We start from the raw sequence: 57,671 nt of genomic DNA, 5'->3' as shown, positions 1-57,671 counted from the left end.
GGCTCGAGGATTTCGAGTTGTCTGCGCCCGGAAAAGGCGAGGTGACGGTGCAGGTCAGGTTTGCCGCCGTCAATCCAATCGACTGGAAACTGCGCAACGGGGTGATGAAGATCGTCACGGGCAAAGCGTTTCCACGGGCAATGGGCATGGACTTTTCGGGCACCGTCATCGCGGTTGGCGCAGATGTCACTCGGCTAAAGGTGGGCGACGCGGTGCTGGGGCTTGCACGCTTCAAGGAAAGCGGTGCATTTGCTCACGCAGTGGTGACCAAGGAAGCATTTCTGGCCAAAAAACCCGAGTCGCTTTCCTTTGAGGACGCCGCCTGCATCGGCACACCGGGTATTACCGCCTGGAACGGGCTGATCGATAAAGCGAAACTGCAGACAGGCCAACAGGTGTTCATCAACGGCTGCTCGGGAGCGGTCGGCGAGGCGGCGGTGCAGATCGCACGTGACTTCGGTGCTACAGTCTCCGGCAGTTGCAGCGCCAGAGATTTCGACCGGGCCAGAGCGCTGGGTGTCAAGAATGTCTACGACTATAGAACCACCCACGTATCGGCAATTCCCGCGCGTTTCGACGTGGTATACGACACCGCAGCAACGCTGACGGTAGCGGAAGGCGTCGAGATGCTCAAACCGGGTGGTGTGTTTCTGGATCTAAATCCTGGCCCCGGCAAGTTCATACGCGCCCTCTTCGATCGCAGGCTCAAGCCCGTCATAGGTTCGCCACGCAGCGAAATTCTGGATAAGCTGGCCGATGCCGCCAGCAAGGGCACCTTCAGGATGCCGGTGGGTGAAGTCGTTCCGCTGAGCAGCGCAATCCAATTGATCACCGAACTCGAGAAAGGTCGCAAGCTCGGTGGCAAAGGTGTTATCGCGATGGAGTAGGTATGGCCAGAAGTCATCGTTTATTTGAGCTGATGCAAGCGCTTCGCCGACATCGCCGGACGGTATCGGGCGCGTCTCTCGCCAACGAACTTGGCGTTTCGCTGCGCACCATCCGCCGCGATGTAGCAACCCTGCAAGGCATGGGTGCGGATATCGATGGCGAGCCGGGTCTGGGGTATATCCTCAAGCCCGGTTTTCTGCTGCCTCCCTTGTCGTTCACGGAAGAAGAGCTACAGGCGCTGATGATCGGCGCGCAATGGGTCAGTCGCCAGACGGACGACAAGTTCGCCTTCGCCGTAAAAAATGCCTTGGCCAAAATCAGCGCCGTTTTGCCTGTGGAGATGCGCCCGACGCTGGAAGACGAAACGTTCTACATCAGCAAACCGTGCAGCGTTGCAACGACCATCGACCTGAGTGAGATCCGCCGGGCGTTGCGCGACCAGTTCAAGCTGAGCATCACGCTGTCGATCGAGCACGCGCCCAAGGATCCGCAGATCATCTGGCCGATCATGCTCGGCTTCATCGAGTCCAGACGCCATTTGGCGGCCTGGTGTGAAGGCGACAGCCAATATCGGGTGATCGACATGGATGACATTGCCGATGCGAAAGTCGTGACTGAACGCTACACGCGCAACCGCCGCCAGCTCATCAAGGAGTGGCGTGCACTGGAGATTCTGCCTTGCAACGTCCGCGGCGAGACGTGCTGACAACCCTGTCCTGCACTCCATGAACAGAACAGCTGCACCGTTCATCGGTCAGCTTTTCGTTCTGTCCGGATCAGCGCGCTCAGTATCCCGACGCCTTGGCCAATTGCCGCAATCCGAACTCCGGCGCGATGCGACTCAGCAGATGCAGCATTCGGCTCAAACCGGGGCGAATCTCGGTCTTTCCTGCCACGATACCTGCCATCGCCTGATCTGCCAGCCTGGTGAGGGGCATAGGTGCCGGGCCTTTCGACGCGTGCTCGCTTACCAGGTTGTTGAACAGCGCAGTGTCGGTACTCGGCGGGGCAATTTCGATCACTTTGAGCGAGGTATTTTTGAGTTGCATGCGCAGTGCGCGAGTGTAGGCATGTAACCCGGCCTTCGCAGCGCTGTAGATCGGGGACGCAGTAAAGGGCACGAACGCGAGCCCCGAGGTGATATTGACGATCATTGCCTGGGGCCGACTGAGAAGGTGCGGGAGAAACTGCTGCACCATTCGGACAGGGCCATTCAGATCGACGTCGACTTCAAGCGCTACATCATCAAGCGAGCGGCGTTCGGAAAGTTCGATGTTGCGCATGATGCCTGCGTTATTCACCAGAATATCGAGCGTCGGAAATTCCTGCATCAGCTGCTCATGCAGTTGCACAATGTCTTCTGCTCGGCCGACGTCGCTGCGTATTGCAATCACGCCAGGCAACTCATGCCGGGCTGCCTGCAGTTTTTCCTCGTCACGCCCGGTAATGATGACAACGTTTCCCATGGCCAGAAAGCGGCGGGCGAGCTCAAGGCCTATGCCACTGCTTCCCCCCGTGATCAGTACTGTCCTTGCGCTCAAGTTCATTGCTGCAACTCCCATACTGATTTTACGCTCATCAACAAATCGATCAGGACACCGGTTAAATGCTGCGAAGATGAACGACGCAGTCCGGCGCGTACTTTTCCGGTTTCAAACCTGTCGCGGCCTGCAAGCACAGGCCGCGAGTCGGTGCCTGGATTACATCATCGTAATGACGAGCTTGCCGGTCACGCGCCCGGCGGCGCTGATCGCTTGCGCGGTGGCGATCTGCTCAATCGAAAAGATCTGCTCGATGCGTAGATCAAGCGCGCCCCGCTCATACAAGCGCGCCGCTTCGTTAAACGCCTGCTCGGGATGGTCGAGCGATTTTGCGGAGAACACTACGCCATGCTGCGGGGCCGTCACATCAGAAATGGAAACAACCCGACTGGCATCGCCGACAATTGCAACCAGTTCAGGCAGGGTGCCAGCCCCTGCCAGGTCGAGCGCGGCATCTACACCCGTGGGCGCCAACGTGCGCACCCTGGCGGCCAGACCGGGTTCGTAAGTTGTTGGAACAGCCCCCAGACTGCGAAGGTAATCATGCTTGGGCGCACTCGCCGTCCCCAACACAATGGCACCGCGGTGCAGCGCCATCTGGATGGCAGCTGATCCGACACCGCCCGCAGCGCCCGTAATCAGCAGCGTTTCGCCCGCCTTGATATTGACGTGGTCGAGGATGCGGGTAGCCGTTTCAACAATGACCGGCAAACCACCTGCCACTTCGATGGGCATGTTGCGCGGCACACGCGCCCAACTTCTCAAAACCGCCTGCTCCGCCAACGTGTTTCGCCCGTAGCCAAAAACGGCGTCACCGACTGCGAATCCTGTAACCCCCTCGCCGACCTCATCGATGATACCTGCGGCCTCTGAACCGACACCGGCGGGAAACGTAACCGGCATAAAGTCACGAACATATCCCGCTCTTATTTTCCAATCGATGGGATTGACACCGACGGCTTGCACTTTAATGCGCACCTCGCCCGGCCCCGCGTGCGGAGGGTCTATGTCGACAATCTTTAATACATCGGTGCCACCGTACTCATTGAATTGAACGGCTTTCATAAGTCTTCCTCTTACCGCGTAAATAATTGCCAGGAAAGGGAGGTATCCGGGCTATGTTTCGAAGGCAGCCGATTGCAGTGGACTCGCTCAGATGCGTTTGACTGAGCTATTGATCAGTCAATAACGGGTCCAATAAAGTGCTGTCGGCTATCGCCGTCGGGTGTTTGTATTGGCGAGTCTGGAATCAGGCTTTTCCATCGCTAGGCTGTGCATAAATTCGCTACAGCGACCTTTTGAAACAGGTGGGGACGAAATACAGCCGATGGCGGATGTGCCTTGGCGATCTCGCGGAAGTCAGGGTGTTTAAAGGCAGTGCGCCAAGCCTGCGCAGACTCGAACACTGCGTAGTTAAGATAGGTTGGACTGTCTCCCAGCGCGCGATGTAGCTGCGTCGAGATAAAGCCGGGTTGTTTTTTCATGAACGCAGCGTCAGATGCCCACGCGGCAAGGAAAGCTGCTTCGTCCTCAGGTGACAGAGTGCAGACGTTGATTAACACGATGGGGGCAGCATCGATTCCCATCTGTTGGCTTAATGGAAACGACGGATCAAGCGGCTCAACACTGGGCATGGTTTTCTCCTCAATCAGCTACTGATTCAATTGCCAAGACAAGAAACAGTCTCCGCTGTGCCAATCGCTCATCCAGGATTTTGCCTTGTCGGAGCCATGGTAAGCAGGCAGGCGGACAGTTTCTGTCACCATGGTGCGGTGGTTGTTCATCACGGATAAAACACCCTCCCCGCGCCTGCCGTTCCCCGCGCCTAAACGGTCACGACGCAAAAACCCATCTGCATGAGGCATGTGGAAAAGAGATTGCACAGGCGCAGCACCGACATTCATGAGCAGCGTTCATCTGCGCATGTACTCCCGCGCCGGCATGAAACAGTCACGCAACCGGTATGCTTCTTTCACGCCATTTGACGGGGTGAAGCGCCATGACAGACGCACGATTGCGACATTCGAAAACAGGGCTGTTCGCAGGCCTGACGTTATCGGCCTGTACGGGAATGAGCCTTGTGCCGCTCATTTCAGAGACGGCTTTCGCACAACAGTCCAACCCAGACTCGTCGAGTCAGAGCGTTCAGGAGCGCGGTATGAACATCAGGATGTATGCGGGTGACAAGGTCGTCGTGTTTCATCTGGAAGACAGCGCAACAACAAGAGACTTCGTCTCGCTGCTGCCGCTTGAACTGACGCTGGAAGACTACGCCGCCACCGAGAAAATCAGCATGCTGCCACGCAAGCTGGACGTGACCGGTGCTCCGTCAGGCACTACGCCAATCGAGGGGGATATTGCCTATTACGCGCCCTGGGGCAATCTGGCGATTTTTCATAAAGGATTCAGGTATTCGCCCGGCCTGATCAGGCTTGGAAGAATCGAATCAGGTATTGAAACCATTCGCCAGCCAGGCGCGGTAACCGTCAGAGTTAAAGTCGCCAATGAGTGATAACGAAAAAGCCCTGCGTGTGCAGGGCCTTTTAACGCGTATTGATTGCCGGCGTGTTACTTCAGGTTCTTCTTGAAAAACTCACCCAGTTTGTCGAACGGGATAAGATCGACCCGATCATAAAGGTCCACATGCCCTGCACCCGGCACAATGATCAACTGCTTGGGCTGACCGGCCAGCTTGTAAGCCTCTTCGCTGAACTCCAGTGAATGCGCGTCTGAACCGGCGATGAATAGCATCGGCCGTGGCGAGATGGTCTCGATGTCGTTGAACGGATAGAAGTTCATGAACTTGACGTTGCTGGTCAGCGTCGGGTGAGTGGTCAGCTCAGGCGACTGGCCTTCGGGCGTGAACTCGCCGCGTGGCGTGCGGTAGAAGTCGTAGAACTCACGTTCGATCGGACCGGACTTTTCAGTCAGCTTGTGTACGGTGCCACTGGTGTAGGCCGTGTCGCCGCCGCTGAATTCCACATCACGCTGCAGTGCAGCCTGCTCGATGGTCTTCTTGCGTTGCGCCAGGCTTTGCGAATGCTTCAGGCCGTTGCGGTTGGCGGCGCCCATGTCATACATGCTGACAGTGGCGATGGCTTTCATGCGCGGGTCGATCTTGGCGGCACTGATGACAAAACTGCCGCTGCCGCAGATGCCCACAACACCAATGCGGTTCTTGTCCACAAACGTCTGGGTGCCGAGGAAGTCCACCGCGGCACTGAAGTCTTCGGCGTAGATATCGGGCGATACAGCGTTACGTGGCACGCCTTCACTTGCGCCCCAGAACGACAAGTCCAGCGACAGCGTGACGAATCCCTGCTCGGCCAGTTTCTGCGCATAGAGATTGGCGCTTTGCTCCTTCACGGCGCCCATCGGATGACCGACGATAATTGCCGGGGCTTTGGCGTTCGGGTTAGAACCCTTGGGGATAAAGAGATTGCCCGCGACTTTCATCTTGTACTGGTTGTTGAACAGCACTTTTTGCGCAGTGACTTTGTCGCTCGTGTAGAAATTATCGGCACCGTGGGACATGTCTGCTCCTATCGCAGAATATGAGCTAATTAAAAGCCCAAGCATCAAAAGAAACTTTTTCATGGAGCACTCCCTCATTGAATGATTGACCAGCGTTGTGTGGTTCAGCGATGACTTAAAGCGTCGTTGGTCGAGGGCTGAGCGTTGCGTCGGGCGGCACCGGCCAGTGCTGCCGAGCCGGCCAGCACCACGCCACCGAACACGAACGGGCTCCACCAGCCGAGGCTGTCGAACAGCGCGCCGCCGATACCGGCTCCGGCAGTGATTGCCAACTGAATGGTCGCTACCATCAGCCCGCCACCGGCCTCCGCATCGTCGGGCAGCGTTCTGCTCAGCCACAGGCCCCAGGCGACCGGCGCTGGCGTGGCAATCAGCCCCCAGGCGGCAAGAACGATGGCGACGGCCTGAGGCGAATGGCCCAGACCGGTAAGCGCCCCGGCAAGCACCGCCATCACCAGTGGGATCGTGATCAGGCAGGCATAGAGGCGGTTTTGCAGCAGCCCGCCAATCAGGTAAGTGCCGACCAGCCCGCTGGCACCCAGCAACAGCAGCATCAGGGACAAGGCGCTGACGCTCACGCCGGTGATCTCTTCCAGAAACGGGCGCAAATAGGTGAAGACGGCGAACTGGCCCATGAACAGCAACAGGATGGCGATCATGCCGATGGCCACTTGCGGATCGCGCAGCAATCGAAATGGATTGCGCGCCCGGCTGTTCAGCGAGTTGCTCATCGCCGGAAGGCTCAGCCACTGCCAGACGAACGCCAGCGCCGCGAGCGGAATCACCAGAAAAAACGCGCCACGCCAGCCGATGTATTGCCCCATGAAGCTGCCCAATGGCGCGGCCACCGTTGCGGCCAGTGCGTTACCGCCATTGATCAGCGCCAGGCCCTTGGCGACGGACTCCTTCGGCACCAGCTTCATCACGGTCGCCGTCGACATCGACCAGAAACCGCCGATGGCCACCCCCAGCAGCGCCCGCCCGATCATGAACACCCAGCCGTTGGGCGCCAGCGTGACGGTCACACCAGATACCAGTAACAGCAGGCTGAAACCGAGCAGCACTTTCTTGCGATCAAGACGCCCGGTCAGTGGCGTGTTGAGCAGGCTGGTCAGTACCGCAAAAAAACCGGACACCGAAATCGCCTGCCCTGCCTGCCCCTGACTGATGCCCAGATCCTGCGCGACCGGTGTCAGCAGGCTGACCGGCATGAACTCCGAGGCAATCAGCACCACCACACACAGCGCCATCGAGAACACGGCGCCCCAGGCAGGTGGAGGTGAAGCTGTTGTCGGCTTCACGGTGGTTGAATCGAATGCACTCATGCGTCACTGACCTGCCGGTTATCAAATAGTCGGCACAGGTTAGGGCAAAGGCATTAGGATGATTAGACGCCATAATTTCCACGCGCTTGTGAGGAAGCCTCAGCAATGAGCACACCGAAACTCAACGATCTGCACGCTTTTCTACTGGTGGCCCGGGAGCAGAGCTTTACCAAGGCGGCCACCAAACTGGGCGTCACGCCTTCTGCCCTGAGCCACACAATGCGAGCGCTTGAGGAACGCATGGGCCTGCGCCTGCTGGCGAGGACTACCCGTAACGTCGCGCCGACCGAAGCGGGGGAACGATTGATGCGTTCGATAGGGCCGCTGCTGGACCAGATCGCGGCAGAAGTCGAAGTATTGGGCGAACTGCGCGACAAGCCTTCCGGAACGATACGCATCACCTGCTCCGATGACGCCGCAGATGGCATCATTCGACCGATGCTGGCAGGGTTTCTGGCGCAGTACCCTGATATACAGATCGAGATCTGTATCGACTACGGTTTCACCAACATTGTCAGCGAACGTTTCGATGCAGGCATCCGCCTGGGGGAATCCATCAGCAAGGACATGATCGCCGTGCGCCTCGGTCCGGACTGGCGCTTGTCAGTGGTCGGCTCTCCCGCTTACTTCGAGAAACATCCGCTGCCACTGCAGCCGCAAGACCTGACTCAGCACACCTGCATCAACATCCGCCATTCCCCGAACGGCAGTTGCTACGCCTGGGAGTTCGAAAAAGACAGTCGCAAACTGAACATCCGGGTCAACGGGCAATTCACGTCCAACAGCATGATCCACGTCCTCAACGCCGCCCTGGACGGTGTGGGCTTGGCCTACGTGCCGGATTCGATGGCCCAGCCGCACATTGCCAGCGGCCGCCTGCAAGAAGTGCTGGTCGACTGGAGTCCGTATTTCGAAGGCTTTCATTTGTACTACCCGAACCGGCGACAGGCATCGCCGGCGTTCAGTGCGTTTGTCGAGGCGGTGAGGTATCGGGGGTCGCCCCCCGCCGCCTGATTACTGCGCGGTTTTCAACGCCTCCGCGACCTTGTTCAGCGAGCCTTGAGCGGGCTCGGCAAGCAGTTTCAGGTCGGTGGTTTTGCCACGCACCACCACTTGCATGCCTTTTGGCGAACCCTTGCCGTCGGCCACAATCCGGTAAACCGTGTCACCGCGCACGAAGCTCAATACGTGGCTGGCATCGTCGTACTTCAGTTGTTCTCCCTCAGCCTGGGGAAACAACAGCCCGACCTGATTCTTGCTGTCCACGGCCGCGTAGAAGACCGGGCTTGCGGGCCCTGAACGGAACAACACAATGCGTTTGCCGGACGGTGCCAGCCTGAACGACAAAAGAATCTCACGCTGCTCATCTTCCTCCCAGACAATGCTGGTGGTGTCAGTCATCTTGCCATTCTGATTGCGACTGACTGTTTCAGTCGGCAATCCCGAGCCGCCGGTATGCTCAATGACCGTCTGCGTTTCAAGAACCGGCTCTCCATTACGGATGCTGTACGTAGACATCTGGTGCCAGCAACAGCCGCTCTTGGTCATCGTTTCGATCTCGCGTTTCTTCTCATCCACGCTGAACAGGCCGCAGTTGTTTTGCGCCAGTTCGGTAAACGAGTCGCTGTGCCGGAAACCGTCGGCCGTACCGAGAAAGACCTGAAACGAGGGGCCGTGATAGCAGCTGTTCTGGCCGTCCATCAAGGCCAGGTCCTTGATGCCATCAAAGTTGAAATCCTGATAGATCAGTACACTTTGTTCGCCATAGGGCAACTCGTGCACGTTGGTTTTGACCTTGCCGGTTTTCGGGTCAGTGCCGAGCACCAGTTCATCGGACTGCACGCGGATCAAGGCCGTACCGCTGGCCTTGTCGTACACGTTGATCACGCCGGGACGAAACACATCGTCCCCCGCTGAAATATCCAGCGTCGCGCGGTATTTATCGGAAAAATCCTGCAGGGTGTAGCTGTCCCGGGGGGCGCCCGCAAAGCCTGCTGCGTCCATCTCACCATAAGTTGGTGACGCGCCGGCGGCACTGACCAGTGTCGACGAGGACAAGCCGACGAACACCAACAAGGCCTGCAACCCAAGACGTGACACACAGCGTTGAACGATGGATAGGTGCAAGACGCAACTCCTCTGGTAATGAGCGATGAGTTTACTTCAGCAATTGATACAATTTGAAATCATTGCCAAACGTGCACTTCGTACTCACAGGCCGCCCCGTCCGACCCGGTAAATGTTCTAATCACGCCCCCTCTTCAATATCGGGCCTCGGGTTTCATGGATATTCAATCGCTTTGGCTTCGCACTCAGGAACTCTGGGACATGCTCGACCAGCATCCGTGGGTACGCACCGGGCTGGCCCTGATCCTGTTGCTGACCACCGCTTTGGTACTCGGCCGTGTGGCGCGCTTTCTGGTTCTGCACGCGGTCAGGATGCTAGGCCGTCAGCCTTCCCTGCACTGGGTCAACGACTTCCGCCATAACAAGGTTTTCCACCGACTGGCACAAATGGTGCCGTCGCTGGTCATCCAGTTCGGCCTCACGCTGGTACCCGGCCTGAGTACTGCGGGCAGGAACGTGATCGGCAACATCGCCATGGCCTTCACCATCCTGTTCATGACCCTGGCCATCGGCGCGCTGCTCAACGCCCTGCTGGACATCTACGCCCGCACCGAACACGCCCGCACCCGCTCCATCAAAGGCTACGTGCAACTGTCGAAAATGATCCTGTATGTATTCGCCGGGATCATCATCGTCGCCACACTGATCGACCGCTCGCCGCTGTTGCTGCTGTCCGGCCTCGGCGCCATGTCGGCGGTCATCCTGTTGGTCTACAAGGACACCCTGCTGTCGTTCGTCGCCAGCGTGCAACTGACCAGCAACGACATGCTGCGCGTCGGCGACTGGATCGAAATGCCGCAGGTCGGCGCAGATGGCGACGTGGTAGACATCACCCTGCACACCGTCAAGGTGCAGAACTTCGACAAAACCATCGTCTCCATCCCGACCTGGCGCCTGATGTCCGAGTCGTTCCGCAACTGGCGCGGCATGCAGCAATCCGGTGGACGGCGCATCAAACGCAGCCTGTTCATCGACGCCAGCGGCGTACGCTTCGTGCGCGACGATGAAGAGCAACAACTCATGCAAATCCACCTGCTCACCGACTACATCGGCCGCAAACAGGCCGAATTGCTCGCCTGGAACCAGGCACAAGGCAACGTCGCACAAATGTCCGCCAACCGCCGGCGCATGACCAACATCGGCACCTTCCGCGCCTACGCCCTGGCTTATCTGAAAAGCCACGTCGACATCAATTCCGGCATGACCTGCATGGTCCGCCAACTGGAGCCGACTTCGCAGGGCATTCCGCTGGAAATCTACTGCTTCACCCGCACGACGGTGTGGGTGGATTACGAGCGGATACAGGGGGATATTTTCGATTATCTGATTACGGTGATGCCGGAGTTTGGGTTGGGGTTGTATCAGCAGCCAAGTGGGGCGGATATGCGGGTGGGGTTGGGGGGAGTCGGCGCGGGTGGGGGCTACACCGTTGGTAGAGCCGTTGCCTACAGAACATTCGGGCTGAACGGCGCAGAGAATGCGTAACTGACTGCTCAAGATGGATTCACACCCCTTAGGAGCTGGATCATGAGTGCTCGAATTTCTCCAATCGTGTCTGAGTTTGAAACTGAGGAACAGGCCGCCAGCTACGACAAGTAGTTTCGTGCTCAGGTGCAGGCCTCGATCGATGATCCGGTGCCCAATATTCCACACGATCAGGTCATGGCCAAGATGCGTGCGTCTCTAGAGTCGAAGCAGACTCCGTCAGATGCTGGTTAAGTAGCGGCCAGCAGCACGAATTAACCTGCAACTAAAGTGTAGATAGAACCGTGTGAGCATCCAGAGGTACTGGGGTTAGTAAGAAAGGTCAGTGCGGCTATAATTGCAGCCATGATTGGCTGGAGTCTCGCATGGCAAAGCATTACTAACTCTACAAATCGTGAGAATTGATTAAAAACCTCGTTTCTCCAGAGCGGAGAAATAGGTCGCTCAGGCAGTGATGATCACCTGGTACCACGGAATTCTGCGGATCCTGTGTTAGGAGGCTGTTTGGCTTGATCTAACGGAACGCTTTTGCCCTTGGTCAACGGTGTACCAGTGATTTCGTGACAGGCCGACAACGGAACGTTCGACCGGATAATTGGGCGCTTACACACCAGGTTGAACTTTGAAAAGGGACAGCCTGCAGGCTGCCCCCGGTACAAATAAGACCTTCAAAACAGTCTATTGAGTGTGGCAGGCCGAACAGCACGTCCGGCAACCGTTCGACTGTGGGTACGTGTTGCGAGCTTGGCGCACCGCAGTTACGCAGATGGCGTGTTGGCCAAGATCAACGCGATTTTGGAGTGCAGGCAAGAAAGTGCACGAGCTGGTGTGGACTTCATGGTCACCATTGGCCTGCGCATTGCGGTTAACGAAATACTGAGCCATGTTAATTACCCCGCTCTTTGTTCGATTGGGCTAGCACCGATGCTGCGAGGGTCTTGGTTGTGGCGTTGTATTTGTTGCTGTCCAGAATAAGGCTGGCTTTGGTCTCCATATCGGCACTAGTTTGTTTACCGCTGGAAGCCTGGGCCATAGCCGACCCTGCCAATTCTTTTTGAATAGCCGAAGAGGTGTCGCTACGGAGGATTTTGGACGCAAGGCTGGCCACAGACGTCGATGTTTGTTTAGGATTTTTAGGCACGTTTAGGTGCTCCTGTGCATACATAAAATTGGATAGGCAGGAACACCGCTTGAGCAGAAAACCAAGCAGGACGGTTGACATCCCAGCTCGGATTTTTCTCTAATGCATGTCCCACCGATGTTCGCATTGGCTCAGGGTAGGCGGGTATGTGTGCTGGGCGACCAAACTTCGCACTCATACTCGCTGTCATTCCTTAATCCGTAGCTATTCCGAAAAACACTACATGTGGTGTTTTCTTGCGGAACTCGCTACAAGATAATGTGGCACTTGTAAAATTACAAGACGCTAGACCTGTGGATAACCGATCTGAAAAGTAGGATTCGGATCCATTTTTTCGCTGTATGAATGCCCAGCCCTTCTAGATCGCGGGCTACGGCGCCGCAAACCTGAAACAATTTGAAATATTTTCTTTCCCCTGATCGTATTTCCCTCTAAAGCAGTTTCTCTCAGCATTTGAAACTGACGAATCTATGGCGTCATTTCGTTGCTCGATCAGGTCCCGCGCTGTCGGTTTGAAATCATCTTTTTACAAGCCGACATACCATTAAGAAAGCCCTAGTCGACTGAATGCAGCATTGAGTTTGCAAAGCACTGCCAATCGATCTTCTTGTCCATGCCGCATGTAGTGACAGCGAAGCTTTTTTTGGCAGGCAGCCAAATTATTAAAGCCTGATCGTAATTCCGGCATGACATGCATTGTCCGCCAGCTGGAGCCGACTTCGCAGGGCATTCCGCTGGAAATCTACTGCTTCACCCGCACGACGGTGTGGGTGGATTACGAGCGGATACAGGGGTATTTTCGATTATCTGATTACTGTGATGCCGGAGTTTGGGTTGGGGTTGTATCAGCAGCCTAGTGGGGCAGATATGCAGGTGGGGTTAAGGAGGGAGTCAGCGCGGGTGGGGGCTACACCGTTGGCAGAGCCGTTTCCTAAACAACATTCGGGCTGAACGGCGCAGACAATGCGTAACTGAATGCTCAAGATGGATTCACACCCCTTGGGAGCTGGATCATGAGCGCTAGAATCTCTCCAATCGTGTCGGAGTTTGAAACTGAGGAACAGGCCGCCAGCTATGACATGTGGTTTCGTGCGCAGGTCCAAGCGTCAATCAATGATCCGGCACCCCATGTTCCACACGATCAGGTCATGGCCGAGATGCGTGCGTTTCTAGAGTCGAAGCAGACTCCGCCAGATGCTGGTTGAGTAGTGGCCGGCAGCACGAATTAACCTGTAGCAAATCCTTTCCTACATTGCAGACAGAAACGTACGAGCAGCCAGCGAGCTGGGAATGACGTAAGCGTACGGCGAACTCATCCTCCAAACTCCAGCATTAAGGGCATGGTGTCCCGGTATTCTCACAATTTCATAATAACTGAGCTACCTACGGACTATGCTCAAAGCCTTTCGGTCTGTACAACTCATTGCTATCAGCGCATCAAAAACCATCTATAAAAAAAACGAAAAATTGGGGGTAAAGATGAATCGCCTATTTCATGCTGCAGCGTTTGCAAGCGCCATGATGATCGTTGCAGCACCCGCCCAAGCCCGTATTACACAATTGGAGATCCTGCGGACCGAACCCGCTTTCGGAGGCGAAAGCTTCGGAAATACAGGGAGTTACGAACGCGTCTTTGCGCGCGCTCATGGTGAATTAGACCCCGGAGCGTCTGAAAACAAGATTATTCAAGACATCGAACTGGCACCCCGTAACGGTCGTGGGATGGTTGAATACACCACTGATGTTGCAATCCTGCGTCCCGCTGACGTGGCCAAATCGAATGACATTCTTCTCTTTGATGTGCCAAATCGAGGCTCTAAGCGTGCGATGTTGTTGTTCAATGCTGATATGCGGGGTGGTCCAGCAGCGTTCAACAACTTCGACGTCGCGGGGGACGGTTTTCTGCAGCGTCTGGGGACGACGCTGATCGCGTTTGCCTGGCAGGGGGACGTTGCCCCGGGCGACAACCGCATGATGGTGCAATTGCCGACGGCCATAAATACTGATGGGTCGCCGGTAACAGGTGTGGTGCGGAGTGAGTTGACCACGCTCTCACCGACCGCCAGCCTTAACTTGTCCGCAGGTTGGTTCACCTCCACGCCGCCTCATACGAGCTACAAATCGGTTGAAACCGACAATACCAAAGTGCTCTCGAATGGCTTTCGTCCGACGTTGACGGTACGTTCGCGGGCAAATGCGCCCAGGCAGGAAATTCCAGTGAATGACTGGAGTTTTGGCGATTGCAGCACGCCGAACGAAACCCAAATATGCCTAACCGCTGGTTTTCAGCCCGGCAAGCTTTACGAGCTGATTTACCGGGCCAAGGAGCCGATGGTAATGGGTATTGGTTTTGCTATCGCACGGGATGTTGGTGCGTTTTTCCAGCAGGCTGAGCATGACGATACAGGTGTGCCCAACCCTGTAGTGCATGGGCCTAAGGCCAAGTCGATTATCACTGGCTCATCACAAGCCGGGCGATTCATTCGCAGCATGATCGCGCTGGGGTTCAATCGCAGCGAAGAAGGTCATCGGGTCTATGATGGTGCGATGCCGCATATTGGTGGCGGCCTGATGCCGCTCAACATCCGATTTGCTCAACCTGGCCGGGCGTGGGGCCAGCAGGTCGATCATGACTACCCTGCTTACGATTTTCCGTTTACCTATGGCCGTGAAACCGATCCTGTTACCGGACGCTCGCAGGGTTTGCTGGATCGCTGCAACGATAACAATACTTGCCCTCTGATATTCCACATGGCAACGGCCCTTGAACTTTGGGAGGGACGCCAGTCGCTTGGCCTTACCGATCCACTCGGCTTGCGCGATGCAAATGAACCGGAAAACGTCCGCACTTTTATTATGGCGAGTACCCAGCATGCACCGCCGTCTTTGCCACTCCCGGTCAAGCCACCCTTTGGGCTTTGCCAGGTTCAATCAAATCCAAATCCACACACCTGGACAATGCGCGCAGCGTTCATCAATCTCGTTGGCTGGGTTCGTGATGAGACAACACCGCCCGCTTCGATAAAGCCCTCTGTGGCGGACGGCACCCTGGTGCCGGCGGACAGGGTCAGTTTCCCGCTCATTCCCGCGACCAATTATGGTGGCGTTTCGCGCCCCGCGCTCCGCTACACTGGTGCCGTCAATAGCCTGCAAGTGCTTGATTTTGGTCCGGCTTTTCGCCCCGAAGACAGCTCTGGCATTCTTACAAACGAGCCGCCGAAATCGGGTGTGGGTAGTTACGGCCTCTTGGTACCTCAGGTGGATGCAGACGGAATTGATGTTGGTGGCGTTCGGGATGTGTATCTGGGTGCGCCCATCGGGACTTACACGGGTTGGAACACCTTCCGGCCCGAGTTTTTTGATGGCGGCTTTTGTAACTTCCAAGGCAGCTTCCTCCCGTTTGCCGCGACGAAGAAAGAGCGAGTCGTGGCCGGAGATCCTCGCCTTTCACTGGAGGAACGCTACCCCACGAAGGAGGCTTATGTATCTGCTGTGAGTAAAGCTGCAGACTCGCTGGTTGAAGCGCGGATGCTGCTTGCTGAAGACCGTGAGCGGCTTGTAAAGGAAGCACAGGAGAAAGGTGTGCGTGCAGGGCCTTGAGCAGAGGCGATCATTCCTTCGACTTTCGACAGTGTCCGAACCGGCAGGGCTGGATCGAACGTGACCGCCACCACGTTCAATCCTCTTTCAACGCAAACTTGAAGCTGGGCGATTCGGACACTTCATGGCCGCCAGCCATGTTCGCTTCCAGTTCGTCCAGCGCCTGCTGGTGCTCTTCTCCCCAGCGGTAAAGCATCTCGACTGCCTGGGCGAACGTCTTGCCCAGCGGCGTCAGTTCATATTCCACCTTGGGCGGCACAACGCTGTGTACGTGGCGTGCGACCAGCCCGCGGGCTTCCACATCACGCAGCGTCTGCACCAGCATTTTCTTGGAAATGCCAGGCAGGGCTCGCTGCAACTGCCCGGTGCGACAGCGCCCGCCCGGCCATCGATCCAGCGCGTGCAGCACCAGGCTGACCCACTTCACGGTGAACAACCCCATGACTCTGCGGGGGGCGCACGCGGCGTCGAACACCAACTGAGTATCTTCGCTTTTAGCCATCTTATGGTTACCAAAAGGTATCTATGTCCCCAGATAGTACCTAATTTCCAAAAAAGCTCTAGGCCTCTAGTATTCCCCATCGACCACGCACTTCAATCGAGAGGGACTGTTCATGCCAGCTGCCATTTGGGCGCTCGCCATTGCCACGTTCGGCATCGGCACCACTGAGTTCGTCATCGCCGGCCTGTTGCCGGGGATTGCGGCCGAGTTCGACATTTCCTTTTCCGATGCAGGCTACATGGCGACGAGCTATGCCTTAGGGGTGTTTGTCGGCGCGCCCTTGCTCATCATCCTCGGCGCCCGCGTGCCGCAGAAAGCCATGCTGGTATCGCTGATGGGATTCTTCATTGCCGGCAACCTGTTGACGGCACTTTCGCCGACCTTTGCCTGGACCTTGACCGGTCGGGTCCTCACATCGCTGACACACGGCGCGTTCATCGGCATCGGGTCGATCCTGGCATCAGAGCTTGTAGCACCCAACCGCCGCACCAGTGCTATCGCCTTCATGTTCAGCGGCCTGACCCTGGCCAACCTGATCGGCACACCGGCTGGCACCTGGCTGGGACAGATGGTGTCCTGGCGGACGACCTTCATGGCGATCACGGTGATCGGTGTGGTGGCGATGCTGGCTGTTGCGTTGCTGGTGCCCAAGGGCAAGCAGCATCAGGTTCCCAGTTTGCGCCGCGAGTTGTCAGCATTTGTCGATGTGCACGTCTTGCTTGCCATGGGCATTACGGTGCTGGGGCCCGCCGCGTTCTTTACCTCTATCACTTACATCTCGCCCATGATGACGGAGTTGACGGGGTACTCGGACAACGGCGTGACGGGCATACTTTTTCTGTTCGGCCTGGGGCTGTTCATCGGCAACCTGCTGGGTGGCAAGCTGGCGGACCGCGCGTTGATGCCGCTGTTGTACGCGACCCTGGCAGGACAGGCGCTGGTACTGTTCGCATTTTTCTTTGTGGTAGAAAGTCGTGTGGCGTCAGCCTTTTGTGTATTGCTGATGGCTGGCTTCGGTTTTGCCAGCGTGTCGCCCATTCAGCGGCTGGTGATGGACAAGGCTCGTGCGGCCGGGGCACCCAATCTTGCCGCCTCCGTCAATATAGGCCTGTTCAACCTGGGCAACGCAATCGGCGCTTGGCTCGGTGGCTGGGTGATAGCCGCGGGGTTCGGTTATGCAGCACCCAATTGGGTGGGCGGCATTCTGTCGACGTGCGCACTGGCGCTGGCAATCGCGTCTGGCTGGCTCACGGTGTCTCATGTCGCCAGGCGTAAAGGCGCCATTGCCTGTCCTGCGGGTTGATACAGGTGCGCTGCGTCATCCTTGCCGGATCAAGCGCCAGCGTCGCAGTCACGGCGGCCTTCAGTGTTTATTACGACTCCGAGGCTGCGGTGCGCAATCTGGCTCGCATCAAGTCTGATCGGCCAGGACGGCACGTGTTTTATACATTCCGACGCATGTCAGGAGTGCCGCCATAGCAGACAACGCCCCGGCTACACCGAATGCCATCGGCAATCCAGAGACGAAGTCTCCCTGTATAGACGTAAAAGCGAACACTGATGTGACCACAGCAATGCCTAAAGCCCCACCTATTTGCTGATCCATCTGTAACAGGCCTGACGCCGTACCCGATTGTTCAGCTGCCACGCCATCCAGTGTAAGGACTGTGCCGGGCGTAAATACCAACGCAATACCGAGGCTGTGCACCAGCATTGGGCCTAATACTGAACCCGCATAGCTGCCGTCGATGTCGATAATGGCGAATCCGGCGAAACTGATGGCAACGAGTATGCATCCGCTCAATTGAAGTCTGCTGGCACCAAAACGCCCGATTAAACCCGGCATGAAATGGGTTACGGCAAACACGGTACAGGTGACCGGTAGATAGGCCAGGCCGGCTGCCAAAGGCCCGAAGCCGAGCACTTTCTGAAAATACTGGACGACCAGAAACAGCATCGAAAAATGCATGCCGACGATGATCGCCATTACGGCCAGAGCCACAACGCGGGATCGGCTCCTCAAGAGGTTCAGGTTCAGCAGTGGCTGCCGGGCATGACCTTCAATGATCCAGAATGCTGTCAGCAGCACAACCGCAGCGACAAAAGAAGGCAGGGTTCCGATATGTGCCCAACCGTGCTCTGCGGCATTAATGAACCCGAACACCAGCGCAATCGACCCGGCTGTAGCGGTCAGTGCGCCACTCATGTCGAATTTCGCGGGCTGGCGTACTGTTTCTTCAACGACTTTGCCAATCATGAGAAGAATGAAAATTCCGACTGGCACATTGATGAGCAGCGACCAGCGCCAGGAGAAATACTCGGTGAGCGCACCGCCTAGAATCAATCCGGCAGAAGCACCTACCGAAGACACCGTGATGAACAGTGCAAGCCCCCGATTACGCTCGGCCTCGTTGCGCGCAATGTTCATGACTAATGCCAGCACACTGGGGGCCGCTATGGCAGCCCCGACACCTTGGAAAATTCTCGCGGCAATCAGTAACAACGGGCTGCTCGCGAGCCCCCCCATGAGCGAAGCCAGCACAAAAATGGCAAGGCCTGCTTTGAACGCTCTGACACGCCCATACACATCCCCCAATCGGCCACCCAGCAAAAGCAGACCGCCAAGTGCCAGGGCGAATGCCTTCGGTACCCAGGACAAGGCTGCCGGGGAGAATCCCAGATCAGCCTGAATTTGGGGCAAAGCGACCATCACGATCAAAAAGTCCATCTGCAACATGAGTTGGGCGCTGAGGATGACAGCCAACGCAAGAACACGGCGGGTGTCCTGCCTGGATAGGGATGGCGCTTGCGCCGATGGCGAATGAGACATAGTCGTTCCCGGAAGTGGCGAAGAACGGCCTGAACGAAGTCCGGCCGCTTGATTTGGCAAGCGATTCAGACCTGAGAAGCTCCTCCATCGGCAAACAGCTCAATACCGTTGATGTAGCTCGAAGCATCGCTGGCCAGAAACGCAACCGCTTTACCTATTTCCCGAGCCTCGCCTATGCGCCCCAGTGTGCTTTTTTCACTGAGCGACTGGATCAACTGCTGCGCATGATCACCTGCCATATTGCGTAACGATTGGGTATCCACCGGGCCAGGACTGAGGAGGTTGATTCGCACGCCAGAGCCTTTGATGTCCAGAATCCAGCTTCTGATCAATGCACGCAAGGCAGCCTTGGTTGCGCCATAAAGGCCAAGCCCTGGCCCGGGATTGATCGAAGCGGTAGAGCCGATAATGACGATGCTGGCGCCTTTGGTCAGCAGAGGCAGGGCACCCTGAACAGTGAAGGTGACTCCTTTGACATTTGTTTCAAATACCCGGTCAAACCCTGCTTCAGTTATCGAGCCAAGTGGAGCGATTTCGCCCATTCCGGCATTTGCCACTACTACGTCAAGACGGCCGTACCGTGCGCCGACATGACTGAAAAGACGCTCCAGCTCAGATGGACGAGATACATCGGCGGCAAACGCGTCAGCGTCATCGCCCAGATGGATCAACGCCTGGTTCAGTTGCTCCTGCCGACGCCCGGTTATGACTACTCGGGCACCCTGCGTGACAAACTCCTGAGCAATAGCAAGTCCCAGGCCCGATGACCCGCCGGTGACCAGAACAACTTTATCTTTGAATTCCATGCGCATACACCTTATTGAAACCAACTGGAAGGGACCTTTAACGAGCGATGAGGCAACGCGCTAATGAGTCCCCATGGTATAAGATGTATACCTAATATCAATTACGCACTTACAAGCTATCAGGTATATAAAAGGAGACCTCGTGCTGACAACTGATGAACAGATGCAGAGAAATGAGCTGGATCTGGGAGCCTACATGGCTGATCCTTCAAGCCGATTGATGCTGGATCAAATCGCGGATAAATGGTCAATATTGATTCTTGCCGCCTTGTGCAAAAAACCATTGCGATTCAACGAACTCAAGCGCTGCCTGGAGGGCATAACTCAAAAGGCGCTCACTCAAGCCTTGAGAAGGCTCGAACGCAACGGCGTTCTGACCCGTCGCGTTATTCCGTCGTCTCAGGTGGCAGTGGAATACAGCGTCACGCCGTTGGGCATGACCCTGGAGGAGCCGTTCAAAGCCTTGTTTTTCTGGACGATCCATCATTCAGGCGCAGTGCATGCCGCACGTGCGGCATTTGACGAACGAGCGGTGGAGGCTTTTTAGCTCCAGGCGCACAGGTAATCTCACTTCATGCCGTGTCAAACGTGGGCAATAACACCGTCGGCAGCGCACGTTGCCGTGCGCCTTCGCTTTTAGCCAGACATCTCAATAACCGACGCCGCGAACACCGCCAGAAGCGCGGATGGATTCGCCTGTTACCCAATGCGAATCATCGGACGCTAAAAACACGGCGAGAGGCGCTATGTCCTCTGGCTCTCCGAAGCGACCCAATGGCGTTCCCGCCAGAATTTTTTCACCCAGCTCGCCTGTAAAGTGCCCATCGGTTGCAGGCGTATTGGTGTGCCCAGGCAGGATCGAGTTGACACGGATACCTCGCGGCCCCAACTCCCTTGCCAGTGCAAAACTCAAGGTGTCGACGGCCCCCTTGGTTGCCGAGTACACACTCGACGCCAGGTAGGGATCGGTGCTGAGGATTGAGCTGATATTAATGATGCTTCCTTCGGGGCCCATCAGTTTGACGGCCTCCCGTACCGCGAGCAGGTAGCCGAGGACATTCAGATTGAACTGCTTATGAAAGGCTTCTTCGGTCAGGTCATCGATCATCTGGAACACTGCAACGCCAGCGTTATTGACCAGAACATCCAGAGCCCCGTACTTCTCTCGGACCGTTTCAAACAGACGCACAACATCGGCTACCTGACTCATGTCAGCGTGTACCGCTAACGCTGAGCCGCCCTGCGCGGTGATAAGAGCAACCACTGCATCAGCGTCAGGCTTGCTGGAGGCGTAGTTGATAATGACGATAGCGCCCTGCGCAGCAAGCGCCTTGGCGATCCCGGCGCCTATGCCTTTCGACGCCCCCGTGACAACCGCAATTTTTCCGTCGAGTTTCATGAAGTGGCCCTGTTTGAAGTTGACTGGCTTAAGGGTTCGTTGCTGTCAGGTCATGAATAACGTGAATGCAACGCACCGCGTACAGCCAGTATTCGACTAACGAACGGGTCTGCGTATGCCGGTTACTCGCGCATCCTTGCCCGTTCTTCTCAACTGGCTTGCCATGAACGGGAATAGGGTCCACGGTGGAACACATGGAAGAACCAATGGCAGAACTGCGCCGCATCGTCATGCGCGCGCAAGACAAGTGGACGGACACCGGCATCCCCCGTGTAGCAATGGTTCGCGCCGAGGCCTGTGCGGATCAGGTGTATCAGCCGATGTTGCATCTGGTCCTCCAGGGCACAAAAACGTTGTCGGTAGGAGAAGAGGCTACCCGTTACACTGCTGGCAGTTACTTCCTGGTGCCTGTGGATGTACCCGCGACGGGCCAGATTCATAACGACACAGCAGATCACCCCTATCTCGCCGTCAGCCTGACGCTGGACCCAGGGGTGATTGCCACGCTGCTGATCGACGAGGGCAAGACGCCAAGCGCACCTCAGAACGCGTGCTTTCAAGGTGTGCTGGCGTCAGATGAAATGCTTGATGCATGGGTGCGCATGATGCGACTTGTGGATCGTCCGTTCGAAATTGCGGTGCTGGCCCCGATGCTCGAGCGCGAGATCATGTTCCGCGCGTTGCAGGGGCCTTTGGGCGGTATTCTCCGCGACGTTGCACGGCCGGATGGTCGAATGAAACAGATCCGCCGTGTGACCCAGTGGATTCGCGAGCACTATACCGAGCCTTTTCGCGTCGAGCCGCTCGCAGTCATGTCAGGCATGAGCGTTGCTGCCTTTTATCGGCATTTCAAATCAGTCACGGCCATGACGCCGATCCAGTATCAGAAGCGCCTTCGCTTGTTGAGGGCTCGCTGGTTGCTACTGTTCGATACACTGGATGCAACGTCCGTTGCCTATCATGTGGGCTATGAAAGCGCGTCGCAATTCAGCCGAGAATACGCCCGGCTGTTCGGCCTCCCGCCGGCACGGGATGCAGCGAGATTCAGGTCCGTCATCGTCACGAAAGACAGTTGCAACGAACTGAAAGCGGTTTCATGAGCAATCACCAGCAATTCTAAAAGTCAGTGATTACCGTCCCCGCGATGCTTTCGGCAAATCCGCCGCCGAAAACCTGCGCCGGGGTCGCGAAACCTGACCGGCGCTCCCCGCTCAACACCCGGCGCGCAGCTTCCACAGCCGCCAGTGGCGTGTAGGAATAACCATTGACGGTCTCGATCACGGACCGGGCAATCGAGCCATCTGCCGCGGTAATTTCAACGACCGCACGTGCTCGACAGGCATCCCTTTCTTCTGCAGCAGGGCCATCAGGCAGTAGCGAAAGGTCGCCCTCTGGAAACGCTTCGCCCGAAAGGTGCACAAACATCGTGATGTCGGGAATGCCGGTCGAATGCCATCCCGTGACCAGATCGCCGAAGGACAGCGGTAAGCAAAGGACCGGGCCTTCTCCAAAATCAAAATACCGCGGCGGGGCATCGGGCGTTGCAACGAGTTCGCCATCGACCCTGGCGAGCACGCCGGCACCGATGATTTCGCTGACGCTCATGGCTGATCCGCGAGACATCGATCCTGGTACCTGAAGTGCAATGCTCAGCGCCTGCGGCTTGTCGACACGCTGAGCGACCTGTACCGCCAGCGAGTCTGTGGGTACGACGTCCCATCCGACACCAGGCAACAGCATGACCTTTGCCGCATCGGCCTCGACGCCCAGTCGCTCTGCCAGCCGATAAACATTGATCTCGGCAGTGATGTCCAGATAGTCCACCCCAGTCTTGATGCAAGCGCGCATCAACGCTTGCGCTGTGTGCGCAAAAGGCCCTGCAACGTTCAACAACACCGAGATGCCAGACAGAAAGTTTTCAGCATCCGGGCCGGCATCAAACACGCGGAAAGGCACATCCAGATGGGTGGCCAGTTCTGCAAGTCGCTGCGAATTGCGCCCGGCGATTTCGAATCGCAAACCTGACGCTTTCGCCCGTTCGGCGGCCATACGACCGGTATAGCCTGTGGCGCCGTAGATCAGAAGTGTGCTCATTGGACGTGCTGCCAGTTTTTGTAAACAAACTCCAGACTGTACCCATCAGGGTCCAGCACATTGGCGGCGTAGTACTCGGGATCGTAGTGCAACCGCGCGCCGGGCGGACCGTTGTCGACTGCGCCATGCTGGATGGCCGCGGCGTAGGCAGCTTCAACGTCAGCCTTGCTGTTCGCCACAAAGCCCACGTGTACGGCGCGGCCTTCGACTGGCCCCTGACGCAACCAGAAAAATACTCGGCCATTGGCGCCGAAGCCTTTCAGGTCAGGATGACCCGGCGGGCCGTCCTTGCCGTCGTAGTCCAGGCGCCCGGTGATACCCAGCGGTACCAGGACACCCTCGTAGAAACGGATGGAACGTGCGATATCGCTCACCGACAGAAACAGATGATCCAGCATGTCAAAATCCTCGCTTGACTAGATGTTGTAGCCGCCTGCGACTTCGAGTGTCTGCGCGTTGATCCAGGCGCCGTCTTCGGACAGCAGCATGGCGATCACCCGACCGACATCCTCAGGCTCGCCGACTCTGCCGAGCGCTGTCTGAGCGGCCAGCATCGCTTCGAACTCATCGTTAAGCCCACCGCCCAGTTCAGTGCGGATCGCGCCGGGGGATACCGCATTGGCGCGTATGCGCCGCTCGCCAAATTCTTTGGCCATGTAACGGGTCAACACTTCAAGGCCGCCTTTGAACGCCGCGTAGGGCGCAACGCCCGCAGTGGCTACCCGCGTTGTGGCACTGGTCAGGTTGACGATGCTGGCGTTTTCGGCCAGAAGAGGCAGCAGCGCCTGAGTGAGGAAGAACGGGCCTTTAAGGTGCACATTGAACAGGCCATCAAACTGCTCTTCGCTGACCGTCGCCAAGGGGTTGAACACCCCATAGCCCGCATTGTTGACCAGGCCGCTCAACTCGGTGGCCGCCCAGGTTTCGCGGAGGGCCTGGACCACGGACTCCCGAAAAGCCCCGAAACTGCTCACGTCAGCTACATCGAGCTTTAGCGCTACGGCTTTGCCACCGGCCTGCTTGATTCGCTCCACGACCGATGCTGCGGCTTGTGGGTTGGCGTTGTAGGTGAGGATGACCCCCATACCCCGTTGTGCCGCCTGTTCAGCTGCACTGGCACCGATTCCGCGGCTGCCGCCGGTAATGACAATGACGCCCATGTCGTGTCCCTCTGTGATTTAAACGTGTCCCCACAGTACGCATCACACGATTGCGGGTCGTACCTGTTCCTGCTCGAAACCTGCCCGTTTCTGCTTTTCGCTTGCGCGGCATGACACTCGCCCCTCAGCATGCGACGCATGGACAGACAACTGAATGAACTGAGGTCGCTCGCGGCCGGGGCTGAAAATCGCCGGACCGAAACGGGCATTCCGCGTGTAGCCATGGTTCAGGGCAAGATCCCTGAGCACCTGCTGGCTGCGGTGTATGACCCGATGATCAATGTGATCCTGCAAGGCAGCAAAAGCATGACGGTGGGTAACCGGACCCTTAGGTATGACCCGGCGACCTATTTCGTCATGTCCATCGAACTGCCAGCGGTGGGCTCGGTGCATGCCGCCGCATCGGGAGCGCCTTATCTGGCTGTCAGCCTGACGCTGGACCCGACAGTCTTGTCCACGCTGTTCGCCGACCTGCCCAAACCGGTCAGCCGCGCCGAGAACAACGCAGGCTTTTCAGTGGCGTCGGTCACTGGCGATCTGATGGATGCCTGGGTGCGCATGCTGCGCCTGATGGGCGACCCGGACGCCATTGCAGCGCTGGCCCCGGTCTACGAACGGGAAATCATCTTCCGGGTACTGCAGGGCCCACATGGCTGGATGCTACGAGAGATCGCTGCGCCGGACACAGCTATGGCGCGAGTCAACATGGCGATTCAATGGATCCGCCGAGACTTTGCCGAGCCCATCAGGATCGAGAGCCTGGCGCAACGGGCATCAATGAGCGTCTCGGCCTTTCACCGCCACTTCAAGGCGGTCACCAACCTGAGCCCTTTGCAGTACCAAAAGCGGGTTCGCCTGCTGCAGGCCAGAACCCTGATGGTGGCAAACGCCAGAAGCGTGATGGCTGCCGCCTTCGAGGTCGGCTACGAAAGCGCAACGCAATTCAGCCGGGATTATGCGCGAGTGTTTGGCCTTCCTCCGGCACGGGACGCGGGAAGAATTCTTGGAGAGAACAGGTCTTTATCGATGAAAAGTCTACCTGAATAACTTTTTCGTGCAGTCTGACTGGAGAGGCCAGGGACGGTCATCAGCACGAATTAATCCTTATTACATCACTGCAGTGCGGACATAAATACACACAATAAGCGACTTCCGTTAGTGCGAGCCCGCGGCATTTAAATTTTTCATAATCTTGCAAGCTCTCCATTCCCCCACACTAGACAGAACGATCAATTCCTTTTATTTCAAATCCCCCACACATCCCAAAATCGTTATATATTTTCAGCGCCTCAAAAACCAATAACTCTTTAGAAACAACTGCCATCACCACAACAAAAATTCGCCTATAGAACAATAGACTCTCAACAAAAAATCATACCTGTACACCTATCAAACATCTCATCTATACATAAAGGAATATTATGAAACGATTAATCATGGGCGTCGCAATAACCACTTCCCTGCTGGGAGCTTCCATGGCGTCCCAGGCAGCGTCCCAAACAGTGGAAAACTGCCCTGCTGTCTCGAAGATCGAGCAGGTCTCACCCGGTGTGTACCGGGCGAGCGGCAATGACGGTGAGTGGACGGGCGTGCTGCAAGGCATTGTGACAAAGAAAATGCCAGTACAGTCCTTTGACCTGGCCATCGCTATTCAAGAGGGCGCAGACGCACCTCAAATGTTGCAACACTGTACTTACAACATCGGTAGTCGTGACGCGCTCGACATGCGTTTCATCGCCAAAAACGGCAAAGATTTCACCGTAAAAACCGCAGGCAGCGCCTGGAAAAAAGAAGATGGGCCTTTTGGGCTGATCTATAACGTGTGTGAGAAAACATCACCCGAAAGCTGCACGTTCACCGTCGTTCAGTAAAGCAGAATAGCTGTGTCGCTTTTCAACTGGCCGGCAAGGGCCAGTTGAAGAGTGCTTCAGGTCAGGTCGTGCAGAGCCTTGCCCAGCGCAGGCATCACTTCGAAATGTGAAAACACCACCTCCAGCCCTCCCCGTTCCGGGCTGCAACACATCGGCCCGACCGCATAACCTTGGCTCACAGGAAATGGCGCCAGCCGCAGCAATGGCCAACGCAGACCATCGCTTGAATGCTGAATACGCATTACGCCTTTGGCAACGGTGACTCGCAGCCAGATTCCTGATGCGGATTCATCAAAGGCCCCCGTGGCCCAATCCGATTGTCCGCAGGTTAAAACGCTGCCCAGCATCAGTGCCCCGTCGCTGACTTCAACGCCGGTTTTGACCCAATTGCGCTCGTCGACCCGGACCATCAAACCCGCCTGATCATAAAGCGTCTTGAAATCGCCCTGCACATGCACTTGCGCGGTGAAGTCACCGTTCACCGAAACACCCAGAAAATGCCCGCTGTCGCGACAAAATCCATAATGGGTTTGCTGCCAGAAATCGGTTTCGGGGTCTGTGGTGACGGTCAGACGCCCTTCCGTCACGCTCCAGTGCCGGGGTTCGTTCAGCCAGATGCCGTTGTTGAACATGCTGCCTCCTGTAAGGGGATTGTGCTGAGGGTAGGTTATTGGCTGGCAAACACAATATCCTCGGTCGGTCGATAAACCACACAACACAATCACTGCGCCGTCATTGACACCCAACCCGGCAAAAAACATCATGCCTGCAACCTCAAAACCGGAACGCACTCATGGGCGACAAGAAAAAGCTGTTGCTGACTGGCGCAAGCCGGGGGATCGGTCATGCCACGGTCAAGCATTTCAATGCCGCTGGCTGGGAAGTGTTCACTGCGTCCAGGCAGAACTGGGTGGATGACTGTCCGTGGGCGGAAGGCCTGCTCAACCATATCCATCTGGATCTGGAAGACATCGACAGCGTCAGCGCAAGCATGGCGGCCATCAAGGACAAGCTCGGCGGGCGTCTGGATGCGTTGGTGAACAACGCGGGCGTTTCGCCGAAGACGCCGGAAGGTGGTCGCATGGGCGTGCTGGAGTCGGATTACAGCACCTGGATCAAGGTGTTCAACGTCAACCTGTTCTCCACCGCGCTGCTGGCACGCGGCCTGTTTGACGAGCTGAAATCGGCCAAGGGCAGCATCATCAATGTCACCTCGATTGCCGGCTCCAAGGTGCATCCGTTTGCGGGGGTCGCCTACGCCACGTCCAAGGCGGCGCTGTCAGCGCTGACGCGGGAGATGGCCTTCGATTTCGGCCCACACGGGATAAGGGTCAATGCCATTGCGCCGGGCGAGATCGATACGTCGATCCTGTCACCCGGCACTGCGGAGATTGTCGAGCGCCTGGTGCCGATGCACAGGCTAGGCAAGCCCGAGGAAGTCGCATCGCTGATCTACTTTCTGTGTACCGCTGGCGCGTCCTACGTGAATGGCGCAGAAATTCACGTCAACGGCGGGCAACACGTCTGATTCAACGGGAGCCGGAAATGCCTCCCGGCCTGCTCCGAATACCCAGACGACTGATCCACACCGACGCCACGATCACCCCGCCGCCAATCAGCAGGCGGGTGAGGTCTTCGTGCTGGTTCCAGATCAGCAGATTGATCAGCAGGCCGAGCGGCACATGCAGGTTGTTCATCACGGCAAGCGTTCCGCCGTTGACCATGCACGCGCCTTTGTTCCACCAATACATGCCCAGCGCCGTCGAACACAGGCCGAGGAACAGCAGCACGATCCATTGGGTCGGCGCTTCGGGCAGGTGCTGCGGATTGCCGAACATCAGGAATGCAGGCAGGACCACCGCCAGCGCGCCCAGATAGAAGTAGCCGAAACGTCGATAGTGCGGCAGATCGCTGGGGTGCCGCGCGACCAGATGTTTGTACAGCACCTGCCCGGCGGCGTAGGTGAAGTTGGCCAGTTGCAGCAGCAGGAAACCACCGAGAAAATCGCCGTCCAGGCCGTCGTAGCGAATCACCCCCGCCCCCAGTACCGCGACCAGAGCTGCCAGCAGCGCCCATGGATTGAAGCGCCGGTTCAGCGCATCTTCGATCAGCGTTACGTGCAAGGGCGTGAGGATAGTGAACAGCAGCACTTCCGGCACCGTCAGCACCCTGAAGCTCAGGTACAGGCAGACGTAGGTAACGCCGAATTGCAGTGCGCCGATCAGCAGCATGCCGCGCATGAATCGCGGTTCAACCTGACGCCAGCGCGTCAGAGGAATGAACACCAGCCCGGCCAGCACCACGCGCACCAGTACCGCAAAGTAGCTGTCGACGTGCCCGGCCAGATAGACACCGATCAGGCTGAACGAAAACGCCTGAATCAGTGTGACAAACAGTAGATAACCCATTCCCGCCCCCATTTTTGAAGGGCGCGACCCTATCGGTTGTGTCACTCAATGTCCACTCGAAGGCCGCCGCTTTTTGACGCCAACCCGTCGCCGCACCGCGCACCACCCGCCACAATTATGACGTCCGCATTATTGACGTACATGTCGTCGGTTTCGACGAAAATATAGCCCATATCGGCAACTTTTCCTCAACAAAAGGTCTTATCATCCGGACGCTGCAATATTGACTCAATTCATCCACATTCCTCGTCGCCTGGAGCAACACCATGATATTTAACACAAAAGACTTCGGCGCACTGGGCGACGGCGTCACTGACGATACGGCAGCCATTCAGGCTGCGATCGACGCAGCAGCTGCGGCAGGCGGCGGGGAAGTGGTCATGGGGGCCGGAACATACGTGGTGTCCGGTGGCGAGGAGCCTTCTGACGGCTGCCTGATGCTCAAGAGCAATGTCACCCTGTCGGGCGCGGGCATGGGCGAGACGATCATCAAGCTCGCAGACGGCTCGGACACCAAGGTCACCGGCATCGTGCGCTCGGCCTATGGCGAGGAGACTCATGACTTCGGCATGAAGAATCTGACGCTGGACGGTAACCGGGACGCCACCACCGGCAAGGTGGACGGCTGGTTCAACGGCTACATTCCGGGCTCTGACGGCAAGGACTCGAACGTCACCCTCGACAGCGTCGAGATCAAGGATTGCTCGGGGTACGGGTTCGACCCGCACGAGCAGACCGTCAACATGGTGATCAAGAACAGCGTGTCGCACGGCAATGGCCTGGACGGCTTCGTGGCCGACTACCTGAGCGACAGCGTGTTTGAAAACAACGTTGCGTATGACAATGATCGCCACGGCTTCAACGTGGTCACCAGCACCCACGACTTCACCCTCAGCAACAACGTCGCCTACGGCAACGGCAGCACCGGGATTGTGGTGCAGCGCGGCAGCGAGAACATCCCCTCGCCCGCCAACATCACCATCACCGGAGGCGCGGTCTACGGCAACGGAGCCGAAGGCGTGCTGATCAAGCTGTCCAGTCAGGTTTCGCTTAGCGGCGTGGACATTCATGACAATGGCAGCGCTGGCGTGCGCATTTACGGCAGCACCGGGGTGGATGTCTTCGATAACACGCTGAGCAACAACTCCCTCGGCGCGCCGGTGCCGGAGATCATCATTCAGTCCTACGATGACACCTTGGGCGTTTCCGGCAAGTTCTTCAACGGCAGCGACAACCTGATTCGCGGCAACGTGATCACCGGCGGCGACAACTCCACCTATGGCGTTGCCGAGCGTAACGAAGACGGCACCGACCGCAACAGTATTGTGGGCAACACCATCAGCCACACCAGCAAAGGCCTGACCCTGGTGTACGGCGACGGCAGCTTTGCGGGCGATGCGTTTCCGCTGGTGACCGTGCAAGGCACCGAGGCTAACGACACCCTCACCGGCAGCGCAGCCAACGAGCTGATCTTCGGCCTGGCGGGCAAGGACACCCTCAATGGCGGGGCGGGCGACGACATTCTGGTCGGCGGTGCAGGTGCCGACAAACTCAGCGGCGGCGCAGGTGCGGATACCTTCCGTTTCGATCAGTTGACCGACAGCTATCGCACGGCCACCACCAGCGCTACCGATCTGCTGTCTGACTTCGACATCAGCCAGGACCGCATCGACCTTTCAAACCTCGGCTTCACCGGGCTGGGCAGCGGCAAGGCCGGCACGCTGAATATCAGCTACAACGCCAGCCTCGACCGCACCTACGTCAAGTCGCTTGATGCGGATGCCAGCGGCAACCGGTTCGAGCTGGGGCTGAGCGGCAACCTGAAAGACACGCTGAATGCCAGCCACTTCGTGTTCCAGCGCGTCACGGAAGGCACCGCAGGCGGCGATACCCTGACCGGCACCGAAGGCAACGACATCATCAACGGCAATGCAGGCGTGGACCGCATCAACGGCGGCGCGGGTGCCGACACCCTCACGGGCGGCGCCGATGCAGACGTGCTGACCGGTGGCGCCGGGGCTGACGTATTTGTCTACAACTCGCGACTGGACAGCTACCGTAACTACACGGCCAGCGGCACCAAGCAGAGCGACACCATTACGGATTTCAACGCCGCCGAGGACCGCATCGACCTTTCCAGCATCGGCCTGCGCGGGCTGGGCGATGGCAGCGCCAACACCATTTACCTGTCGGTGAATGCCGACGGCAGCAAGACCTACGTCAAGACCAACGCCGTCGACAGCACCGGTAATCGCTTCGAGATAGCACTGGAAGGCAACCTGCTCGACAAGCTGAGCGCGTCCAGTTTCATCTTCTCTACGGCGTCGGCCACCAACCAGGCGCCGGTACTCAATACGCCGTTGATGGATCAGAACATCACCGAACAGAAAGCGTTCTCCTATGCGGTGCAGCCTGGCAGTTTCAGCGACCCGGACAGCTCGTCGCTGACCTACAGCGCGACCCTGGCCGATAACAGCGCCCTGCCCGACTGGCTGAAATTCGACAGCAAGACCCTGACCTTCAGCGGCACACCAGGCGGCACGGCATCCGGGCTTTACTCGGTGCTGCTGACAGCCAGCGACGCTACGGGTGCATCGGTGGCTGACAGCTTCGCCATCAACGTGGGCAATGTCGCGCCAGGCACGCTGTCGGGCACGCAAAACGCCGAAGCACTGTATGGCACCGAGGGTGATGACACCCTTCTGGGCCTGGGTGGCGACGACACGCTGCGGGGCGACACCGGTGCCGATATCCTCAACGGCGGTGCAGGTCGCGACGTCTTGTACGGCGGGGCCGATGCCGACACGTTCTCCTACAGCGCGCTCACCGACAGCTATCGCAATTATGAAGCTGGCGGCCTGACAGCCACCGACACGATCTGCGACTTCACCCCCGGCCAGGACAAAATCGACGTCTCTGCGCTGGGTTTTCTGGGGCTGGGCAACGGCGAAAACCATACGCTGTACATGACCCTCAACGAGGCTGGCGACAAGACCTACATCAAGTCCGCCACCGCCGATGCCGATGGCAATCGTTTCGAAATCGCCTTGAGCGGCAATCTGCTCGACACGTTGACCGAAGCGGACTTCGTGTTTGGTCAGCGTGAGGCTCAGGAGATTCTCTACCTGCCGACGCTGGGTCAATCCAATGCGCGACTGCTGCGCATGACCGAAGACGACAACCAGTCCGGCACCTCGGAGATGGTCAAGGACCTGACCCGTTACACCGACTACGACGTGCGCAGCCAGTTCAACGATGCCAATGGCGACCCCATTGACCTCGCCGTAGGCGGCAGCACCGTGGTGGGTTACTCGACCGGCACTCAGGAAGAGCAGCGTGTTTCCTGGTGGCTCACCGACACCGATCAGCCGGGGCCGGCACTGCTGCGCGCCACCGAACTGCTCAAGGCACAACTGGCGACGCTCAATGGTGTCGACAACGTCACCACCGGCATTGTCTGGAGCCAGGGCGAAGAAGGCGCTCAGGAAATAGCCCGCGCCACCGACAAACAAGCGGCCGCCGACCTGTACAAGGCCTCGACCCTCAAGGTATTCGATTACCTGCACGCGCAGATCGGCGACTTCACGGTGTATATGGTTGAAACCGGCCATTACCAGGCTGACGCAGCCAAGGCCCGCGGTTACACCGATGAAAAAATCAGCGCCATCGTCGAAGGCGTGGGTTATGTGCGTAATGCTCAGGAAGCGATCGCCAATGAGCGCGCCGACGTCAAACTGGCGGTGGATTACACCGACCTGCCGTTGCGCTACGAGGTCAACCCGCTGGTTTACCCCGATGACGTCTGGCACCTGCATGAAGAGTCCGCCGAGATAGTCGGTCAGCGACTGGCCGATTTCATTGCCAATGACCTGGGCTACAGCAGCAATCCCGCCGACAACAACAATCCGGCGGATATTGTCAGCGGCGGCCAGAACGAAGGGGGTCACATTTTCGGCACCAGTGACGATGACACGCTGGTTGGCGGAACCGGTAACGACATTCTGGATGGTGATCAGGGCGCGGATGACATGACAGGCGGCGACGGCAACGACATTTATGTGGTCGACAACGCGCTGGACACCGTCACCGAGAGCAACGACTCACCGTCGCAGATCGATGCCGTGGTGTCTTCCGTCAGCTGGACGCTGGGGGCGAACGTGGAAAACCTGTTGCTGACGGGCGTGTCTGCCATCAACGGCACCGGCAACGCGCTGAAAAACGTCATCACCGGCAACGCGGCCGACAATATCCTCAACGGCGGCGCGGGCGCTGACTTGCTCACGGGCGGTGATGGCTCGGACAGCTACGTGGTCGATGATGTGGCAGACCGGGTGGTCGAAACCGCGACGGACGCCGCAACCGGCGGCATCGATACGGTGTACAGCTCGCTGGCGAGTTACACCTTGGGCGCCAATCTGGAAAAACTGGTAATCACCAGCAGCGGCGCCGCTAACGCAATCGGCAATGCGCTGGACAACGTGCTGTATGCAGGGGCTGGCGACAATGTCCTCGACGGCCGTGATGGCAATGACACGGTGTCTTACCAGGTCGCCACATCCGGTGTCACGGTTGCGCTGAACACCAGCGCTCAACAGGCCACCGGCGGCTCCGGGCTGGACACGATCAAGGGCACGGAAAACCTGATCGGCAGTCAGTTCGCCGACACGCTGACCGGCAACAAGAACGCCAACATCCTGGTGGGTGGCGATGGTAATGACAGCTTGTCTGGCGGCGCAGGTGACGATGTGCTGATTGGCGGTTCCGGCGCCGATACGCTGATTGGCGGCACAGGCGCCGACCATTACGTATTCAGCAGCGCCAGCGACGTGGGCCTCGGCGCCTTGCGCGACATCATCAACGGTTTCAAGGTAACTGAAGGCGACAAACTGGACTTTTCCGGCTTCGACGCCCGCCCGTCTACCGATGACGCGGACGCCTTCGTGTTCATCGGCAATGCGGCTTTCAGCACCGGCAATACAGGTGAGCTGCGCTTCGCCGATGGTGTGCTGTACGGCAATATCGACGACAACGTGGGGGCGGATTTCGAAATCCAGCTGACCGGCGTACAGACCCTGCAGGCCGCCGACATCATCGTCTGATGGTGTCCATGCTCCGGGCTCATCGATATGCAAACGTCTCGATGAGCCCGGAAACGTGGCTGGCACCCCGATAATTCTCGTTACCACGCTCCGCGTGGTAATGCATTTCGTGACGCTCCGCGTCACATTGCAGCCATGGAGCATCACTCAACCCGACCCGACCTGAGATACAGGCAGCACTAAAGCCTGAGACTCCTTTGCGCTTGATACCGCGCCGGGCTGCATATTTGTGACGCGGAGCGTCACGAAAGGCATGCCAACGCGGAGCATTGGCACGATAGTCAGTTGTACTTATGAACTCCACCCGCCAAAAACTCGCTTAAAAATCACCGTATCGATCAAAAGCCGTCAATCCTCGCCACAACCCATCTAGAAATTTGTTTTATCCATCAGAGCGCTCTACTCTCAGGCGGGCTGACAGGTGAGCTTGATGCGCAACTTGATGATGCTGCGCTTGAAGCTGGATGAAACGTCAACGCTCTTGCCTGCACCGACCTGCACACGCCGGGTACGGGGTGCTTCCGGGCCATTGATGAACACCACCGCACATTTGGCGTCTACGTCACCATAGTTATTGACCGTGATGGCCCCTGTGTCGTGATAGACGTCATGCGTGACGTAGTCGATCTTCACCGCCTGATACTGCTTTTCCACTTCAATGGGGTAGGCAAAGGCGGCAACCGGGAACATGGCCAGCAGCACACAGCACAGTCGATTCATTCGGCAGTCTCCGGGACCAAATTGTCAGAATAGAACAACACCCAGCGAATTAAAGAGGAATAACCGCATGAAAGCGCCCCGCGTGACTCTCGACCAGTGGCGCACCTTGCAGGCCGTAGTCGATCATGGCGGTTTTGCCCAGGCCGCCGAGGCCTTGCACCGTTCGCAATCATCCGTGAGTTACACCGTGGCTCGCATGCAGGAACAGCTCGGCGTGCCGTTGCTGCGCATTGATGGACGCAAAGCGGTCCTGACCGAGGCCGGCGGCGTGTTGCTGCGACGCTCGCGGCAGTTGGTCAAGCAGGCCAGCCAGCTGGAAGACCTGGCGCATCACATGGAACAGGGCTGGGAGGCCGAAGTCCGACTGGTCATCGACGCCGCCTATCCCTCGGCCCGCCTGGTCAGGGCGCTGACCGCGTTCATGCCGCAAAGCCGTGGCTGCCGGGTTCGCCTGCGTGAAGAGGTGCTGTCCGGGGTCGAAGAAGTGTTGCTCGAAGGCGTCGCGGACCTCGCCATCAGCGGTTACAGCATCCCGGGCCATCTGGGTACAGAAATGAGCTCTGTCGAGTTCGTCGCCGTTGCCCATCCGGACCACGCACTGCATCAGGCCAATCGCGAATTGACCTTTCAAGACCTGGAAAGCCAGTTGCAGGTGGTGATTCGCGACTCCGGCAGGCAGCAGCCCAGGGATGTCGGCTGGCTGGGCGCCGAACAACGCTGGACGGTCGGCAGCCTCGGCACCGCAACGACCTTTGTCAGCAACGGACTGGGATTTGCGTGGCTGCCTCGGCACATGATCGAGCGTGAACTGCGCGAAGGGCTGCTCAAGCCCCTGCCCCTCGACAAAGGCGGCAACCGCAACCCGACGTTCTATCTTTACTCCAGCAAGGACCGGCCGCTGGGCCCGGCGACACAGATTCTGATCGACCTGATCCGCACCTTCGACACCGCGCCATTGACCACAGCGCTGACGGCACCTCAACACGCCTGACAGGAGTAGGCAGATGGCTTTTTTCGAGCATGACGAGTGCACGCTGCATTACGAGGAATATGGTCAGGGCGCACCGGTCCTGCTGCTGCATGGCCTGGGGTCCAGCTGTCAGGACTGGGAATACCAGATCCCGGCGCTGGCCGCGCACTACCGCGTCATTGTCATGGACATGCGCGGTCATGGACGTTCGGACAAGCCTCACGAGCGGTACAGTATTCAGGGTATGAGCAACGACGTGGAGGCGCTGATCGAACATCTTCGACTCGGCCCGGTGCATGTGGTCGGCCTGTCGATGGGTGGCATGGTCGGCTTTCAATTGGCAGTCGATCAGCCGGAGTTGCTCAAGAGCCTGTGCATTGTCAACAGCGCCCCGCAGGTCAAGGTCAGAAGTCTCGGTGACCTCTGGCAGTGGGCCAGACGCTGGACCCTGTCACGCGTCGTCGGTATGGCAACCCTGGGGCAGGCACTCGGCAAACGACTGTTTCCCAAGCCGGAGCAGGCCGAACTGCGGCGCAAGATGGCCGAGCGCTGGAGCAAAAATGACAAGCGGGCCTACCTCGCCAGCTTTGATGCCATTGTCGGCTGGGGCGTGGAACACCGCCTGGCGCGCATCACCTGCCCGACCCTGATCATCGCCGCCGAACACGACTACACACCGGTATCGCTCAAAGAGGATTACGTGAAACGCCTGCCCAACGCCCGGCTGGTGGTCATCAGCGACTCCCGGCATGCCACGCCGCTGGACCAGCCCGAGCCATTCAACCGCACGCTGCTGGAATTCATCGAAAGTAGCGGGGTCTGAAACCGTGTGCGGATGGGTCGCGTAACGCAGTGCCGACCTTCGAACGCTGTGCAAGGCAAAAGCTGGGCAAAAAAAGCCAAACGTGTTTTCCTTGCCGGCCACAGTCGATATTTCTTACCGAAGGACGTTTTGCCACATGCTGAAAAAAATCGCTCTCACCGCCTGTACCGTACTGTTTGCTGCCAACCTGATGGCTGCTCCAGACAAGGCCACGCATGTGGTACTCGACACCAGCTTCGGGCAGATTGAAATCGAGCTGGCAGACACCAAGGCACCTCTCAGCACCGCAAATTTTCTGGGTTACGTGGACAGCGGTTTCTACAGCAACACCATTTTTCACCGTGTGATCCCGGGATTCATGGTTCAGGGTGGCGGTTTTACCCAGCAACTGGTTCAAAAGCCCACCAAGGACCCGATCAAGAACGAAGCCCAGAACGGTCTGCATAATGTGCGTGGCACCATCGCCATGGCCCGCACCTCGGACGTGAACTCGGCCACCAGCCAGTTCTTCATCAATACCAACGACAATGCAATGCTCGACAACGGCACCCGTGACTTCGGTTATGCGGTGTTTGGCAAAGTCGTCAAAGGTATGGACGTCGTCGACAACATCGTCAACGCCCGCACCGGCAACCAGAAAGGCATGCAGAACGTGCCCGTCGACCCGATCCTGATCAAGTCCGCAAAACGCGTCGACTGATCTGGAGCCTGTGCCGCACGACGCCTTTCCGGCTCGTGCGGGGCGGACGGGACAGCCTCTACTTATCAAGGAGAGCCCACATTGCGTGGGTCTGATAGCCAATGCTTTATCGTCGTTTTGAAAAGCTGATCGACATCTTCAAAGACGCTCCTACCGCTGCCCCGCCCAACACCGTCTTCGCGTTCTACCTGTATTACCTGCGTCAGGTATGGCCGACCTTTACCGCACTGCTGGTGGTCGGGCTGATCGGTGCCCTGATCGAGGTGTCGCTGTTCAGCTACCTGAGCCGCATCATCGACCTGGCACAAACCACGGCGCCCAAGGACTTCTTCAGCATTCATGGCTCGGAGCTGATCTGGATGGTGGTCGTGGCCCTGCTGCTGCGGCCGATATTCGTCGGCCTGCATGACCTGTTGGTGCATCAGACCATCAGCCCGGGCATGACCAACCTGATTCGCTGGCAAAACCACAGCCATGTGCTCAAGCAGAGCGTCAACTTCTTCCAGAACGACTTCGCCGGGCGCATCGCCCAGCGCATCATGCAGACCGGTAACTCGTTACGTGACTCGGCGGTGCAGTCAGTGGACGCCCTCTGGCATGTGCTGATCTACGCCATCAGCGCCATGGTGCTGTTCGCTGAAGCAGACTGGCGCCTGATGATCCCGCTGGGCACCTGGATCGTGGCTTTCATACTCTCGCTGATGTACTTCGTACCCCGAGTCAAACAGCGTTCGGTGGACTCCTCCGATGCGCGCTCAAAGCTCATGGGCCGGATCGTCGACGGCTACACCAACATCACTACCCTGAAACTGTTCGCCCACACCAACCATGAACAGCAATACGCGCGTGAAGCGATGCGCGACCACACCGAGAAAAGCCAGTTGGCCGGACGGGTCGTGACGTCGATGGACACCACCATCACCACCATGAACGGCGTGCTGATTGTCACCACCACCGGTCTGGCATTGTGGCTGTGGACCCAGTCGATGATCTCGGTCGGGGCCATTGCGCTGGCCACCGGGCTGGTGATCCGCATCGTCAATATGTCTGGCTGGATCATGTGGGTGGTCAACGGCATCTTCGAGAACATCGGCACCGTACAGGATGGTCTCGAAAGCATTTCGCAACCGGTCACGGTCAACGACACACCCGGCGCCCTGCCGCTGAAGATCGACAAGGGCGGCGTGAAGTTCGATGGCGTCGACTTCCATTACGGCAATGGCAACGGGATCATCCACAACCTCAACCTGGACATAAAACCGGGCGAGAAAATCGGTCTGATCGGGCCTTCCGGTGCGGGCAAGTCGACGCTGGTGAATTTGCTGTTGCGCATGTACGACGTGCAGGGCGGCAGGATTCTGATCGACGGCCAGGACATCGCCGAAATCACCCAGGAAAGCCTGCGTGCGCAAATCGGCATGATCACTCAGGACACGTCACTGTTGCACCGCTCGATTCGCGAAAACCTGCTGTATGGCAACCCGGACGCAACCGATGAACAGCTCTGGGAGTCGATCCACAAGGCTCGTGCCGATGAGTTCATCCCGCTGCTATCGGACTCCGAAGGCCGCACCGGCTTTGATGCTCACGTCGGTGAGCGCGGCGTCAAACTGTCCGGTGGCCAGCGCCAGCGCATTGCAATTACCCGCGTGCTGCTCAAAGATGCGCCGATCCTGATCATGGACGAAGCCACGTCTGCGCTCGATTCCGAAGTTGAAGCGGCGATTCAGGAGAGTCTGGAGACGTTGATGCAGGGCAAGACGGTCATCGCCATCGCTCACCGCCTGTCGACCATCGCGCGCATGGATCGCCTGGTGGTTCTGGAGAAAGGCCAGATCGCCGAAACCGGTACTCATGCCGAACTGCTGGCGCGTGGCGGGCTTTATGCCCGGTTGTGGCAGCATCAGACGGGTGGGTTCGTAGGGGTAGATTGACTATGGGGAGGCTGCTGGCTTCTTCGCGAGCAAGCGAAGCGTCGCCCGGCTCACTCCCGCAAGATCTTCAGGAGCAGTGATCCACCTGCTACTCCGCCTGCCGGTACCCATGACTATCGTGCCAATGCTCCGCGTTGGCATGCATTTCGTGACGCTCCGCGTCACAAGTCTGCGCCACCCCGCACAATCAATGGGGAGGCTGCTGACCTCTTCGCTAGCAACCTCGCAAGATATTCAGGAGCAGTGATCCACCTACTACTCCGCCTGCCGATACGGCAACGCACTGCGCGCATCTTCTGCATACGCCAGCACGCCTGCTCGCTCCTGCTCCAGAAACTCGCTCACCGCGTCCTTCAAGCCAGGATGCATCAGGTAGTGCCATGAACGGGTGATCTGTGGTTCAAAACCGCGGATCAGCTTATGTTCGCCCTGCGCACCGGCGTCGAAGCGTTGCAGGCCGTGAGCGATGGCGTAGTCCATGCCTTGATAGAAACAGGTCTCGAAATGCAGCCGGTCGAACTCGGCCAGGCAGCCCCAGTAGCGCCCGTAGAAACTGTCATCGCCGATCAGGCTGAAGGCCATCGCCACAGGGCGTGAGCCCTGCAGCGCGATGACCACACGGATAGACTCGGGCATGCGTTCGGCAAGCAGGCTGAAGAACTCACGCGTCAGATAAGGCGCCTGCCCACGCACCTCATAGGTATTGGAATAGCACGCATAGACGAAGTCCCACAGCACTTCGCTCATCTGCGCGCCTTCTAGCCATTCAAACTCGATGCCCTGCCCGGCCACCTGCTCACGTTCCTTGCGCATCTGTTTGCGCTTGCGCGAACTCAATGCGTCCAGAAAGTCCTGGAAATCGCGGTAGCCACGATTGTGCCAATGAAACTGGCAACCGATCCGTTGCAGCCAGCCCTCCTGGGTTTCAAGCAAGGTATCGGCCGCCGGATCGGTGAAGTTCACGTGAGCGCTCGACAGCCCCTCACGTTGCAGGTACGCCGGCAGCTCGCTGAGCAATTCCATGCCGCCTTGAGGCGTCGCAGACAGGATCCGCGAACCGCCGACCGGGCTGAAAGGCACGGCGATCAGCAGCTTGGGGTAATAGGCGATCCCGGCACGACGACAGGCGTCTGCCCAGGCGTGATCGAACACATACTCGCCGTAAGAATGCCACTTCCGGTAAGCCGGCAACGCGGCCACCAACTGATCGTTTTCGTAGTGCAGCACATGCTCGGCACGCCAGCCTGAACGCGACCCCAGGCTGCCGCTGTCCTCCAGCGAGCTGAGAAACGCATGCCGCAGGAATGGCTGATTGCCAGGCACCAGCGCATCCCACTGGGCAGGCGCGACGGTGCCGAGGCTGTCGATTACGTGAACAGGCATGCAGGTTCCCCGATAGGCAGACAGGGTGAAGAATATCCCTTATTGAGCCGTCATGTTCACCGCCTCCGCAATCTGCCTGGAAAGATTGATCGCGAATTCATTGATCGCCTGCTCACGCTCACGGGAGATCACGCCAATCTGCTCGAGGTACTGCTGATCGGATTGCTGGTCAGGCGGCAACTCATCCAGGGCCACCAGGCGCTGATTGAAAGGCTGCTTGACCGGCTCGAACTCCAGGGCGTAACGAATTTCCAGATAACTCATCCAGAACTCCCGGGCAATCATCGACTGGAAAAATTCAGGGGTGGTTTCGCGATCGATGATTTCGTTGTACGCCGCCTGCAAATCCGCTTCGTTCACCTTGGCAATAGCGCGGAACCACATGGTTCGCGGCTGTCCTGGCAGTTCAAGCCGCGCTTGCAGACCGATGCGGTAGGCCAAGCGTACTTCGGCCTCATCGACCCTTTCGCCGCTAGCCTGACGAAACGCAATATCGCGCAGGGCAATTTTCTCCACCTGGTCCAGCCGGTCCAGACTACGGGTCATCTTGAACAGCTTGCGTGGCTGCGCGGCCGCCGGCGTGGATGACATGATCGAGAAGATCTGGACGCGCACTTCCATGTCGCCAAACACCAATGCCAGTCCATCGCCACACGTCTGCGGGTGCGCGGCAAGATCGAAGAGCTGGGCACGCAGCTCGGCGTTTACCGACGCCGATTCGATCATCGACCAGACTCGCGCAATCAGCTCGTCGCGGTTACTTGAGAAGTCGGCAGAGTGCGTCAGATCGCTCAGCATCTGAAAAAAGTCCGCGGACCCGACACAGGCGCGCAGGTCTTGCCACAGCCTTATGCGGGTATTCACCTGCTCACGATTCAGGCCTGCAAGCCACGGTGCACTGTCAGGCCCGGCCTCGACTGGACGCAGGTTCTGGCTCACACTCCAGCGCGGTCGCTGCCTGCCTTCGCGAAACAGCCTGATGCGTTCCAGCGTAGGTGAATTCAGTGGATTGCCGTTCAGATGCAGGTGCAGGCGCGAGGAACTGAGGGAGCGCTCGATGTTATCGAGCTCATCGATGGATATTTCCGAGATGCGATTGTCACGCACATCAATACGAATCAGCTCGGACCGCAGCCAGTTCCACGCAGGCAATGCACTAATGCCGGTGCCGCGCAGAAACAACAGACGCAGCGAGTTCAGTGCAGTGATGGGGACGTCCTCGCCGAGCGAGCAAAAATTGAGGTCCAGAATTTCCAAGCGGTTCAGGTTCTGCAACGCCACGTTGGCAGACGCTGTCCAGATCAGCGGATTGTGGCTGATGGACAGCTCTGCAAGCTGAGGCATTTGCCCTATCGAGGTCGGCAAGGATCGCAGGTCATTGAAGTCCAGGCTCAGCGAACGCAGTCTATTGAAGTTTTTCAGCAATGTATTCGCTTGTGGATCGGTAAGCTGCATGGCGCGGGCTTTCAGCACCGCCACATGGTCGAAGTTGGCCGTGATATCTGGCAGTTCTCCGATACGCAGATTATCCAGATCGAGCGCATACCCTAAAAAGTTACCCTGAAAGTTTCGGCACTGAAAGCTCAAGCGTTTCCAGCAGTCGTGAATGCGCGTCGCGGCAACCTCCCTCGGCCTGCGCAACGAAGAAAAGGGCGTTTCCGCGACCCAGGTGTCCAGAGTAATTTGAAGCGTTCGCAATTCATCGGCGAGGCCGCTCAGTCTTTGCCGGACGAAAGTCGACAACTCCCGCGCCGGCCCGGTGTGTTCGGCGCGTAACGCGCTCAGGAAACCGGACACTTCTGCATCGGAAAAACCTGGGTAAAGACTTTTTACCGCAAGCTCCGGCGAGTGCCCGGACGCGCCAATGCCCAGACGACGAAAGAAACCTCGCAACCGTCCACTCAGCGGGTAGCCAATACGGCCATGGGGCAAGCGTTGCGGCCATTTGATACCGGGCTTGATCGGCTGCAATTGCAAGATGGAAGCCATGCGCTCACGTCGTTCGACTGCCGTATTGCGCAACAGACTGCGCAGTTGCTGCTCATCCGCGCCAGCAGGCAACTGAATGTCGAGCCGTACCTGTTCGGGAAGCGCCAGCAACAACGCCCTGAAGAACAGCTGATCGACTTCACCGAGCGATTCACCTGACGGCTCGAAGCACTGAACCCCCGCTTCGGTACTGACCAGCAGGCGGTGCGCTGCGGCCTCATCGCTGTCGAGACTGGCGATTTCGTCGCCCTCCAGCGAATCCTTCAGCAGATCGATCGAAACATCACCCCGCCAGCCTGGCACGTACTGCAGCATGCCCAGCCCCGCCGCCTGCGTGTCCAGATTGTCGGTTACCGCCCGATAGAAGCCTTCGTTGGCGCGGTTTATCCGCAGCTGCTGCTGGTACTCGCGGGCATGCTCGGCAAGTGTCAGAGGAATGCGTTTTTCCGTGGTCATTCGTGCTTTGTCTGCGTCGCTGGCCATGCCGATGAGTTCGAGCGCCACGCTGCTCGGCAAGCTGCCGAAGTCGCGCTGTATCAACTGGACATGCGAGTCGTCGCTACGACCTTTGAGCGCCTGTACGTCATCCAGCAGGTGCCCCACGTGCGTCTGGGCGTAATCGGCCAGATAGCGTTTGAAGCCCTGCAGTTGAACGGCTTTGTCGGCACTGTCGCTCCCGGTCAGACGAGTGACTTCGTCGGCCGGCAGACTTTCCAGCAACTGGCCGAGCACTTGACTGAGGTGCCCGGTCGGCCCTGCGACATGGGACGACAGCGTCATCTGCGACCCCGTGTTCCAGGATTCCAGCAACGTCCCTTGTGCGTCGACCAGTAACAGGCCGCGGGTCTCATGCCAGCGCGGTGACGACACCAGCAGTTTCAACCACGGCTCGATATGAGAAACATGAACCTGCGACACATCATTGGCCTTAAGGGCTTCGATACAGACCTGCAGCTGCCGTTCTGTTTCAACGCGCTGAATGGCATCATTCAGCAAGGCAGGAGGCTGGAGGTTCTCGACGTGTATCTGGCGTAGCAAAGCCTCGTGGGTGCCGGTAATGCGCAGGACTTTCTGAATGTCCTCTTCCGGGAGCGCATTACACGTCGGGTTCAGGCGTTTGAATGCCGTTACCTCGTCCCAGCCCATGGGGTTTTCCCACTCATGGCGCCACGCACCGGCACCGTTGTGCTTGAGCCTCGGCGCGTACGAACGCTCATTCACCGGGTGCCTGACGCGCCAGTCGAGGCCGGACGCATCAGACTCGACGCGATACAGCTTGCCGTCCAGTGGCAGCCAGGTCTTGCCATCGTGCTCATAAAGCCCAAGAGCGTTGCTGCTCAGATTCTCGGGCAACACGATCGCATGGGCATAGGCATCGATGCTCGGCTTGCCGAGACGCACGGCGCCATCGACACGCCTTTGCACCAGACTTTCGATGAACATCGAGGGCTGCAGTCCGCTCACCGCGCCCACCACGCTGCCTACCGCCAGCATCTGTGCAACGTTTTCGCCGATGTTATAGACATGTTGCATGGCGTCTTCGACTTCATCGTGCTTCCAGTCTTCGTAAGCGACGAACGCTTCGCTGGCCAGCTGATAGAGGGCGACCACGGACATGATTTCACCCAGCACCGGCACAAAGAACCCGGCCACGTTGAGCAGGTTCATGCCATTGTTTTCAAGGCTTTCGATCAGTGCATCGTGAGCCTGCCGGTCCACCTGAGCGGAAGGCACCGCGATTGCCTTTGAGTCGTCATAGGTTTTGGCCAGCAAATGGTCGTAAAGCAGCTCGAATGGCGGTTTCGAGAATGGCTGTGCCTGCACGACCAGGTCGGCGTCGGGGTCCAGCTTGCGATCCCCGGCGGGATACAGCCGCGCGTCCAGTTTGGTAAAAAATGCCGGTACCTGGCCGAGGCTGACGAAACGGCTGAAATAGCGTCGATAGTGTTCGCCGCCCAAGGCCGTCACCAGCCAGGCGTTGAAGGCTCGCAGCGACGCGAACTGCTTGATCGGATGCGAAGGCTCGGAAGGCAGGTAGACCAGGCAAGGACCGTCATCGGGCTTGGCGCCGTCCTGCTGTATCAGCAAAGCACCCTGTAACAGCGAGCCTGGAAACGTGTAGGTGTCGAGCATGTGCAACTGGCAATAGCGCACGCCCTTGCCATCCCAGCGGGGCTGGTCAACGGACTTCACCATATCCAGCAGTGTCTGGTACGCCGCGTCAGTGATATCGCCTTTCATCACGGCGATATGCGCAAGCACCTCTACGGCAGCCCGTTCGCTGTCCATGAACGCGCTGGCAACCGCTTGCGCAGCTGGGCCTGGCGGCTTGAACACACTGTCCAGATGGGTCTGATACTGGCGACCCAGATCCAGCTCATGGCAAAAATCAGCGAACTGCTCGAGATCGATCGCCTGACGGTCCCGGTATTCCACCTTGTAGCGGCGCTGGGCGCTGTCGATCAGCCAGTAACGCAAGCCACCTGTACGCACGATTGCCGAGTAGGGATCGAAGCGGCTTCTGTTGCTGGGAGCGAAGTTCTGCAAGGCCGCCTGAAGCAAGGTCTGCTCGAGCGGGGCCGGGTTCCAGGTTTTGTCGTAGCGCCAGGTCATCAGTTGAAAGGCTTCAACGTCGAGGTCGAGTTTGAAACGTTCGACAAACGCTTTCGACAGCAAAGGCGCTGCAAACTGCTGCGCCGATAACAGACGGTTGCGCACAGGCTCCAGCGCCTGCGCGTAACGGCGCGCGCCTTGCTGGCTGGCATGCAGCGCCTGGCGCAGTGCCGTGGGCGCACCCACATACCAGACTGGCAAGTTGAGCCTGATGAATTCGGTGTTGGCGTGCTCCGCTTCGAACGGCGCCGCGTCCTGCGGTGGAGGCGTTACAGAGGCGTGTGCAACGGACGATTCTATTGTTTCAAAGGGTTTGTATCTGAGGGTGAACATGGTCGATACCGCTAATGGCTTTGTGAATAGCCAATACGATAAAGACCCAACGGCCTGCACATGACATAACGGGATATGACAGGTAGCGCCCGTCTCAAAAGCGCTACCCGTCGGACGTGATCAGCGCTTGCGCAGAATCACGCTGCCAATCGAGTAACCGGCACCAAACGAACTGAGCACCGCCAGCGCGCCTTTGGGCAGATCATCCTGATACGTGTGAAACGCAATGACCGAACCGGCCGAGCTGGTATTGCCGTAGGTGTCGAGAATCACCGGCGCTTCTTCGACTGTGGCATCACGCCCCAGCAGCTTCTTGGTAATCAAGTGGTTCATGCTCAGGTTGGCCTGGTGCAACCAGAAACGCTGCACGTCACTGATGTTGATGCCGTTATCCTGCAAATGCGCGCTGACCAGTTCGGCCACCATCGGGCACACCTCGCGGAACACCTTGCGCCCTTCCTGCACGAACAGCTTGTCCGGTGCATGCTGGCCTTGATCCGAGGTGCGATTGAGAAAGCCGAAGTTGTTGCGGATGTTGTTCGAGAATTTGGTCAGCAAACGGGTGCTGACGATATCGAATTGATGAGGCGAGGTGGCGAGGTCTGCCCGCTCGACCACCACGGCGGTCGCGCCATCACCGAAAATGAAATGGCTGTCGCGATCACGAAAATTCAGATGCGCGGTGCAGATCTCTGGACTGATCACCAGCAACGCACGCGCCTGGCCGAGCTGCACGCTGTTGCAGGCCGTCTGAATACCGAAAGTGGCCGAAGAACAGGCCACGTTCATGTCGAAACCGTAGCCTGCAATACCCAGCGCTTCCTGAATCTCGATAGAGATCGCCGGATAGGCCCGTTGCAGGTTGGAGCAGGCCACGATCACACCGTCGATGTCTGCGGCCGTCTTGCCAGCGCGCTGCAACGCCTGTTCGGCGGCGGCAACCCCCATCTGGCAGAGGATCGACCATTCGTCATTGCTGCGTTCCGGCAGGTTGGGCTTCATGCGCTGCGGATCGAGAATGCCCTCCTTGTCCATGACGAAGCGGCTTTTGATACCCGAAGCCTTTTCGATGAACGCGGCGCTGGACTCGCTGAGCGCTTGCACTTCGCCGCGCTCGATGGCGGCTGCGTTCTCGCTGTTGAACTGTGCAACCCAGGCATTGAAAGACTGCACCAGCTCTTCGTTGGAGATGCTGTTGGCCGGGGTAAACAGGCCTGTGCCGCTGATGACGACGTTGTGCACGGTCGTTCCTCTCTTATTGAGTTGCAGGTAATGACCTGCTCAGGCACGGCAACTGAAGGCCCACTGCTTTTTGGGACCCGCGTACCAGTGCGACTGTAAAAGCTGCCCGCAACCGGGAGCAGCATTTCATGACACGGTGAAGACAGGCGCGGAGTGTGCCACAGAGCCCGGTTTTGGCGCTATCTGGCCAATGAATATAGGCACGATAGACGCCATTTACTTCGCGGCGTGAAGCAGCGGATCAGCTCTCCACCTGACTCCACTGCTTGCTCAACCGTTTGTCCGACACCGGCATTTTTGTACCCAGTTGCTGGGCGAACAGCGAGACGCGGTACTCCTCCATCCACCAGCGGTACAACGCCAGTTCCGGATCGCGCTTGCCCTCTTGAGCGTGCTTGTCGGCGCGTGCCTGGTATTGCGTCCACAGACCTGCCAGCTCGATGCTCCACACCCGGTCCTTCTGCACCTGACCTGGCAGTTTTTCCAGGCGCATCTCGATGGCCTTCAGGTAGCGCGGCAGCTCCTTGAGCCAGACAGCCGGTGTTTCACGGACAAACCCGGGGTACACCAGCTTGCTCAGTTGCGCCTTGATATCGTTCAGTGCCACGGCCTGGGCCAGGTCGATCTTGCCCTTGAAGCGCTTTTGCAGACCGTGCCACAGCTTGAGGATTTCCAGGGTCAGCTTTGCGAGCCGCTCGGCATGTTCGGTCCAGTCGGCACGTTTGCGTTCGGCCAGTGACAGCAAGCCTGCGCCATCACGCGGCAGTTCGGCCTCACCTTCCAGCACGCAACTGTCGAGACTGGCCAGCAGGATGTCTTCGACCAGTGCATCGATGCGCCCCAGTTCGCGATGCAGCAAGGCCAGTTCAGTCTGGCCCGGCAATTTGTTGCGCAGAAACTTGGCGGGTTCGGCCAACTGCTGCAACAGCAAACGCTGCAAGGCGCGGCGATGCTGATACTCGGCCTCGGCCTGGGTCGAGAACCGGCCTTCCTTGACCGCTCCACCTTCTTCGACCAGCGCCGGGTAAACCGTCATCGACAGCCCGGCGATGTTCTGCTGAGTCTTCTGCGCCACCGGGGCGAAGACCCTGGCTTCCACCGGCTGCTGGTGTTTCGCGCTTTGCGGCACCGCCAGCGCCGCCTGACTCGCTTCAGCGAAACGCGCTGTCAGCTCAGCCAGATCACGCCCTTCACCGAGAAATTTGCCGTTACCGTCAACGATTTCCAGGTTCATCTTCAAGTGGCCTTCCAGCTGCTGCGCAGCCTCAGCCCAGGCTTCGTCGCTGACCCGCGCGCCGGTCATGCGCAGCAACTCACGGCCCAGCGCCTGCGGCAGCGAACCGTCACCGAACGTGATGCGTTGCAGGGCCGCCTTGATGAAGTCCGGAACTGGCACGAAATTCTTGCGCACCGCCTTGGGCAGGTTGCGAACCAGCGCAATACATTTGGTTTCCAGCAAACCTGGCACCAGCCATTCAAGACGCTCGGCAGGCAACGACAACAGCAAGGGCGCTGGCACCCGCAAGGTCACGCCATCGCGCGGGTGATTGGGCTCGAAGTGATAGCTCAGCGACAGGCTCAAATCGCCCAGACTCAAGGTGTCCGGATACTGCGCGGCAGTCACTTCACTGGCTTCGCGGGCCAGCACGTCCTCTTCGCGCATGATCAGCAACTGCGGGTTCTTCTGGCTTTCGTTCTTGTACCAGCTGTCGAAGGTAGCCGTCTGGTGAATCTCAGCCGGAATCCGCGCTTCATAGAAGCTGTACAGGGTGTCTTCGTCAGCCAGAATATCGCGCCGTCGAGCCTTGGCTTCCAGCTCGTCGAGCTGCTCAAGCAGGCGCGTATTGGCGCTCAGGCATTTGGCCCGGGACAGGATGTCGCCGCGTACCAGCCCTTCACGGATGAACAGCTCGCGCGACACCACCGGATCGATGGGCCCGTAATGCACCGGGCGACGGCCGACCACGATCAGGCCGAACAGGGTGATCTGCTCGAACGCAACCACCTGCCCGCGCTTCTTCTCCCAGTGCGGCTCGAAATGGTTCTTCTTGATCAGGTGCCCGGCCAGCGGCTCGATCCAGTCCGAATCGATCTTCGCGACCATGCGTGCATACAGCTTGGTGGTTTCCACCAGTTCGGCAGCCATCAGCCACTGCGGACGCTTCTTGCCCAGCCCGGAAGACGGGTGAATCCAGAAGCGTCGTTGCCGCGCCCCAAGGTAGTCGCCCTCGTCGGCCTTTTGCCCGATCTGGCTCAGCAGACCCGACAGAATGGCTTTGTGGAATTTCGGGAAATCGGCCGGTTCCTTGTTGACCGTCAGTTGCAGGTCGCGACAGATCAGGCTCAGTTGCCGATGGGAATCACGCCATTCGCGCAGGCGCAGGTAATTCAGAAAGTTGCGTCGGCACCAGTTGCGCAACGGGCTGGCCGTCAGCGCCTGGCGCTGTTCTTCGAAGCCGCGCCACAGATTGACCAGCCCGGCGAAGTCCGAGTCGGCGTCTTTCCATTGCGCGTGAGCCTGATCGGCAGCCTGCTGGCGCTCGGGTGGCCGCTCGCGCACGTCCTGCACGGACATGGCGCTGGCGACAATCAGCACTTCTTGCAGGCTGCCCTGCTTCGCGGCTTCCAGCAGCATGCGCCCCATGCGCGGGTCCACCGGCAAACGCGCCAGTTGGCGGCCCAGCGGGGTCAGCTGATTCTCGCGGTTGACCGCCGACAGCTCCTGCAACAGGTTGAAACCGTCGCTGATCGCCTTGCCGTCTGGCGGCTCGATGAACGGGAAATCAGTGATTTCGCCGAGCCGCAGGTGCAGCATCTGCAGGATCACCGCCGCCAGGTTGGTGCGCAGAATCTCGGGATCGGTAAATTCGGGCCGACCGTTGAAATCCTCTTCGCTGTACAGGCGCACGCAAAGCCCCGGCTCGACACGCCCGCAACGGCCTTTACGCTGGTTGGCGCTGGCCTGGGAAACCGCTTCGATCGGCAAGCGCTGAACCTTGGCGCGGTAGCTGTAGCGACTGATGCGCGCCGTGCCGGTATCGATCACGTAGCGGATGCCCGGCACGGTCAGCGAGGTTTCGGCGACGTTGGTGGCCAGCACCACACGACGGCCGGGATGCGACTGAAAGATGCGCTGCTGTTCGGCGGGCGAAAGGCGCGCGTACAGGGGCAGAATCTCGGTGTGTCTGAGCTGGGCCTTGCGCAGCATTTCGGCCGCATCGCGAATCTCGCGCTCGCCGGGCAGGAACACCAGTACATCGCCGGGGCTCTTGCGCTCGCTGCGTTCGAACGCTGCCAACTCATCCAGCGTGGCCAGAATCGCCTGATCGACAGTCAGGTCGTCTTCGACGCTGTTGCCCTCTTCGTCCTGCTCGCTGGTCAGCGGGCGATACCAGACGTCGACAGGGAAGGTGCGGCCAGACACCTCGATCACCGGCGCATCGTTGAAGTGCTCGGAAAAGCGCTGCAGGTCGATGGTGGCCGAGGTGATGATGACCTTGAGGTCCGGGCGACGCGGCAGCAGCGTCTTCAGGTAGCCCAGCAGGAAGTCGATGTTCAGGCTGCGTTCGTGGGCTTCGTCGACGATGATCGTGTCGTAGCGCTCAAGAAAGCGGTCATGCTGGGTTTCGGCCAGCAAAATACCGTCGGTCATCAGCTTGATCAGGGTATTGCTGTCGCTTTGATCTTCGAAACGCACCTGGTAACCGACCAGCGCCCCCAGCGGCGTGCCGATCTCATCGGCGACCCGGCTGGCCACGCTGCGAGCGGCGATCCGGCGCGGCTGGGTATGCCCGATCAGACCATGCTGACCGCGACCGATTTCCAGGCAGATCTTGGGTAACTGGGTGGTTTTGCCCGAGCCGGTTTCGCCGGCAATGATCAGCACCTGATGCTTGAGCAACGCCTCTTTGATTTCATCACGCTTGGCGGCGATGGGCAGATTGTCGTCATAACGAATCGCCGGCACGCTTTCGCGCCGCGCCGTCACCTGCGCGCACGACGCCTGAACCCGAGCCACCCACTGCGCCAGCTTCGCCTCGTCGGGCTTCTTGCGCACCTCGTGCAACTGGCGGCGCAGACGATGGCGTTCGCTGATCATCGCTTGGTCGAGGTTTTTCAGGAGTTGGTCGATAGAGGGCGATTCGTCGGTCATCAGGCGCGCAGGGTCTTTTTTCAAATGGCAGGTGCGGATTGTCGCAGATTGCGGTGGGTCGTGGGAGCGACCGTGCTTAATCGGTCGAGGTGGTATTACTTCAGCGGATGACTATCGTTCCCACGCTCCGCGTGGTAACGCATTTCTGGACGCTCTGCGTCCGATCCTGAATGCGCGGTGCAACGCAGACTTGTGACGCGGAGCGTCACGAAAGGCATTCCCACGCGGAGCGTTGGAACGATAATCATCGTGGTCCGAACCCCGATCCCCATGCTCATGACCATCGTTCCCACGCTCCGCGTGGTAACGCATTTCTGGACGCTCTGCGTCCGATCCTGAATGCCCGGTGCAACGCAGACTTGTGACGCGGAGCGTCACGAAAGGCATTCCTACGCGGAGCGTTGGAACGATAATCAACGTGGCCCGAACCCCGATTCCCGTGCTCATGACCATCGTTCCCACGCTCCGCGTGGTAATGCATTTCTGGACGCTCTGCGTCCGATCCTGAATGCGCGGTGCAACGCAGACTTGTGACGCGGAGCGTCACGAAAGGCATCCCTGTGCGGAGCGCTGGAACGATAATCAACGTGGCCCGAGCCCCGATCCCCATGCTCATGACCATCGTTCCCACGCTCCGCGTGGTAATGCATTTCTGGACGCTCTGCGTCCGATCCTGAATGCGCGGCGCAACGCAGACTTGTGACGCGGAGCGTCACGAAAGGCATTCCTACGCGGAGCGTTGGAACGATAATGAACGTGGCCCGAGCCCCGATCCCCATGCTCATGACCATCGTTCCCACGCTCTGGTATGACCCCCGAAGGTTGGACGATTATCTCTACGCTGCCTGAGCGGCCTGCATTCTGTATTCCACAGGGCTCAGGCCGTTAAGTTTCAGTTTGATGCGTGAGTGATTGTAATACTCAATGTACTCGTCGATGCCGGCATGAAGCTCATCCAGATCGTTAAATTTGTTCAGATAGAAAAACTCGGACTTCAGCGTGCCAAAAAAACTTTCCATAGCCGCGTTGTCGTAGCAGTTGCCCTTGCGCGACATGCTGCATGTGATCGAATGCTCATTGAGTAATCGTTGGTAAACAGGCATCCGATATTGCCAGCCCTGGTCTGAGTGCAAAATAGGCTTTTCATGCGGCTCAAGCTTCTTGAACGCTCCTTCAAGCATTTCGTCGACCATGGAGTACAGCGGGCGCCTGGCGATTGCATAGGAAATGATTTCGCCGTTGTACAGATCCATGATGGGCGACAGATAGAGCTTCTGGCCTCCCACTTTGAACTCGGTCACGTCCGTGGCCCATTTTTCATTAAGGTGTTGGGCCTTGAAATCACGCTTGAGAATGTTGGGCGCAGCCTTGCCTACTTCGCCCTTGTAAGAACGGTATTTCTTCACACGCACCAGGCTCTTCAGGCCTAGCTGCCCCATCAGTTTCTGCACCGTCTTGTGGTTCACAAGATGGCCTGCGCGCCGCAACGCTGCCGTGATACGACGATAGCCATACCGGCCTTTATGCTCGTAGAAAGCTGTCTGAATCAGGTCTTTGAGCCCGGCGTACTTATCGCCCGCTTGCAGTACCTTTTGTTGATAGTAAAAAGTGCTGCGCGCCAGACCGGCAAGCTTCAGCAGGCCATCCAGAGAATGCCCCAGTCTCAGTTCGGTTACGATTTGCGCTTTTTCTGTTGCGCTATTCGTTGCTTCTTCTGAGCCAAGGCATCGAGCTTTTTTAGATAGTCGACCTCCATCCGCAGTTGCTTCACCTCGGCAAGCAACTCGTCACGCGAGCGCGATTCATCGTCGATTGAGGGGGCGTTCACAGGGGGAAGTGCAGTCGTCATCTTTCTTGGGCGTCCGGCTTTTGTGGGTGGCTTGGAGGAGGCATCAAAGGCTCCCTCTTCATAATAGCGCTGCCATAGACCGATGATGCCGAACTGACGGATATCGAACAAGGCCGCTGTCTGGCGCAGAGATAAACGCTCATCATGCATGCGCTTCAAAACAGTCAGCTTGAACTCGTCACTGTAGCGCTGGCGTTTTTTCTCTTGCAGGCCCGCTACGCCATGAATCTGATAGGCCGCAACCCACTGCCTAAGACAGGAAAAATCCACATCGTGGCGATGTGCAACATCCCTCAAACCGGCCTTGCCGGCACAATATTCCTGCACGGCCGCGAGTTTTGCCTGTTCTGTATATCTACCCATGATGCCTCCAAAGGTTGTATCCAACCTTCGGGGGTCATACCACTCCGCGTGGTAATGCATTTCTGGACGCTCTGCGTCCGATCCTGAATGCGCGGTGCAACGCAGACTTGTGACGCGGAGCGTCACGAAAGGCATTCCTGCGCGGAGCGTTGGAACGATAATCAACGCAGAGCACTGACATGAGAGTCGTGTTGGCTTATGTAGCGCTCTACTTCTTCACACCCAGCTTTTTCATTTCCTCATCACGCAACTCGCGACGCAGGATCTTGCCGACATTGGTGGTGGGCAGGACGTCGCGGAACTCAACGCTGCGCGGGACCTTGTAGCCGGTCAGGTTGGCGCGCATGTGCTCCATGACTTTCTCTTTGGTGAGCGTCACGCCCGGCTTGGCGACGACGAAGACCTTGATGCTCTCGCCGGACTTCTCATCCGGCACGCCGATCGCGGCGCATTGCAGTACGCCGGGCAGCGTGGCGAGTACATCTTCCAGTTCGTTGGGGTAGACGTTGAATCCGGAGATCAGAATCATGTCCTTCTTGCGGTCGACAATCCGGATGTAGCCATCTGGCTGGATGATCGCGATGTCGCCGGTCTTGAGCCAGCCTTCGGCATCCAGCATTTCGTCAGTGGCGTCCTGGCGCTGCCAGTAGCCTTTCATGACCTGCGGACCTTTGACGCACAGCTCGCCGCGCTCACCGAACGCAACCTCGTTGCCCGCATCATCGATGACTTTGCACAGGGTCGAAGGCACCGGAATGCCGATGGTGCCCATCTGAATGTTCTGGATTGGATTGACCGTCGCCACCGGGCTGGTCTCGGTCATGCCGTAGCCTTCGCAGATCGGGCAGTCGGTGACCTGCTTCCAGCGCTCGGCAGCGGCCTGTTGCAAGGCCATGCCGCCGGACAGCGTGACTTTCAGCGCTGAAAAATCAAGATTGCGGAAGCCCTCGTTGTTGCACAACGCCACGAACAGCGTATTGAGACCGACAAAGCCGCTGAACTTCCATTTCGACAGTTCCTTGACCATCGCCGGCAGGTCACGCGGGTTACTGATCAGGACGTTGTGGTTGCCGAGCAACATCATCGCCATGCAGTGATAGGTGAAGGCGTAGATGTGATACAGCGGCAGCGGCGTGATGAGGATTTCGCACCCTTCATTGAGGTTGGAAGCCATCAGCGCCCGGCACTGGAGCATGTTGGCGATCAGGTTGCGGTGGGTCAGCATTGCCCCTTTCGCAACCCCGGTAGTGCCGCCGGTGTATTGCAGCACAGCAACATCTGCGGCAACGGGCACGACCTCGGTAACCGGCTGGCCGCGACCCTTGGCAAGGATGTCGTTGAACCTGATGGCCTGCGGCAAGTGGTAGGCCGGAACCATTTTCTTCACGTACTTGATGACACTGTTGACCAGCAGGCGCTTGAACGGCGACAGGATGTCGGCCACTTCGGTGATGATCACTGTCTTGATCTGGGTCTTGGGCACGACCTTTTCGGCCAGATGCGCCATGTTGGCAAGACACACCAGCGCCTTGGCGCCGGAGTCGTTGAACTGGTGTTCCATTTCCCGCGCGGTGTACAGCGGGTTGGTGTTGACCACGATCAAGCCAGCGCGAATGGCACCAAAAACGGCGATCGGGTACTGCAACAGGTTGGGCAGCTGCACGGCGATACGATCACCCGGCTGCAGGTCGGTGTATTGCTGGATCCAGGCCGCGAACGCGCCGGACAGCTCATACAACTCGCCATAAGTGATGGTCTTGCCCAGATTGCTGAATGCCGGTTTATCGGCGAAACGCTCGCAGGACTGCTTAAGGACCGCCTGGACGTTGGGGTACTCATCGGGATTGATATCGACGGGGATACCGGACGGGTACTTATCCTTCCAGAAGTTTTCAATCATTCAGCCGGCTCCATAGCGATAGCGAATTCTTCACATCGCTTGAAGCGATGATTTTCTTGTGTTTGGAATTATGCAGTAGACGCTTTTTCCGCTTCATGACTGATCAAAAAGCGCGCCGAGAGTAGCAGCTTTGCCAAAGGCCGCCTAGAGGCAAAGGAGGCCTTGGCGGTCACTAAAATGACTTAAGCCAAGGCATCAGTCACTTTTAAGGCGAGCCTCTCATTTCGACCCGACACGCCGAAAACACTGATCCAGAGGGGTTGAGATGAAGTGGGGGCATTTTACCAAGAGATCTGACCCCGTTTGCAACGTACTGCATCAGGGCCAGAGGTGTACGTGGGTAAACAAATAGAGACGATTCCTGCGCTCAGGCGATATCGCGAAGCTCCCGGCGCAGAATTTTGCCTACCGGCGTCATCGGCAATGAATCACGCAGCTCGATATGCTTGGGCACCTTGTACGCCGTGAAGTTTTCTTTGCAGAACGCCTTGAGTTCCTCTGTGCTGACCCCCGCCTCTCGCGGCACCACGAACAGCTTGACGGCTTCTCCGGTGCGCTCGTCCGGCACGCCGATACAGGCGCAGTTGGCGACTTTCGGGTGCGCCATGACCACGTCTTCGATTTCGTTGGGGTAGACGTTGAAACCGGACACGATGATCAGGTCTTTCTTGCGATCGACGATACTGACGAATCCGTCGGCACCTATCACCGCGATATCTCCGGTCTTGAACCAGCCCTCGGCGTCCATGGATTCGGACGTGGCGTCAGGTCGGTTCCAGTAACCTTTCATGACCTGCGGTCCTTTGATGCACAACTCGCCGCGCTCGCCGAACGCCAGCTCGGCGCCCTCGTCATCAATGACTTTCATCGCCGTGCCAGGCACCGGAATACCCACCGTCCCCAGACGCGCCAGCGATCCATACGGGTTGGCGCTGGCGACAGGCGACGTTTCGGTCAGGCCATAGCCCTCGACAATCGTGCAGCCGGTGATCTGTGCCCAGCGCTCGGCCGTGGCCTTGACCAGCGCGGTGCCACCTGAATTGGTGCTCTTCAATGCGGAGAAATCCAGATTCTTGAATTCCGGGTGGTTCATCAACGCGACGAACAGGGTGTTGAGACCGATCATGGCGGTGAGCTTCCATTTCCCGAGTTCCTTGATGAAGCCACCGATATCACGCGGGTTGGTGATCAGAATGTTGTGGTTGCCGCCCATCATCATGCACATGCAATGCCCGGTGAATGCATAGATATGGTAGAGCGGCAGCGGCGCGATCATCACCTCGACACCCTCTTCAAACGCTCGTCCGCCATCAGGAAGTTGCTGGCGCATGCAGGCATAGACTTGCTGCATGTTGGCGACCAGATTGCCGTGGGTCAGCATTGCGCCTTTGGCCAGCCCGGTGGTGCCACCGGTGTATTGCAATACCGCGACGTCATCCAGCCCCTGCGCTACCGCCTGAACCCGGCTTTCCCGTCCGATGCGCAACGCGCGCTTGAAACCAACGGCCTGGGGCAGTTGATAGTCAGGCACCAACTTCTTGACCTTGTCGACGATGGTGTTGACCAGCCAGCCCTTGGCTGCCGACTGCATGTCACCCATTTTCACTTCGATCAGGTATTCAATGGCCGTGTCCGGAAGCACTTCCTGCACCAGCTTGCCGAACAGGTTGAGGTAGACCAGCGCCTTGGCCCCCGAATCCTGAAATTGATGGCGCATCTCGCGTGCGGTGTACAGCGGGTTGGTGTTGACGACGATCAGACCGGCGCGCATCGCACCGAACACAGCGATCGGGTATTGCAACAGGTTGGGCATCTGTACAGCAATGCGGTCGCCAGGCACCAGCCCTGTGTGCTGTTGCAGATACCCGGCAAATGCAAGCGACTGACGCTCGAGTTCAGCATAAGTCAGGGTCACGCCCATATTGCTGAACGCGGGGCGGTCCGCGAACTTTTTACAGCAGCGATCAAATACGTCGATGACCGATTGATAGGCCCGCAGATCCACATCCGAGTCGACGCCGGCCGGGCGTTTGTCATTCCAGAAATCAGCTTGCATTATTTTTATCCTTTTCCCTGCTTATGCCTGGCCCGACGTTAGCAGTTAAAGCGCATCAGGCAAATCGTCACCTGAGTGTCATCAGCGGCATGAATCACGCCTGCGTTCAGACTGCCATCCGCTGCCCGCTATACACTGCCTTGCCGACACGCAAGCGCGACCGGCAACTGGCCACGCGCAAGCGCTGAAACAGCCGTATTCAGGCGCCTGCCGCTATTTATTCATCCCGATGTGATCTGGCGGGCGCCAGCAAACGTCTGAATGATCTTGTCGGCGTATTGGCGGCAACGGGTCATCAAGTGTTACAAATCAGGGCCTATCCACAGGCGCGACCCAAGGGCGCGGCTACACAGGGCTGAACCAAGCGGCCCGCTTAATCCATATTCATTGTCAGGACAGCCACATGACTCAAGTCACCAACACGCCTTACGAAGCCCTTGAGGTTGGTCAGACCGCCAGCTACAGCAAAAAAGTGGAAGAGCGTGACATCCAGTTGTTCGCCGCAATGTCCGGTGACCACAACCCGGTCCATCTGGATGCCGAATACGCGGCCAAGACCATGTTCAAGGAGCGTATCGCCCATGGCATGTTCAGTGGCGCGCTGATCAGCGCGGCCGTCGCGTGCGAGTTGCCTGGCCCTGGCACCATTTATATCGGTCAGCAGATGACCTTCCAGAAACCCGTGAAACTGGGTGACACCCTGACTGTGCGTCTGGAAATTCTGGAAAAGCTGCCTAAATTTCGCGTGCGTATCGCCACTCGTGTGTTCAACCAGAACGATGAGCTGGTGGTAGACGGCGAAGCCGAGATTCTCGCCCCGCGCAAACAGCAGA

Annotated in this window: 43 protein-coding genes and 3 pseudogenes (2 of these 46 cut by a window edge); 22 read left to right on the top strand and 24 right to left on the bottom strand. The window is 58.2% G+C overall.

Annotation, left to right across the window (positions count from 1 at the left end):
* Both I9H07_RS05810 and I9H07_RS05805 read left to right on the top strand, forming a co-directional pair.
* Positions 1-887 carry the 3' portion of an NAD(P)-dependent alcohol dehydrogenase gene (locus I9H07_RS05810; protein WP_236423657.1) on the top strand. 46 nt of this gene lie to the left of the window's left edge, so 887 of the gene's 933 nt are visible here — the last part of the coding sequence; its start codon lies beyond the left edge, outside the window; its stop codon occupies positions 885-887.
* Between the two features lie 2 nt (positions 888-889).
* The gene (locus tag I9H07_RS05805; protein ID WP_024674647.1) at positions 890-1,594 is read left to right on the top strand and encodes a helix-turn-helix transcriptional regulator; all 705 of its coding nucleotides are present in this window, start codon (positions 890-892) and stop codon (positions 1,592-1,594) included.
* Positions 1,595-1,673: 79 nt separating this feature from the next.
* Here I9H07_RS05805 and I9H07_RS05800 read toward each other — a convergent pair whose 3' ends face one another.
* The 3 genes from I9H07_RS05800 to I9H07_RS05790 form a co-directional block, all read right to left on the bottom strand.
* A complete protein-coding gene (locus I9H07_RS05800; protein WP_024674646.1) occupies positions 1,674-2,435 on the bottom strand; it encodes an SDR family oxidoreductase in 762 nt (253 codons plus the stop codon).
* 153 nt (positions 2,436-2,588) lie between these two features.
* The gene (locus I9H07_RS05795) at positions 2,589-3,494 is read right to left on the bottom strand and encodes an NADP-dependent oxidoreductase (RefSeq protein WP_236423659.1); all 906 of its coding nucleotides are present in this window, start codon (positions 3,492-3,494) and stop codon (positions 2,589-2,591) included.
* A 200-nt stretch (positions 3,495-3,694) separates the two neighbouring features.
* Complete coding sequence (locus I9H07_RS05790) at positions 3,695-4,063, bottom strand: antibiotic biosynthesis monooxygenase family protein (protein WP_058823940.1); 369 nt, start codon at positions 4,061-4,063, stop codon at positions 3,695-3,697.
* 524 nt (positions 4,064-4,587) lie between these two features.
* On the opposite strand from I9H07_RS05790, the gene I9H07_RS05785 reads away from it, so the two are divergent.
* Entirely contained in the window at positions 4,588-4,941 is a 354-nt protein-coding gene (locus tag I9H07_RS05785) for a cyclophilin-like fold protein (RefSeq protein ID WP_058392613.1), read from the top strand.
* A gap of 56 nt (positions 4,942-4,997) precedes the next feature.
* Here the strand turns inward: I9H07_RS05785 and I9H07_RS05780 are convergent, their stop codons facing one another.
* Positions 4,998-6,026: an alpha/beta hydrolase gene (locus I9H07_RS05780; RefSeq protein ID WP_058392612.1), complete on the bottom strand. Its 1,029-nt coding sequence runs from the start codon at positions 6,024-6,026 to the stop codon at positions 4,998-5,000.
* A gap of 41 nt (positions 6,027-6,067) precedes the next feature.
* Positions 6,068-7,288 (bottom strand): MFS transporter, encoded by a 1,221-nt coding sequence (locus I9H07_RS05775; RefSeq protein WP_236423661.1) that lies wholly within the window; start codon positions 7,286-7,288, stop codon positions 6,068-6,070.
* Between the two features lie 105 nt (positions 7,289-7,393).
* Between I9H07_RS05775 and I9H07_RS05770 the strand changes: the two genes are divergently transcribed.
* Complete coding sequence (locus I9H07_RS05770; RefSeq protein WP_236423662.1) at positions 7,394-8,302, top strand: LysR family transcriptional regulator; 909 nt, start codon at positions 7,394-7,396, stop codon at positions 8,300-8,302.
* On the opposite strand, the gene I9H07_RS05765 is transcribed toward I9H07_RS05770, so the two are convergent.
* Positions 8,303-9,415 carry an XAC2610-related protein gene (locus I9H07_RS05765; protein WP_236423664.1) on the bottom strand — a complete coding sequence of 371 codons (1,113 nt, stop codon included), beginning with the start codon at positions 9,413-9,415 and terminating at the stop codon, positions 8,303-8,305.
* 201 nt (positions 9,416-9,616) lie between these two features.
* Between I9H07_RS05765 and I9H07_RS05760 the strand changes: the two genes are divergently transcribed.
* From I9H07_RS05760 to I9H07_RS05750, 3 genes and pseudogenes are all read left to right on the top strand, one after another.
* A complete protein-coding gene (locus I9H07_RS05760) occupies positions 9,617-10,900 on the top strand; it encodes a mechanosensitive ion channel family protein (protein ID WP_248957197.1) in 1,284 nt (427 codons plus the stop codon).
* A 42-nt stretch (positions 10,901-10,942) separates the two neighbouring features.
* A pseudogene (relB, locus tag I9H07_RS05755) lies at positions 10,943-11,134 on the top strand (type II toxin-antitoxin system RelB family antitoxin).
* A 167-nt stretch (positions 11,135-11,301) separates the two neighbouring features.
* Positions 11,302-11,527: pseudogene (locus I9H07_RS05750) on the top strand (transposase); the annotation flags it as partial.
* A 259-nt stretch (positions 11,528-11,786) separates the two neighbouring features.
* On the opposite strand, the gene I9H07_RS05745 reads toward I9H07_RS05750, so the two are convergent.
* Positions 11,787-12,041, bottom strand: coding sequence for a hypothetical protein (locus I9H07_RS05745; protein ID WP_024673820.1), 255 nt, complete (start codon positions 12,039-12,041; stop codon positions 11,787-11,789).
* A 668-nt stretch (positions 12,042-12,709) separates the two neighbouring features.
* On the opposite strand from I9H07_RS05745, the pseudogene I9H07_RS05740 reads away from it, so the two are divergent.
* From I9H07_RS05740 to I9H07_RS05730, 3 genes and pseudogenes are all read left to right on the top strand, one after another.
* A pseudogene (locus tag I9H07_RS05740) lies at positions 12,710-12,992 on the top strand (mechanosensitive ion channel family protein); the annotation flags it as partial.
* Between the two features lie 62 nt (positions 12,993-13,054).
* Positions 13,055-13,246: a type II toxin-antitoxin system RelB family antitoxin gene (relB, locus tag I9H07_RS05735; protein WP_236424884.1), complete on the top strand. Its 192-nt coding sequence runs from the start codon at positions 13,055-13,057 to the stop codon at positions 13,244-13,246.
* 274 nt (positions 13,247-13,520) lie between these two features.
* The gene (locus I9H07_RS05730) at positions 13,521-15,641 is read left to right on the top strand and encodes an alpha/beta hydrolase domain-containing protein (RefSeq protein WP_329606158.1); all 2,121 of its coding nucleotides are present in this window, start codon (positions 13,521-13,523) and stop codon (positions 15,639-15,641) included.
* A 76-nt stretch (positions 15,642-15,717) separates the two neighbouring features.
* Here I9H07_RS05730 and I9H07_RS05725 read toward each other — a convergent pair whose 3' ends face one another.
* Positions 15,718-16,143 (bottom strand): winged helix-turn-helix transcriptional regulator, encoded by a 426-nt coding sequence (locus I9H07_RS05725; RefSeq protein ID WP_024675230.1) that lies wholly within the window; start codon positions 16,141-16,143, stop codon positions 15,718-15,720.
* Between the two features lie 112 nt (positions 16,144-16,255).
* On the opposite strand from I9H07_RS05725, the gene I9H07_RS05720 reads away from it, so the two are divergent.
* Positions 16,256-17,446 (top strand): MFS transporter, encoded by a 1,191-nt coding sequence (locus tag I9H07_RS05720; RefSeq protein ID WP_236424888.1) that lies wholly within the window; start codon positions 16,256-16,258, stop codon positions 17,444-17,446.
* Positions 17,447-17,554: 108 nt separating this feature from the next.
* Here the strand turns inward: I9H07_RS05720 and I9H07_RS05715 are convergent, their stop codons facing one another.
* Entirely contained in the window at positions 17,555-18,973 is a 1,419-nt protein-coding gene (locus I9H07_RS05715) for an MFS transporter (RefSeq protein ID WP_236424889.1), read from the bottom strand.
* Between the two features lie 65 nt (positions 18,974-19,038).
* Complete coding sequence (locus tag I9H07_RS05710) at positions 19,039-19,779, bottom strand: SDR family NAD(P)-dependent oxidoreductase (protein ID WP_236424904.1); 741 nt, start codon at positions 19,777-19,779, stop codon at positions 19,039-19,041.
* Positions 19,780-19,942: 163 nt separating this feature from the next.
* Between I9H07_RS05710 and I9H07_RS05705 the strand changes: the two genes are divergently transcribed.
* On the top strand, positions 19,943-20,326 hold the full coding sequence (locus I9H07_RS05705; RefSeq protein WP_032606606.1) for a winged helix-turn-helix transcriptional regulator: 384 nt from the start codon (positions 19,943-19,945) through the stop codon (positions 20,324-20,326).
* A gap of 102 nt (positions 20,327-20,428) precedes the next feature.
* On the opposite strand, the gene I9H07_RS05700 is transcribed toward I9H07_RS05705, so the two are convergent.
* A complete protein-coding gene (locus I9H07_RS05700) occupies positions 20,429-21,178 on the bottom strand; it encodes a glucose 1-dehydrogenase (RefSeq protein WP_236424891.1) in 750 nt (249 codons plus the stop codon).
* Positions 21,179-21,372: 194 nt separating this feature from the next.
* Between I9H07_RS05700 and I9H07_RS05695 the strand changes: the two genes are divergently transcribed.
* On the top strand, positions 21,373-22,278 hold the full coding sequence (locus tag I9H07_RS05695) for an AraC family transcriptional regulator (protein ID WP_024675224.1): 906 nt from the start codon (positions 21,373-21,375) through the stop codon (positions 22,276-22,278).
* Between the two features lie 16 nt (positions 22,279-22,294).
* On the opposite strand, the gene I9H07_RS05690 is transcribed toward I9H07_RS05695, so the two are convergent.
* The 3 genes from I9H07_RS05690 to I9H07_RS05680 are packed head-to-tail and all read right to left on the bottom strand — an operon-like array spanning position 22,295 to position 24,432.
* Positions 22,295-23,272, bottom strand: coding sequence for a saccharopine dehydrogenase family protein (locus I9H07_RS05690; protein ID WP_024675223.1), 978 nt, complete (start codon positions 23,270-23,272; stop codon positions 22,295-22,297).
* The gene (locus I9H07_RS05685; RefSeq protein ID WP_024675222.1) at positions 23,269-23,670 is read right to left on the bottom strand and encodes a VOC family protein; all 402 of its coding nucleotides are present in this window, start codon (positions 23,668-23,670) and stop codon (positions 23,269-23,271) included. Before I9H07_RS05685 ends, I9H07_RS05690 begins: the two co-directional genes overlap by 4 nt.
* A gap of 18 nt (positions 23,671-23,688) precedes the next feature.
* On the bottom strand, positions 23,689-24,432 hold the full coding sequence (locus tag I9H07_RS05680) for an SDR family NAD(P)-dependent oxidoreductase (protein WP_024675221.1): 744 nt from the start codon (positions 24,430-24,432) through the stop codon (positions 23,689-23,691).
* A 138-nt stretch (positions 24,433-24,570) separates the two neighbouring features.
* On the opposite strand from I9H07_RS05680, the gene I9H07_RS05675 reads away from it, so the two are divergent.
* Positions 24,571-25,479 (top strand): AraC family transcriptional regulator, encoded by a 909-nt coding sequence (locus I9H07_RS05675; protein WP_024675220.1) that lies wholly within the window; start codon positions 24,571-24,573, stop codon positions 25,477-25,479.
* Positions 25,480-25,853: 374 nt separating this feature from the next.
* A complete protein-coding gene (locus tag I9H07_RS05670; RefSeq protein ID WP_024675219.1) occupies positions 25,854-26,303 on the top strand; it encodes a DUF3757 domain-containing protein in 450 nt (149 codons plus the stop codon).
* 56 nt (positions 26,304-26,359) lie between these two features.
* Here the strand turns inward: I9H07_RS05670 and I9H07_RS05665 are convergent, their stop codons facing one another.
* Positions 26,360-26,935 (bottom strand): DUF1349 domain-containing protein, encoded by a 576-nt coding sequence (locus tag I9H07_RS05665; protein ID WP_236424906.1) that lies wholly within the window; start codon positions 26,933-26,935, stop codon positions 26,360-26,362.
* 161 nt (positions 26,936-27,096) lie between these two features.
* On the opposite strand from I9H07_RS05665, the gene I9H07_RS05660 reads away from it, so the two are divergent.
* The gene (locus tag I9H07_RS05660; RefSeq protein WP_024675217.1) at positions 27,097-27,831 is read left to right on the top strand and encodes an SDR family NAD(P)-dependent oxidoreductase; all 735 of its coding nucleotides are present in this window, start codon (positions 27,097-27,099) and stop codon (positions 27,829-27,831) included.
* A 1-nt stretch (position 27,832) separates the two neighbouring features.
* Here I9H07_RS05660 and I9H07_RS05655 read toward each other — a convergent pair whose 3' ends face one another.
* Positions 27,833-28,711 carry a carboxylate/amino acid/amine transporter gene (locus I9H07_RS05655; RefSeq protein ID WP_236424893.1) on the bottom strand — a complete coding sequence of 293 codons (879 nt, stop codon included), beginning with the start codon at positions 28,709-28,711 and terminating at the stop codon, positions 27,833-27,835.
* A 266-nt stretch (positions 28,712-28,977) separates the two neighbouring features.
* Between I9H07_RS05655 and I9H07_RS05640 the strand changes: the two genes are divergently transcribed.
* A complete protein-coding gene (locus tag I9H07_RS05640; RefSeq protein ID WP_236424895.1) occupies positions 28,978-33,810 on the top strand; it encodes a M10 family metallopeptidase C-terminal domain-containing protein in 4,833 nt (1,610 codons plus the stop codon).
* 405 nt (positions 33,811-34,215) lie between these two features.
* Here the strand turns inward: I9H07_RS05640 and I9H07_RS05635 are convergent, their stop codons facing one another.
* Positions 34,216-34,530 (bottom strand): hypothetical protein, encoded by a 315-nt coding sequence (locus I9H07_RS05635; protein ID WP_024675949.1) that lies wholly within the window; start codon positions 34,528-34,530, stop codon positions 34,216-34,218.
* A 67-nt stretch (positions 34,531-34,597) separates the two neighbouring features.
* Here I9H07_RS05635 and I9H07_RS05630 point away from each other — a divergent pair, with 67 nt between their 5' ends.
* The 4 genes from I9H07_RS05630 to I9H07_RS05615 all read left to right on the top strand — a co-directional run bounded on the left by I9H07_RS05630 (position 34,598) and on the right by I9H07_RS05615 (position 38,957).
* Positions 34,598-35,521 (top strand): LysR family transcriptional regulator, encoded by a 924-nt coding sequence (locus tag I9H07_RS05630; RefSeq protein WP_058392274.1) that lies wholly within the window; start codon positions 34,598-34,600, stop codon positions 35,519-35,521.
* Positions 35,522-35,534: 13 nt separating this feature from the next.
* Positions 35,535-36,323 carry an alpha/beta fold hydrolase gene (locus I9H07_RS05625; protein ID WP_024675951.1) on the top strand — a complete coding sequence of 263 codons (789 nt, stop codon included), beginning with the start codon at positions 35,535-35,537 and terminating at the stop codon, positions 36,321-36,323.
* Between the two features lie 136 nt (positions 36,324-36,459).
* Positions 36,460-37,023 carry a peptidylprolyl isomerase gene (locus tag I9H07_RS05620; RefSeq protein WP_024675952.1) on the top strand — a complete coding sequence of 188 codons (564 nt, stop codon included), beginning with the start codon at positions 36,460-36,462 and terminating at the stop codon, positions 37,021-37,023.
* A gap of 101 nt (positions 37,024-37,124) precedes the next feature.
* Positions 37,125-38,957 (top strand): ABC transporter ATP-binding protein, encoded by a 1,833-nt coding sequence (locus I9H07_RS05615; RefSeq protein ID WP_024675953.1) that lies wholly within the window; start codon positions 37,125-37,127, stop codon positions 38,955-38,957.
* 255 nt (positions 38,958-39,212) lie between these two features.
* On the opposite strand, the gene I9H07_RS05610 is transcribed toward I9H07_RS05615, so the two are convergent.
* The 7 genes from I9H07_RS05610 to I9H07_RS05580 all read right to left on the bottom strand — a co-directional run bounded on the left by I9H07_RS05610 (position 39,213) and on the right by I9H07_RS05580 (position 56,838).
* A complete protein-coding gene (locus I9H07_RS05610; protein ID WP_236424897.1) occupies positions 39,213-40,340 on the bottom strand; it encodes a GNAT family N-acetyltransferase in 1,128 nt (375 codons plus the stop codon).
* Positions 40,341-40,379: 39 nt separating this feature from the next.
* Positions 40,380-45,275 (bottom strand): NEL-type E3 ubiquitin ligase domain-containing protein, encoded by a 4,896-nt coding sequence (locus I9H07_RS05605; protein ID WP_236424900.1) that lies wholly within the window; start codon positions 45,273-45,275, stop codon positions 40,380-40,382.
* 120 nt (positions 45,276-45,395) lie between these two features.
* A complete protein-coding gene (locus I9H07_RS05600) occupies positions 45,396-46,517 on the bottom strand; it encodes a beta-ketoacyl-ACP synthase III (RefSeq protein ID WP_058824236.1) in 1,122 nt (373 codons plus the stop codon).
* 241 nt (positions 46,518-46,758) lie between these two features.
* Entirely contained in the window at positions 46,759-50,670 is a 3,912-nt protein-coding gene (gene hrpA / locus I9H07_RS05595; RefSeq protein ID WP_236424902.1) for an ATP-dependent RNA helicase HrpA, read from the bottom strand.
* An 836-nt stretch (positions 50,671-51,506) separates the two neighbouring features.
* A protein-coding gene (locus tag I9H07_RS05590; protein ID WP_236425799.1) for an IS3 family transposase occupies positions 51,507-52,882 on the bottom strand; the annotation gives its coding sequence in 2 pieces (ribosomal slippage) (positions 51,507-52,411 and positions 52,411-52,882; 1,377 coding nt in all).
* Positions 52,883-53,090: 208 nt separating this feature from the next.
* A complete protein-coding gene (fadD1, locus tag I9H07_RS05585; RefSeq protein WP_058392484.1) occupies positions 53,091-54,782 on the bottom strand; it encodes a long-chain-fatty-acid--CoA ligase FadD1 in 1,692 nt (563 codons plus the stop codon).
* 367 nt (positions 54,783-55,149) lie between these two features.
* A complete protein-coding gene (locus tag I9H07_RS05580; protein ID WP_236425728.1) occupies positions 55,150-56,838 on the bottom strand; it encodes a long-chain-fatty-acid--CoA ligase in 1,689 nt (562 codons plus the stop codon).
* 403 nt (positions 56,839-57,241) lie between these two features.
* On the opposite strand from I9H07_RS05580, the gene I9H07_RS05575 reads away from it, so the two are divergent.
* A protein-coding gene (locus I9H07_RS05575) for a MaoC family dehydratase (RefSeq protein ID WP_007248673.1) crosses the window boundary here: on the top strand, positions 57,242-57,671 show its 5' portion. Its footprint extends 41 nt past the window's final position; only the first 430 of its 471 coding nucleotides appear in the window; it begins with the start codon at positions 57,242-57,244; its stop codon lies beyond the right edge, outside the window.

Source organism: Pseudomonas syringae, from assembly GCF_023278085.1.
GTDB lineage: Bacteria > Pseudomonadota > Gammaproteobacteria > Pseudomonadales > Pseudomonadaceae > Aquipseudomonas > Aquipseudomonas syringae_Q.
The sequence above is the reverse complement of the archived record's forward strand: the minus strand, read 5'-3'. Positions and strand labels throughout refer to the sequence as shown.

Bases quoted from the DNA above. Each gene is read 5' to 3' on its own strand.
- I9H07_RS05775 (WP_236423661.1), bottom strand. From the start codon at position 7,288: ATGAGTGCATTCGATTCAACCACCGTGAAGCCGACAACAGCTTCACCT.
- I9H07_RS05630 (WP_058392274.1), top strand. From the start codon at position 34,598: ATGAAAGCGCCCCGCGTGACTCTCGACCAGTGGCGCACCTTGCAGGCC.
- relB (WP_236424884.1), top strand. From the start codon at position 13,055: ATGAGCGCTAGAATCTCTCCAATCGTGTCGGAGTTTGAAACTGAGGAA.
- I9H07_RS05760 (WP_248957197.1), top strand. From the start codon at position 9,617: ATGCTCGACCAGCATCCGTGGGTACGCACCGGGCTGGCCCTGATCCTG.
- hrpA (WP_236424902.1), bottom strand. From the start codon at position 50,670: ATGACCGACGAATCGCCCTCTATCGACCAACTCCTGAAAAACCTCGAC.
- I9H07_RS05615 (WP_024675953.1), top strand. From the start codon at position 37,125: ATGCTTTATCGTCGTTTTGAAAAGCTGATCGACATCTTCAAAGACGCT.
- I9H07_RS05640 (WP_236424895.1), top strand. From the start codon at position 28,978: ATGATATTTAACACAAAAGACTTCGGCGCACTGGGCGACGGCGTCACT.
- I9H07_RS05725 (WP_024675230.1), bottom strand. From the start codon at position 16,143: ATGGCTAAAAGCGAAGATACTCAGTTGGTGTTCGACGCCGCGTGCGCC.
- I9H07_RS05710 (WP_236424904.1), bottom strand. From the start codon at position 19,779: ATGGAATTCAAAGATAAAGTTGTTCTGGTCACCGGCGGGTCATCGGGC.
- fadD1 (WP_058392484.1), bottom strand. From the start codon at position 54,782: ATGATTGAAAACTTCTGGAAGGATAAGTACCCGTCCGGTATCCCCGTC.
- I9H07_RS05800 (WP_024674646.1), bottom strand. From the start codon at position 2,435: ATGAACTTGAGCGCAAGGACAGTACTGATCACGGGGGGAAGCAGTGGC.
- I9H07_RS05715 (WP_236424889.1), bottom strand. From the start codon at position 18,973: ATGTCTCATTCGCCATCGGCGCAAGCGCCATCCCTATCCAGGCAGGAC.
- I9H07_RS05665 (WP_236424906.1), bottom strand. From the start codon at position 26,935: ATGTTCAACAACGGCATCTGGCTGAACGAACCCCGGCACTGGAGCGTG.
- I9H07_RS05655 (WP_236424893.1), bottom strand. From the start codon at position 28,711: ATGGGTTATCTACTGTTTGTCACACTGATTCAGGCGTTTTCGTTCAGC.
- I9H07_RS05785 (WP_058392613.1), top strand. From the start codon at position 4,588: ATGAACATCAGGATGTATGCGGGTGACAAGGTCGTCGTGTTTCATCTG.
- I9H07_RS05620 (WP_024675952.1), top strand. From the start codon at position 36,460: ATGCTGAAAAAAATCGCTCTCACCGCCTGTACCGTACTGTTTGCTGCC.
- I9H07_RS05680 (WP_024675221.1), bottom strand. From the start codon at position 24,432: ATGGGCGTCATTGTCATTACCGGCGGCAGCCGCGGAATCGGTGCCAGT.
- I9H07_RS05770 (WP_236423662.1), top strand. From the start codon at position 7,394: ATGAGCACACCGAAACTCAACGATCTGCACGCTTTTCTACTGGTGGCC.
- I9H07_RS05610 (WP_236424897.1), bottom strand. From the start codon at position 40,340: ATGCCTGTTCACGTAATCGACAGCCTCGGCACCGTCGCGCCTGCCCAG.
- I9H07_RS05660 (WP_024675217.1), top strand. From the start codon at position 27,097: ATGGGCGACAAGAAAAAGCTGTTGCTGACTGGCGCAAGCCGGGGGATC.
- I9H07_RS05580 (WP_236425728.1), bottom strand. From the start codon at position 56,838: ATGCAAGCTGATTTCTGGAATGACAAACGCCCGGCCGGCGTCGACTCG.
- I9H07_RS05625 (WP_024675951.1), top strand. From the start codon at position 35,535: ATGGCTTTTTTCGAGCATGACGAGTGCACGCTGCATTACGAGGAATAT.
- I9H07_RS05730 (WP_329606158.1), top strand. From the start codon at position 13,521: ATGAATCGCCTATTTCATGCTGCAGCGTTTGCAAGCGCCATGATGATC.
- I9H07_RS05635 (WP_024675949.1), bottom strand. From the start codon at position 34,530: ATGAATCGACTGTGCTGTGTGCTGCTGGCCATGTTCCCGGTTGCCGCC.
- I9H07_RS05700 (WP_236424891.1), bottom strand. From the start codon at position 21,178: ATGAAACTCGACGGAAAAATTGCGGTTGTCACGGGGGCGTCGAAAGGC.
- I9H07_RS05790 (WP_058823940.1), bottom strand. From the start codon at position 4,063: ATGCCCAGTGTTGAGCCGCTTGATCCGTCGTTTCCATTAAGCCAACAG.
- I9H07_RS05685 (WP_024675222.1), bottom strand. From the start codon at position 23,670: ATGCTGGATCATCTGTTTCTGTCGGTGAGCGATATCGCACGTTCCATC.
- I9H07_RS05720 (WP_236424888.1), top strand. From the start codon at position 16,256: ATGCCAGCTGCCATTTGGGCGCTCGCCATTGCCACGTTCGGCATCGGC.
- I9H07_RS05675 (WP_024675220.1), top strand. From the start codon at position 24,571: ATGGACAGACAACTGAATGAACTGAGGTCGCTCGCGGCCGGGGCTGAA.
- I9H07_RS05780 (WP_058392612.1), bottom strand. From the start codon at position 6,026: ATGAAAAAGTTTCTTTTGATGCTTGGGCTTTTAATTAGCTCATATTCT.
- I9H07_RS05605 (WP_236424900.1), bottom strand. From the start codon at position 45,275: ATGTTCACCCTCAGATACAAACCCTTTGAAACAATAGAATCGTCCGTT.
- I9H07_RS05805 (WP_024674647.1), top strand. From the start codon at position 890: ATGGCCAGAAGTCATCGTTTATTTGAGCTGATGCAAGCGCTTCGCCGA.
- I9H07_RS05695 (WP_024675224.1), top strand. From the start codon at position 21,373: ATGGAAGAACCAATGGCAGAACTGCGCCGCATCGTCATGCGCGCGCAA.
- I9H07_RS05795 (WP_236423659.1), bottom strand. From the start codon at position 3,494: ATGAAAGCCGTTCAATTCAATGAGTACGGTGGCACCGATGTATTAAAG.
- I9H07_RS05690 (WP_024675223.1), bottom strand. From the start codon at position 23,272: ATGAGCACACTTCTGATCTACGGCGCCACAGGCTATACCGGTCGTATG.
- I9H07_RS05705 (WP_032606606.1), top strand. From the start codon at position 19,943: ATGCAGAGAAATGAGCTGGATCTGGGAGCCTACATGGCTGATCCTTCA.
- I9H07_RS05670 (WP_024675219.1), top strand. From the start codon at position 25,854: ATGAAACGATTAATCATGGGCGTCGCAATAACCACTTCCCTGCTGGGA.